Below are 57,671 nucleotides of genomic sequence, written 5' to 3' on the forward strand. Positions count from 1 at the left end.
CCAATTGCGGGGAACCTTCCAAAGCAAAGAGTTTGGCAAGCTTGGCTATGAACAAAAGATAATGGACTTTTCAGCGGAAGGCTATGGGTTCAACGTAAGTTTGGGAACACCTCAAAGTATCCATTTCTTTCAGTCGCCTGAAGACTTGTTGGCTTACTGGACGTTGAATATCGATCAAGTAAAAGACACGATCCTCTTTGCTTTATCAGATGGCCAAGCCGAACATGTCGTTGATAATATCAATAATAAACTTCAGGCAGGGCATAAAATCCAACAAGTAACGTTTTGTGTCGGAAACAATAAACAAGCACTTGAGTTGTTGGATAAAGTCGCTCAACTAAAAACATTCAACCAGCAGACGTTGTCGCTTCAGACCGAACTTGGATCCGATATTGCCTTTCAGTCCGAACGGCCAAAGATCGGGATTAACTGGATCAATGAATTGATCGCAAAAAAGGACCGGGACCGGGAAGTCAATGCGGTTAAGCAAAAGCAACAACGAACCGCTGCTCCCCAAAAAGTAGAACAACACTATGCACGATCCTAAGGAGGAAAACAAATGAATCGATTTACTGGCGTTGGACGGCTCGTCCAACAACCAATCGTAAATGAACTCAAGTCTGGCCTTTCAGTCGCAAATTTCAAAGTGGCCATCCGAAGAGGGTATAAAGATAAAACTGGCAAGGAAGTCACTGACTATCTTCCCTGTATTGCCTGGAGAAAGACAGCAGAATATATTGGGAAGTATGTATCTAAAGGGGTTCTTGTCAGTATCGAGGGTAGAAACGAGACGAGAAGCTATAAAAAAAATGATCAAACCATTTCTGTGATGGAAATCAACGTAGAAACAATCAAGCTACTGGAGTCTAAAGAGGTGGTAGAAACGCGAAGACAGCGGCAGGCTGAAAATGCGAACCCAACAGGGGAGTTACCTGAAGATGGCAGCTACAGTGCCTTTGAAAGTGAATATGAATCAATTCTTGTAGATCCAAATGACTTACCTTTTTGACAAAATATGAACACAAATGTGTTTACACACAATTGTGTTCATGCTATAATTGAGTCAGAAGCAAAGGAGGCGGTAGAATATGGCAACTATAACTGTACGTGTTTCAGATGAAGAAAAAATGTTTCTGGATCATATGGCCAATTTTGAAGGAAAAAGCTTATCTGACTTAATGAAAACAAAGACGCTAGAATCTTTAGAAGATGCATACGACGCTAAAATTGGAGATCTTGCCTATGAAGAATACTTGAAAGATAAAAAATCTAATCCATTATCTAAGTTACTAGAAGAATATGGAATGGTGGATTAGTAATGACGTATTCTTTAGAAACGACGACTCGCTTTGACAAACAACTAAAAAAACTGGATCGTTTTGAAGCAATCACTATTTTGAAATGGTTATCGAAGAATATTGATGGTACAAGTGATCCAAGGAAAACAGGAAAAGCTTTAGTAGGTAATCATGCTGGTAAATGGCGCTATCGAATTGGGAACTATCGCGTTATCGTAAAAATAGATGACGATCAAATGATCATATTAGCATTGGAAGTCGGTCACCGGAGAGGAATATACTCGAAATAAAAAGTAGTATCCTGGTTAGGATACTACTTTTTTCGTTGGAAATTTTTCATAATCGTGCGATCTTTGCCTTCAAAATTCAATAACGATCTACTTTTAAAATGTTAGCCCCCCTAAATTTACCAAACTGGAAAATACCGTTGAGATTACCTTTCAGTGTTCCGATAATAAGGAATCGTCAATTTTATTAATGTTTTTTTTGGCATTATTTTTTAATGGAGTAGACAGGTCTATCCCTTTGTCTAAAAGTCATTCTTGCGTCTTTGAGTTAATATATCTTTTGTCCCCTAATAATTTCTCAATTGGACAATCAGAAGCAAGTGTTTCAGCCATATTCACATCGTGAACGGAGGCCTTAGTGACTGTAAAAGTCAAAGGAAACAAGTTTTTGGTCAACATATGGCGTTAATCTTCAATCCGTAAACATGTTGTTTTTTTAGTTAAGGTGTATCCAATATCAGCTACTTCAGATAACAATTATAGGCTTCGATATTCAGAGAAAAGAGGGCTGGAAATTTTTACCCACCTTTTTTAAATGGTTGAAAGCTATACTACTTAGTTGAATATTTTTGTAACGCAGTGGCAAATTGCTGATTAACACTATCTTGAATATTTTCTTTATCTTTTATAAGCTCAAGTAATTTATCATAAATGCTCTTGTAAATTATTTTATGAACACCGTGTTGCAAAGTTTTTTCCGAGAATTCATCCATGTCAAACTCAGTTTCAGTCGAAATTACTAAAGAAATCAAATTAAATATATCTTCTTTAGTAATTTTGTCTATCATAATCATGTCATTCTCTCTAAGAAAGAACCCTTGATTATTTTCAATTTTCAAGTATTTCATAAGTATCTCTCCTTGCTTTGTAAGTTTGCTCCCCAGCTTCAAGACAATCTAATTGAATAGAGAGGTTACTAACTGATTTACCGTTATACGAGTGTAACAGTTTATCAGTGGGATATCCATAGTATATATTAAAATGTGCTTTGCCATCTTGGACATTTCTTTCTGTGTGTAAAATAAAATCAGGTTTTATAGAAGCCCCTATTGTATTATTGTGTGTTGAAACAAAGACAGGTATGTGAGTAGAGATATCTTGTAGAACAGAATTTATTTTCTTATTCAAAAACATATTGTCAAAAGATGATTCTGGTTCATCGATAAGAAGCAGATCATATTTTAAGGCATCCTCAATTTTTCTAAGAAAATTGTATTCGGCACGTTGGCCTCCAGAAACAGGATTCATGTCTTGATTCAATATTTCTACTTGTATTTTAACAAAATATTTTACAAAATCAGCCTGCTCCAACTCATTTTTCTTTTTTAATGATTGAAGATAAGTAAAAGGCTGATCATAGGTTTTGAAAACTTCTGTAAACGAAGTTTTTCTTTTAATTATATCAAGAACTTCTTTTGCACCTTTAAATGGTCGTTTTGATTTTCTGATTGTAAAATCATAAATTTCAGTTTGCTCTAACGTCTTTGCTTTCTGTAGTTCTTTGGTCAAATTATTGAAATTATCTATCATTAAAATTTCTTTTGCAATATTGGTAAAATCAATATCTGTAATACGTTGAATCCTTGTTTTTAATTGTAAAGTACCTTGTATATCGGAGACCAGAGAATTTGTTTTATCTTTAATCAGGTTGTTTAGATAAATTCTCCTATATTCATCTACTAGTCTGTTTAATAAGTTGATTAAAGAATGTGTAGGTAATTCTTCGCTGATCAGTACAGAGTATTCTTGATTATCTAAAATAATTTGTACAGATTTGATTAATTCTTCAAGTGTTTTTAAGGTTTTTGACTTATATGGTGTTTCTGAAAAAAGTAATGCTTTTGCAAAAGAGTCTTTCTTTTCGGTATTTTCAGCATTTTTGATTAAAGATTTTAAGTATTTATTCAAATTAGAATCAGTTTGCTTAGGATCAATTTTCAAAACTAATTTCAAAATATCATTAAATTCTTTTAAGAAATTTTCCGTAAAAAGGCTTTCATCTTTTAAAAGTTGTCTATTAAAATTTTCTTTTGATTCATCATCACTTCTTTCGACCAACTCAAATTGACGTATATATTTAGTGTTGCTTGTAGAGCTAGCAATATCTGTTAATAAATGGGTCTTTCCCGATGAACGCTTACCCATCAATACGTTTAAGCCTGTGGATGCAACAATTTTTTCAGTTAAATCAAAAAGATTTTTTCCTTCTTTTAAAGACAATGCAACTTTGTTCTTATCAGATAAAGCATATTTTAAAGCAGATAATGTAATTTCGGATATATTGACATAAGTTTGTTGCATGCTAAAGTTTTCTAAATCATCCGAGATTCTTTGGTCGCTAAAATAGACAGGTGTCAATTCATTCTCTTTGTTTAGAAGTTCAACAAATTTTCGAACAGAGCTAACTTCACCTGCTGTAATCTTTGAATGAGAACTCAAAGCAGTTATAGCAGAATCAGGTAATTCGGGTGATTTCATATAATGTGGGATTAATAAATATTTTTTCAAATTGGGGATGGGAAAAACACTACAGAACTCTTCTAAGCTTAATGAAGAGTTTTGGTTCACTATATATTTTTTGAGGTTTTGGCATTCATTTGAAAGCTCTTGAATACTGGATGGGGTATTATCCGCTATTAATAAAGTATGACCATTTACAAGGTCAATTTCCACACCAGGAAAAACAGGGATAGCTAGTTCCTTTTTTATTAAGTTAAACTGGTCAATATCAAAAACATTATGATTTGTTATCGCTATTGCATCAAGGTTCCTCACTAAAACATACTCTTTCAATTTATCGATGGAAAAAGAAAAACTCTTTGAATCGCTAATTGTACTTAAAGTATGAATATGTAAATCTATTTTTTTCAAGATTATCCTCTCACTTCACTTTATAATTGATATAGTAAAATTATACCTCAAAAGTACTCTGGTTTGTTCATTTTTTTAAATGAGCAACAAACGAAGAACGTACGTTCTTTATTTGTGATATACTAGATTACAAAAGAACGGAGGGATGTTTTATTGAGAGATGTAATAGCTGATGATGTAACTGAAACAATATTTAATGTTATTGATGAGATTCCAACATGGGGATTTGAACAAAGAGAAGCGCAAGAAGATATGATGTTAAATATTATTGAATCATATAAAGACCAAAATAATTTGTTACTTGAGGCTGGAGTTGGTATAGGGAAATCATTATCATACTTGATTCCTGGCATATTACTATCGGGATTAACAAGAAAACCTATAGTAGTGGCTACTTCGTCAATACAACTAACTGAACAATTATCTCAGGATATTGATTTAGCAGGAAAAATTTTGAATACGGAAGTGGACAAGGTGATCGGAAAAGGTCAAAAAAATTATCCCTGCCTTAAAAGAGCTTCAAATTATTATAGTAAGATTTATGGTGATTCTCATGAAGATTATAAAACGTTCATTGATAGTATAGGGAGTGGAGTAGATAAACAAAATCCCAAAACATTAAAGATTAAGGACTGGGACAACATAAATGTTGATGGGTGCGGATACAGTTCATGCCAACTTAGGTTAGATTGCTATTTTTATCAAACACGAAATGAGTTGAAAGCAGGAAATCGTCAAGAGAAATATTTTTCGAGGAGTATTCCAAAAGTAATTGTTGTTAATCAAGACTTATTAATTAGTCACCTTTTCAAAATGAATAGGACTGGGAGAGGTATACTATATCCGGAACCTTGTTTAATGGTTATTGATGAGATTCACAATATTGAAGAAAAGACAAGAAATGCTCTCACAAAAGAGATGAACAAACAATTTATTAGTTCTATTTTAATAGATTATAAATATCTTATTAATCAGACTTCAGAAAGTACAATGTCTATAAAAGATGGAGAAGCTTGCTTTAATGAAGTTTTTACAATTTTTGAAGAGATTACACAAAATCTGATTTCTGAAATAAGTAAGAAAGATTATGAAGGGAATTTTGATCGTCTCTTTGTTGATAGTGGAGATAAAGAGCAATGTTCCAGAGTAATTCACAATATAGAAAAATGTATGGAAAATGCAGATATTGCTGTCACAATAAAGTCAAATGATCGTTTGGATAATCTCTATGAAGAGTTATGTGAAAAATTTAAAGAGTTAATTGAGTTTTTCAAAAGTTATGGAGAAATATCGACTAGAAATTTGTTGTGGGGCGCTATGAGTTCAAAAAATAAAAATGCAGTAATAAGCTATTGTCCTAAAAAAATTGATCAAGTATTAAAACAAATAATTTTTGATAAAAGATATCCTACGGTGGGTTTATCAGCTACTATAACTGTAAAAAACGAAAATAGAGATTCATATGAATATATTGTAAAAAATATTGGTTTTTCTGGAGAAACTGATGAAGTTCGTCATTCTCCATTCAAGTATGAAAATAGTAGACTTTTTATTCCTAAATCACTGCCTGATTACTCATTGAGGGATGAAAAATATTTTATTTCAATTGCTAATCTTTTAAAAGGAACGATCGAAAATAATACTGGTGGTAACTTAGTTCTATTTACAGCTAAAGAAGACTTGAAAAATGTTGGAGCAATATTAAAGAAAAAGGTCTCAGGTCCGGTCTATGAGGATGGCGGTATTTTGAGTCAAAAAGAAATTTTAGAGAAGTTTAAAAGTACTGGTGGAGTTATTTTAGGTACAGGCGTATTTTGGGAAGGGATTGATTTGAAAGGGGATTTATTGACCAATGTTGTTATAGTACGCCTACCATTCCCTGTACCAGATCCTATAATTGATTATAAAATTAAGAAATTAGATAATAACTCTGATAAAGTTTTGCTGCCGGAAATGATTACGAAGTTGAAACAAGGGAGTGGACGCCTAATTAGATCAATGGAAGATGTTGGTTCGCTAACAATTTTGGACTCAAGATTGAATTCTCTTAACTACAAACACAAGCAACTTATCTTTGATTCTTTACCAATAAAACATAAGATTACTGAATACAGAGAATTGAGGCATTTTCAAAAAAGTATTTAAGTACTTGAAATTAAAGATTACTATTGAATGGAATAGATGGGTGAAAATTATTCGCCTGTTTTAATTTTAGGTGCTGTATCGAGATGACTAAGGAATATGGCGGAAAAATGGTATATGGAACATCCAAATGAAAATGTGCGGTAGGAATCCGAACAAAATTTATCAATAGTTAGTTTATATGTATAGATTGCATGTAGAAAATCTTATTTAACAGCATTTCTATATAAAATTTAAGTGTACTTAAAATTTACAGGTCTTAATCAAGAAAATACTCATATTAATTTATTACCGCACTATTTCGTACGGATGTTCATGCTCCCCTTCTTTGAGCTAGACATCGATTTACTCAGATAGTGTTCGCTGCATAAGAATCTGATGGATTGCCGCTTAGTTTGTTTAGAGAGGCGGAAACAAAAAACAGTTGTAAAAATGATACAAGAAGGCTATTAATATTTTGAAACCCTTTCTAAAAACGGGTTTTATATGGGATGGACAATGATCTAACAGTTCAGACTTTCTATGGAACATGCAATAAAATCAATATCAAGAAAGACGTCGTAGAAACGCGAAGACAGCGTCAGGCTGGAAATCTCACCCAGCAGATGAGTTACTTAAAGACTGCAGTTACAGTGCCTTTGAAAGTGAATATGAATCAATTCTTGTAGATCCAAACGGCTTACCGTTCTAAAAAAAGTACTAACAACGTATAGACAAAAGGTGTTTTAGTTAGTACAATGTAATTACAAAAGAAAAATAGGAGGTCCTATCTATGTCCCAATCAACGATTACTTTTAGAATACCGGATGATGAAAAAGCGTTGGTAGCTGAATATGCAAAAGCGCATAACTCGTCATTAACGGAGCTATACAGAACCGCAGTACTTGATAAAATTGAAGATGAGCTTGATTTAAAACAATTGAAAGATGCAATGGCTCTTTCTAAGGAGAAAGAAGAGGTCGGTATTTCTCAATCTGCCATGGAGAAATTGTTGGATGAAGTATAGGGTTTTATATATGCCACAGGCACAAAAGCAACTAAAAAAAATGGACCGAAACCAAGCAATAATTATAGTTGCTTGGATCAGAAAAAACTTAGAAGGAACAACTAATCCACGTCAATACGGAAAAGGACTTGTTGGAAATAGAAGTGGTGAATGGCGCTATCGTATAGGGAATTACCGGATACTAGCAAATATAAATGAATCTGACATAGTGATAGAAATATTTTCGATTGGTCACAGAAGCATTATCTATAAAAAATAATACTAGTTCATCATTTTAGATAAAACAAAAAAGTAGTATCCTGCTTAGGATACTACTTTTTTCGCTGAAATTCTTTCATAACCATGCGATCTTTGCCTTCTAAAAAACTTTGAAAGTCGATCAGTTCCGTGCGTTTTTTCTTTAAAACAGAGTCTTGCATTGATTTGGGATAGGTGCCTTCTCGTTCAAAAATCAGATTCTCAATCACATAAATTTTTTTGACAAGGTGATCCAGCTTTTGATCTTCATTCGCGCGAAAAGCCGTATCCTTGGCTTTTCGTGCGATTTTTAACAGATAGTATAACGTTAGGGTCTTTTCTTGCATCAAATCCAGCGTCCCACGTTGTAATACCTCATTCTCGTTTTCGAGGATGGGCAGTTCTTCCGGAATTTGAGAGGCTCTCCTGTGATCTGTAGAAACTTCTGAAGGGGAAAACCCCATTTGACAAAAGTCGCACATCAAATGGCTTGTTAGGGGCGTTCCGCAATATTTGCAGGTGTATACCGTTGTTTCATCCATTTTGATTTCTCCTTTAGAATAAGTATTGGATTTACGTGGCTATAGATTCTTCCCTTTTAGTATAACTTACCAGCAGTTTGGGTTAAATAGTTCGGCCAAAAAGGATTGAAAAAGGAGTATGCTAGGTTGAATAAACCTCATTTGTCAGTGTGTTCTTTACCTGGCATTTCGCTTTGATCCCAAGAATAGACAGTTGAACGTAACACATTAATAGGCACGTTTGATCCAAATCTTCACAATGGATGGTTAGTTTTGTCTGACTGTTGTACTCTTTATCTTTCAAAGCTGAGGCTAATGCGATTATCATGGATCCCGATCCGCAACAAGGTTCATAATAATGAATGCGGCCCTTCTCTTCAATCTCGGCTATTATTGAAGGTAGGCTGAGTTCTGCCATCAGTCTAGCCACATGATTTGGTGTAAAACACTGGCCCATCGTTTTATTGGCCAAACTAAGCTCCATGTAAATTTCTCCTAACCAGTCAATGGTTTCTGATTCCATAGCATTGACTAGAAGGTCAAGGCATTCACTGAAGGTTACAGCTTGTACCGTTGTGTACTTGGCTATTGTCTGAAGATATAAGGCCTCTCGTTCTTTCTGGTGCTTACGATCAAGTGTATTTGACAACGTATAGGCCATAAGGTGGATCCAGTCGTTAAATACCCCACCAATTGAATTCTTTCCTGTGATCGATTGCAGCTTATTGATGATTTCATTCTTTTTGTTCATAAATTGACCTCCTTCAGAAAGGTTTTTGCCTTTCATTGATTTGATGTATTTTTCTTTGATGCAGAAGATGGATCATACCTGGAATGAGCGACAAGGGCATACAGATGGACCAGCTTTAGCTGGATCCAGATGTTGTGTATTTACCCTTGTCGGTTGAATGGAAGGTATGGTAAAAGGCGGTGGAACCGCCGTTCTTCTCAAAGAAAAATTGAATCGATGAAAGGTGGAGACCTGGAAGGTCGGTGCGCGACGTAGGAGCGCTAAAGTGAAGGCGAAAGCCTGAGAGGCCGTTGGAAACGGCCGGAAAGTGTGCGCAGCACACGCCAGGGGGACCCGACGATCGGCGATCGGTGGGGGAAAAGCGGGCGGCGCCCGCGTTCCTCTTTAATAAACGTCAGCTGTGGCAACAGCTGGCTGAATTTGTCCATATAGCGAAGCGTCAAAGGAAGAGAGCGCAGTCGAAGATGATACGAAGCGAATGACTGCATATGGACAAATTCACTACAAATTGCGCCAGCAATTTGTTTCCAAAAAGCAGGCAAGAATAGGTTTCCCTATTCTTGTTTGCTTTTTACGCAGTTCGAATCAAGCCACCAAATATTGGTTTGAAACCAATGAGTCCAAATTCTGAGTATTCGGGAATATCCAAATTGAAAACATAGGACATTTGAAAGCCTTCATTGAGTTCTTTCCAATCGCCGGACCATTCTTCTTCTCGGTTTGAAACATAGAAGAGAGAAAGCATTCTGCCGATGTCTGTGTGGCTTAAAATAGCGTAATACACGAGGTAGTCGTGCTTTTCTTCAAACTCTGCGACCAATTGCTTAAAGCTATTATCTAGCCAATAATTTCCTCCACGTAAAGAATAGGAAACCAAGTCAGCTTGTTCGAATTGTTGAATCGTATCGTCAATGATACCGAGGGCTTTCATACGCTTGATTGCTTCTTTTTTGTATCGTTGTTTTTGTTCGTTTTTCATGGTTTTACACTCCTTCGTAATGTGTTAAAAAGCTGAGAAAGAATCCTAAAGCAACCGCCATAGGCGGGATATCTTTACAAGCTTCAACAAAATCGGCACTAGCCAGATAATCAAATTCATATTCACCTGTTTGAGCATTAACATTCACTTTTTTACCGAAGTTGCATTCGACTTCAGCCGGACCATACATTTTGTTTACCCAAACTTGGAGAGCAAAGGCTTTATTTTGGACTTCAAGAATGTCATGACCGGTTTCGTATTTTTCAAGATTGGGAGAATCTGTTAAGGAAGAAAGTAGTTCATTGTCCATGATTTCTAGGATGAAACAATTAGTCAAGTTCATTTTAGTCGTCCTCTCTTTCGGTGAATGAGTAGAAAGCTCCGTTTACTTTTATTGTTTCAAAATAGTCCAACCATTGGCTATCCGTTGTTTTTGCTTTCTTGTCGTCATTAAATCTTTGCCATGTAAGTTCTAACGCTTGATACTCATCTGGCTTAATCGTGCTAGGTTTGATTCCTTTATCAATACACACTAAAGCTTGAAATAGCCATTTCGGGTTTGCCTTCTTTAGCTGTTCAATCGTTCGATAGTAAGTGTCAATCAGATTAAGCTCAACACTGCTTTCAATCATTTCTTCTTGGGCCATATCCAATAATTTTTTATAGTGCTTTTTAGGGACACGTGTTTCGTTATAAGCGAACGTCATATCCTCCATTTTTTGCGCCATTTTGTCTTTAGGCAACCGTGAAAATTCTTCATAATACGTTTGTGGCATGGTTTGACCTCCTACAGAAAGGGTTTGCCTTTCTTTTTTTATATTTTCTTTTGACAGAAAAGATGGATCACTCCTGGAGTGAGCAACAAGGGCTTACAGATGGACCAGCTTCAGCTGGATCCAGCTGTTGTGTATTTACCCTTGTTGGTTGAATGGAAGGTGTGATAGAAGGCGGTGGAACCGCCGTTCTTTTCAAAAGAAAAAATAAATGGAAGGCAGAGATCCCGTTCTGTGGGGGGGGCGCGACGTAGGAGCGCTAAGGTGAAGGCGATAGCCTGAGAGGCCGTTGGAAACGGCCGGGAAGTGTGCGTAGCACACGCTAGGGGGACCCGACGATCGTCGATCGGTGGGGGAAAAGCGGGCGTCGCCCGCGTTCCTCTTTAATAAACGTCAGCTGTGATAACAGCTGGCTGAATTTGTCCATATAGCGTAGCGTCAAAGGAAGAGAGCGCAGTCGAAGACGGTACGGAGCGAATGACTGTATATGGACAAATTCACTACAAATTGCGCCAGCAATTTGTCTCCTGAAAGGACAAAAAAATAACCATTCTATTACCTAGAATGGCTAAAGAGGAAAGGAAAAGTTTTTGAGAAATCTTTGCGCAATATCAAAGAATAGTTCTTCGTCAAGGGTATCGACGTACTTAACGTTTCGGTTGGCTGCTTGGGTGTAATCAAGTGAAAATACTTGTAGTGTGTTTACTTTACTTGGCTTCGAATCATTTGATTTGAGCTTATCACTCTGAATAGGAACAAGAAAAGGACGCTCTTTGTCACTTGTTGTGATTGGACAAACGATAATCAAATTCGTTGCAGAGTTATACGTATCTTTGCTTAAAACTAATGCAGGACGTCGTTTCTTGACTTCATAGCCTTTTGAGGGCTCAAAATCAAGAATAACAATGTCACGTTGGCGTGGCTTATAATTCATTCAGTTCGCCTCCCTGCGGCGTGTAATCGATCGCTAATTCAGGAAGAGAGAACTCACCTTCTTTGGCAGTTTCAAAAAAATCTTCAACTTTGGGAATGAGAGCGACCGTTCCGTTTTCTTTTCTGATAATTAGAAATTCTTCACCTTCTTTAAGTCCTAGCTTTGCAGGAATTGTAATGACAAGAGAATTTCCTTGTTTTCTGGTTTTTGTAGAAGTCATAAAGCATTCCTCCTTTTACAGAAAGTATACCACGTAATTACGTGGTAATACAATCTGAAAGGTTCCTTGTCTTATTCTCAAAAATATACCTTGACGTCATTCAGTGGACTTCTTGAGTGTCGAATATCGCGGATATTCTCTTTGATTAATCGTTTAGCGATAATTGCTCTTAATGCAGTGAAAAGAACGTATAACGGGGTTTCGTCAAGATTTTTACTACCTGGTTTTCCAATAGTATAGAATGCCAACAAAGAATTGATGCTAGTTTTGTGTGAATCGAGCATAAATGGGGTATCCAATGAATCTTTGTCATTTATATGTTTTTCAAGCAGATAGTCCAACCAATGCGTGTTAGAATTGCACTTGTCATAAACCTTTCTACCTTCAATTATTTCTTCAAATGAAGCGTGGAAGGGAACTTGGTAGAGCCAGTTTGGAGAAATAATCAAGCCCCGCTTTCTTAATAAATCAAAGAGTTGAGCGCCTGATATGACATGGGATATTTCGTAAAGTGGTAAATCTAAATAATGATTGATGGACAAGCTCCTTAAGTAATTGTCTGCTTGCATGGAAAGTTCCAAATATCCTTGAATTTTATTGTCTCGCATGAGAGTGCCTCCTTCAGAAAGGTTTTTGCCTTTCATTGATTTGATGTATTTTTCTTTGATGCAGAAGATGGATCATACCTGGAATGAGCGACAAGGGCTTACAGATGGACCAGCTTCAGCTGGATCCAACTGTTGTGCATTTACCCTTGTCGATTGAATGGAAGGTATGATATAAGGCGACAGCGGAGCCGTTCTTCTCAAAGAAAAATTGAATCGATGAAAGGTGGAGACCTGGAAGGTCGGTGCGCGACGTAGGAGTGCTAAAGCGAAGGCGTCAGCCTGAGAGGCCGTTGGAAACGGCCGGAAAGTGTGCGTAGCACACGCCAGGGGGACCCGACGATCGTCGATCGGTGGGGGAAAAGCGGGCGTCGCCCGCGTTCCTCATTAATAAACGTCAGCTGTGGTAACAGCTGGCTGAATTTGTCTATATAGCGTAGCGTCAAAGGAAGAGAGCGCAGTCGAAGACGGTCCGAAGCCAATGACTGTATATGGACAAATTCACTACAAATTGCGCCAGCAATTTGTCTCCAAAAAAGCAACAAGAAATGAGTCATTTGGTGACACACTTCTTGTTGCTTTTTTTAATCAATGTTCAGAAAGGACTCATATTCCGATTCTCGTTCTTCTATAAACTCGTCGTCTTCGTCATAAAAATAATAATAGTCAATCTCTTTACAGGTATCTGTAACGACTTCTCCATTTTTAATCACATAATACTCAGAAAACCCACACCCTAGTTCCAATGACTTAATGGTGATTTCGAGATTCAATTCTTTTGATATTGAGACAAGGTTTATCGCCCAGTTTGAATGATCGTCGATGAAACATAACTGAACACTCCAAGCGCAGTACCCGTCAATCCATAGGTTTGTTTCGTCTGAAAGGTACAATAGCGCTTCATAAGTTCTGTAAAAGTTACTAGCTATGGAAATTGATGCCCCTGTATTTGATCTTGATTGTGGTACCTGCATAAGTTGTAATAGCTTCTTGATTGATTGTTCGCTACCAGTAATTCTCAAATTAAAATCGCAAAAATTAGCCAATGAGATCACTCCATTCTTGAAAGTGATCAATTACTTGATTGTCTACAACTTCTAAATAGCCAAAATCGCTAAATTCTTCTCCACGATAAGCTACTGCTCCGTTTACTACGTAATTATTTGGCTTTAGAATTCGTTCAATTAGGTATTGTATCCATTCAATATAACAATAAAACTTTTCATTTGTATCCCACTCAAGCGTTTGATTGTCCTCAGCTAGCAGCCATTGGCACCAAAGTCCAGGTTGCGTAGATGGTGGTTGATTATAATCGAGAACGGTATCTAATTCGCATTCTTGTCCGTATCGACCGTCGTCGACGCAGAAAAATTCACCGTCCACGCCACAATCACCATAGCCTTTTTGAATGAGTTGCTCGTTATCCCTTTTCATTCTTCTAGTGGTTGCTAAACCTCTTAGCAGTTCGGCTATTTCGTCAGTGACTGGACGGTCAATCTGAAAAGCCCCTATAAAATCTGTGTGATAACCCATAAATTGTTCCTCCTATAAATGATTTTCGATTTCAAAGGACTTCCTTTAGAAAGAGTTTGTCTTTTCTGTAGGGTCTTTTCCTTTGATGCGTTGAATGAATCACAGATGGAAGAGAAAACAAGGACGAAGAGCTGCACGATCTTTAGATCGATTCAGCTCTCGTGTATTTAATCCTTGTTTGAACTGAGTAGCTGTGATAAAAGGCAACGTCGTTGCCGTTTCAACCAAAGGAAAAGGGTCAGGAAGGAAGAGAACTCGATCGAAAGGAACGGGGCCGCTGTAAGCGGCCTAAAAGTGTGCGTAGCACACGCAGGGGGACCCGACAATCGCAGATTGTTGGGGGAAAAGCGGGCGTCGCCCGCGTTCCTCTTAAATAAAGGGGAGCTGTGGTAACAGCTGCCTGAATTTGTCCATATAGCAAAGCGTCAAAGGAAGAGAGCGTAGTCAAGGACGGTACGAAGCGAATGACTGTATATGGACAAATTCATAGCAAGTTGTGTGCAACTTGTATCAAAAAATGGTTTTAGTCTAACACGATAAAGGGTATAATTGATTTATACACTTTATCGTGTTAAGGGGGATGAGCGCTTGAGTGTTCATAAATATGATTTAATGAGTGATGAACTAATGACAGCTCCAGAGGCTTCAAGAAAATGGGGTTATGAGGAAAGCTATGTTCGCCAAATGATTAAGAAGTATCCGAAAAGAATTCCTGCAGGCGAGATACGCAAGTTCGGAAAAACCCTGGTGATAACGTCAGAAGGTATGGAAAAATTGACTGGACGATCTCTAAAGGAATATTGGTACTTTTACATTGAAAAGCAACAAATGATCTTCAAGGAAGTGAAATATGAATCTTATGAAGACGCCTTAGAAAGACTCGTGAATGAAATGAAGGGTCAAGGAAGCGTAACGGATGTCCCTGAAGCAATGGATGACCATAGTGAGCGTATAGGAATTAAATTGGAAAATGGATCCATATTATTTATTACAAAGAAACGACAGGAGATGAACTAAGGAATGGCTGAAGAGAGAAAATGTTACGGTGGTCAATGGAAAATACCAATAACGCCATACAATCGGCGCTTATACTGGCCGCCTAGTTGGATCCAATGTGATTGCGGTGAGTTAGCAAAACAAGTTTATGTAAGGAAAGGTGACTTTTTGTATCCTAATGGTCATTACTTATGTAAAGCATGTCAACGAGAATACCAGAAAGTCGATGGAAGAGATCACTTTATCCTGGTCCAACAGAATGAAATTTGAATAATCACTGAAGGAATGGTCAAAACCAATTAAAGGAGGAAAAACAATGGGTGAGTTATTTCTGAACAAGGAACACATTGCCAGGTTTAATTTTATGATGGATGAGTTGAGCTTTACAGATCTTCGAGATCCTTACTGGCGTAGTTTAGTTTTTATCTTTTCTGGTGATGAAAGATTATTTAACCAACGTCGCTCGTTGGTTAATTTTGTTAAACAAGAAATCAATAGTGATCTATGGTTTGATGGCACATTATCTGGTGGGGGCAACGACTGGTTGCTTTAGCCTATAACTTGTTTACAAATCAAGATTTCTACGAATTCGAAGATGGTAAGAGGTACAATATATCACCATTAGAAATCTTTTCTGGTGTTGATGAGGTTGGTTACCAGTTGGCCAAGAATGCGATTGATGTGAGACTTCAGTATTTTTAATTTATATTTTACCCGATTAGTGATCGATAAAAGATACTAAAGATCATATGTAAAATGCTATATTAAATATAAATAGATTATTTAAATTGAAATCAATGACTGGATTTCTCCCAGATAGATTAGTTGAACATTCTTTCTAATATTTTTATATCAAAGGAAACGATTAGTTTACATAGATATAAAAAAAGCTGCTAATATAGGACTTTACATACATGTAAACCATTCGTTTCTTTAAGAGTCCAGTAAAATAGTAGATAATAAAATGAGAAACAAAAGTTTAAATCTTGAAGGGAGTATATTTTGATGAAGAAGTTGATGTTTGGTTTAATCCTTGTTTGTGGGACATGTGTTTTATTAGGTGGTGGTGAGTTGGTTCGTGCTGATTCTAGTCCGATGGCAGACTCAAGTGATAGTACCCTAGTCCAATTGGAAGAAGGAGATAATAGTGATCAGTCTGTTATACCATCAAACCCAGTTATCACAATGGAGGAGTTTGAGAAAGGTCAATTAAATGATGGATCGCCATTGCCTGAAGAATTTAACATTGAAACAGGAAACTCCTTAGCTAGATCCGGAGGATACACTTATTCATATAAGCGAGATTCTACAAAAATACTGAAATCAAATGCTGTTATTGGCGATCACCCTGGAATATCCAAACAAAAAAATATCGCCTATTACTATGTTTATGTTAATAGGACTGCAACAGCGACTATCTCTTTTGGATATGGACCAGTGTCTGTTACCTATTCGCCCGCTGGAACCACGGCAGGAGGTGTTTTAGTTGAGTCTATTTCGAAAGGATGGACCCAATTGCGCATTAGAGGAAATGTGAGAGAAAGTAAGTACACGGTTACAGTATATGATAAGTACTCTGGAAACAGAATAAAATCTTACAAGGAAACTAAAAAAACGACAGAAAATATATGGTACGACACTAGAAGAGCTTAAAACAGAAAAAATATTGAAAGTTGATGATTGCTATGCGAAGAAAAGGATTGTTCATATTAAGTTTCATAATCCTCCTATTTACACTTTCAGCCTGCAAAGATACCGCAGCAAATTTAACTAAAATTCCGGATTCGGATCAGTTACTATATGCGACAAATGCCCCTGTCAATCAAGAGGATATTGGTGAGAAGATTGGTTCCATCGAGAAGAAAGTGAACTCGGAGGCTGATCTAGTTGATTGGAGTTCTATGGATTTGAAGGAAGGGACAGAAATATATTTATTAAAAAATCATGAAACAAGCGAAATAAAATATGCCTATAAAAAGGGGAACACTTTCCATAGCTTTAGCCCCTATACATCAAATTAAAGCCATACGAAAGCACGTTGTTTCTTCCCCGTTTTTATATAAATTTGAACCGTCTGTTTGTGGCAGAATTTAACTACACACTAATGCAGCCGAAAGTACACAACTATGCAGCAGTTTGACTGCGAACTAGTTTCCTTCCATCATAAGTTTTAATGACTTAGTGATGGAGGTACAGAAAGGTTGTTAACTTTGGATGATATTAAAACGATAAAGCACTTGAGAAATAATCGTGATCAATCAATTGATCAGATAAGAAAAGCAATGAATATCAATTGGCGAACAGCGAAAAAATACGCCGACAGTGATCAGCTATTCCTTACGGATCCTATTCGAAAAAATAAATCCATGATGGACGATGGCTGGGGAGAAATTATCGGTAGTTGGCTAGAAGAAGACCTGCGCTTACGTAGAAAACTCCGTAGAACTGCCAAAGATATCTATGAACAATTGAAACCTTTGGGTTTCCCTGGCTCCTATCGAACAGTTTGTGTCTATATTTCTCAATGGAAAAAACAGCGGTACGACGAAACGAATTACAAAGCTGTCGATCGTCTTGATCATCCGATCGGAGAAGCACAGGTCGATTTTGGAACAATGGAAGTCATGCATGAAGACCACATGAAAGATATACAACTTCTTATCATGTCATTTCCCTATAGTAATGCGACGTTCGCAAGTGCCATGCCAGCTCAAAACCAAGAGTGTTTCCTGGAAGCATTAAAACAACTATTTAATCAATGCGGCGGCGTTCCAAAAACAATCAGAATAGATAACTTAACTCCAGCGGTAAAAAAAACAAAATCAAAATTTGAAGAAGCGCAACTGACCGATGAATTTTTACGTTTCACCATTCATTATGGTTGTGATGTTCAAGTCTGTAACCCACGTAGTGGGCACGAAAAAGGACATGTCGAAAATAAAGTAGGCTATGTCCGATACAATTTCTTCTCGACTTCGCCAATCATGGACTCTTTTGAGTCCCTAAATAAGCAACTTGAAGAACAATTAAGAACAGATCGAAAAAGGACACATTATTCGAAACATCAATTAATCGAAGATTTGTGGAAGAAAGAAAATAAGGCGTTACATTCTCTTCCACAAGAGGATTACCCAATTTTTAAAGAAGTGGAAGCTAAACTAAATCGTTATCACGAAATGAAATTGGATCAAACTGTTATTCATATTCCTAAAGCATATGGATATTCTCAATTGACCGTTGTTTTGACTTGGAATAAATTCAAAGTCCTTACGCCTCATGGAGAACTCTTAATGAACGAATATCGCCCCTATATGAACAAAAAACGATTGATCCCATGGAGTGATATCTTGAAACAATGGAGTAATAAATTGAATGTCGTTAGTTATTCGAGGTATTGGAAGTACTTGCCTGCACGCCTTCAAAATTATCTAGCAATTGATAATAATCACCTTAAATACAGACGTATAAAACAATTACTAAGTTTATTAGCGACCTATGATATCCAACAAATTAATGAACAATTTTACGAATTAGTTGTTCAAGAAGATGCCCCCTCTGACTTTGATGTGAATTGGTCAAACTATGATGCATTAACAAAATCAGGAGGAGCGCAAAAATGACTGGACAGACTCTAGAAGATTATTGTAAAAAGCTTCGATTAAGCCATATCATCACGAACTTACCAAGAGCTTCTTTCGAAGCTCCAGAACAATTTATTACCGATTTATTCCGTTTAGAGCTTGAGACCAGACAGCAGATCAAATTAGAACGGATGGAAAAACTAGCCAAATTTCCTGTACCAAAATCACTAAAGAACTATGAATGGCACGAAGATATTTTTCTACCATCCCATCTAGATAAGGAGACCCTTGTCTCTCTTGATTTTCTAAAAAGGCAAGAAAACATTGTTTGTGTTGGCTCTCCTGGTACAGGGAAAACACATCTAGCGATCGCATTAGGGAGAAAAGCCTGTCGTGAAGGTGTTTCAACCAAATTTTTCCGAGTAAACAATCTCGTAGAGCAATTAGAGAATGCCTTAAAAAAACAACAGCTCGCCAGTTTCAAGAATCGATTCGAAACAACAGAATTAATTATTCTTGATGAAATGGGGTACTTACCATTGACGAAAGAAGGAGCTGAACTGCTCTTCCAACTGATTTCAGATTGGTATGAGCAAAAGAGCATTATTATTACCTCTAATTTAGAATTCAGTCAATGGAATCGAGTATTTATGGATTCTCGCTTAACAGCTGCTCTTGTTGATCGGCTAATCCATCATGCCCATATTATCAGCTTTAAAGGCGAAAGTTTCAGGTTGAAAAACTCATTATCTAAATCATATTGAAGGAAAAAACTAGTTGCAGCAAAACTCTGCACTTTCGGCTGCATTTTTTTGTAAAAAGCTATTGCACTATACAACCGTCCTCAACCGAAGTTTCTACCGGAAGTATTGTTTTATTCTTGAACAATTTTCTTAAAGAAGGTAGACTGAGTCTATCCTAACATTTAGAACCTTTCGTTCTAACTCTCTGAGCCAGATCATTAATGATCTGGCTTTTTTTTATGCTATAATCAACTTCAATAAATTTGGGACAAATTTCTAGGAGAGACGATGATATGATTAAAGTTTATTATCTTTCTAATACCAACTCGGGTCGTACGGCAATGAAATGGTTGGAGAATCACAATCTTCAATTTGTCGATCGAAAGATTACTAAAAAAAATCCTATTGAAGTACACGAACTTAAAAAAATATTGGTACGTGCTGAAAATGGGTTTGATGATTTGATCAATTATCGGACAAAAAAATTCCAGACTTTAGAAATTAATGAAAGCGAGTGTTCTACAGAATACTTAATCGAAATACTTATCAAGAATCCTTCGATGATTAAGTTGCCTATTATAATCGATGAAAAAAAGATAGTGATTGGTTTTAACGAGAGAGAAATAAGATGTTTTCTATCAAAGGAATATAGACGCACGCAATTATTGGATAGTGGTAGTTATTATCTAAAAGAATAGTTGTAAGAAAAAATTTTTTAGAGTGTTCAGAAAATGACAGATTTGTGAACACTAAACAATATTGAATCCCTAAATTTTCGCATGTATATCAAAGTCTCACTCATTTCAAGATAGTTTTAACTTCATAAGGTATCCAGTTAAAAATTTTCCTACATTAGAACGTGTTGCTAATATAACAATTAAAGAAAAAATCGTGTACGCTGGTTTATAGATAAGTTCACTCTGGACCAACTTATACGACTTTTTCTAATGCAAACGACTTGTTTTTAATTGTTTAACTCAACAACATAAGAAGACCCCAACTACGAGTTGTATTTGAAGTTCATTTCTAGTTCTTTTTCTCCGTCGGATATTATGTGGTTGTAATTATTTTTATAAATATTGCGAACCATAGTAGTTATATTTTCTATATCAGCACTAGAAAGATGCCAAGACACAAGATATAATTTTGCTTTATCTATCTCCAATTGTTCATAACTGAAAACGTTCGTTATAAATATATCTGTAGCTGCAAAGGTGCTCTGATCATTTAAATTATCAGAAGAATCTATCAAGAAAAACGTAAGACTCCCAGGAATAGTTTTCTCAAGTTTACTTTTTATATATTTTGCGAATGCAAAATCGAAATCGATATAAACAGTAATCGTAACTTTGGCAAAAGACGAGAAAAAATTATCTAACAATTTCGGAAAATTGGTTGTAATAGAAAAAAACAAAAAATCGAAATAGTGGTGTAGATCACCTGGGAAACAATTGAAAAAAATCTCTTTGGTTAATTCCTTATAAGAATCCATAAAGAAATCGTTGCTCTCATAAAAAATTTGATAGTGATTATTTAGTGGCTTCATAGCATTTCTAGGCTTTAAAAAACCAAAAAGAATCTCATATATTTCTTTTGAAATATTTCTAAGTTCCTTATCTGTTAATTCAATTTTGAATACGGTACAAAATAGTAACAGAAATCGGGTAATCCCTGTATTCTTAAAATAGTCTTTTTCTTTCTTTGAGCTAAAAAATGTTGAATTTAGGGTGTTATTGTTAGTGAAAATTGAAAAAGTACCAACCCAAAAATCCATTTCATTTTTAGAAGTTATTTTGTTTAATTTAGTTAATTTTCTCGGTAATGAGTTAATAGTACTCAAAAGAAATTTTACTTTTGAAGGGTCATTTACTAATAATTTATGACCGTTTCTTTCACGCTCATAAGAAATCGAAGTAAATAAAGTGAAATTTGAACGGTCCTGTGTGCTAACTGTATTCCTAAACATCTTCGTTCCCAAATTATAAAATTGTTCCAATTGAAATGTAATCTCTTTTTCAAAAGGCAGGCTGTTCAAATTATATTTTGAAGAGAAATATAGTATAAAAAAATATCTAATATTTCTTTCGTCCCCTTCGAGTCTTAAGGGTTTTGTTTTAATAATAATATTATAATGGGGAAAATATGCATTCAGATGCCTAATAGATCTTTTGACAGTAGATTCACTGACGTGTAACTCTTCAGCCAAGGAAAGATAAGTTTTGTGCTTTTCAAAAAAAATAGACTCAACGATTGAACATTCTAAGCTGTAATTTAATATTTTTGAAATACATAAATCATAGGAAGCGTCATGGGGAATAAATAAATAAAAAACACTGCTTTGATTTATTATTTTACAAGGTGAAAGTATGTCATTTAGCAAACTAATGGACGTCATCAACTTGGAAGTACTACTATTGATTGCAGATTTTAATTCATCTAAGGAGGTTGGTCCATTTAAATATAAGATGTTTATTAATTGTAATAATTGAGAGTCTTTCTCAGATAATATTTTCATAATCTTTCCTTTCTCATAAAGTAGTTAATAAAATTTTTACTATTTAATTTTCAAAATAAACTCAACAACTTTATGTTACTTTAAATTTTCTTTCTTTAGATATCTATACACAGTATTTCGGGATATAGCTGCTTTTTTTGCAATTTGAGATATGGACGTATCGGTGTTCTGGTAAAGATCAATGACTAACTCATAATTTTTATTCAATGGGGGCCTTCCTAAAGATTTTCCGTTTTCTTTAGCAGCCTCTAGTCCAGCGCAAACCCGCTCGCTGATAAGTTCAGCTTCCATTTCTGCAAATGCACCCATAATCACAAAGAAAAATCTACCGATAGGGGTATTTGTATCAATGCTATTCTGAATACTTACAAAATTTATCTTTGATTTTTGAAAATAATCCATTAGTTCTAAAAGATGTTTTGTTCCCCTCGATAGACGATCCAATTTAAAAATTACAAATGTATCTCCTGATTTTAGTGTGGCTAACACCTTGCTCAAGACTTCTCTGTTAGAATTTCTGCCGCTATCAACTTCAGTATATATTTCTTCGCAACCGAATCTCTGTAAAGCTAGTAGTTGCGAATCAAGATTTTGATAAGTTGTACTTACACGTGCATACCCTATTATTGCCATTTATTCAGCCTCTTTTCATTTCTACTTTGACTGCTGAAATATATGAGTATCCGAAACCAAATTTATAATTTTGTCTTTTATGCTAGTAACGACGGAATCCACTAGTACATCTTATAAACGAAAATATTTATACCTAGTAGTATAGAGTCTAATACAGTCAGATATCACTATATCAGCTTTTTACAAGTGATTGGTAGATAGTTATCTAAATGATTAAATTACTTTTACCTAAGACAAAGCAAAGAATAATATTGCGTACCTGGTATTTCATGTAAATTAAACACTTATTTTATTGTAAAATATTTAAGACATGTTGTAGATCCATAAGTATTTTGTTTTATGATCATCACTATGTTCGCTTCATAAGTGTTTCGTAATCAAATGATTATGAAACACTAGAAAAAAAGTGTTTAAAAAAATGTAAATCTTAGTAAATAAGGGGCTTATAATATAAAAGAAAGCTGTGCTGTTAACATTTGTTAGCAGCACAGCTTTCTTTTATATTACTACATTTCTAAAAAAATGAAAAATATACGAATTTTTTATTTATATAGAAAGGTGAAAATATAAAAAAAGATGATGTATTAAAGGGGTCAAAAACTTCTGTAATTTTTTCTTTCTTGATCTGATAACAAGTAAAAATTCAGATATATTTATTTACGCTAGTTATGAATTTTAATATTTGAGTAAACGAGTTAATAACCATACTAAGGAGGTAGAAATTATTTTAGTCAAAAAAACAATGAAAAATAATTACGTAATTTAAAGTTTGTATTAACTAATGAACGAAAGAAGATGTGAACAATTTTGATTTTATCTGAGGTTATTAATGGAATGTATTTTGATTCCCACAATATAGTGTTTTCTCAAGAGACAAAAACTAAGTATCCCCGGTTATATGAGGAATATATCAAAATAAAAGATAAGAGTTTTTCCTTGATTAAGGAAACTGAAAGTACAGACTTATTCACACTTATCAAAAATTTGTTGATTTTAGATGCGTATTTACAAAATATGCTTAGTTTTATTAATTTCGATGATAATTATTATAGCGAATCTGAAATCTTGGAACACTGTGCTAGAGATAAATTCGCATATTACAAAGAGGCATTTGGCTGTAGGCTTAACGATCATTCTCCCAATATTTTATTATTTAATATACTTGAAAACGGATGTTTATAAATACTTGGAGCAATAAACTAAAGAATAGGATCTTTAAAAGTAAATATGATAACAAGTTAGATGTGGAAAATTTATTCTTCATTTTTAATATAGTGGGGGGAGTCAGATGCAAATTAAAATTCATTGTATAAAAGGGGGACCTTAAGATTAAAAAAACTATTATGCTTATAGGGATTCTAATAATTTTTAATCATAAAGGATTTCTTTTAGCAAGTGCAGACGAAAAAGAAAGTAAGGCAACAGTAACTATCTATGAAGAAGTGTTTTCTGACTCTAATTCAAATGAAAACGATAGTAATGAAGATACTTCAGAAACAAAAAATATAGCAAAAGCCTTACCAAAAACAAATGAAAGAAATTCCCGAATGTTTTCTCTATTAGGATTAATGATTTCCGGGGTTGCATTATTAGGTTTTCTATATATCAAAATTAGGAATGGAGAGCAATACATTGAAAAAAAATAACTTATTAGTACTGAGTTTAGGATTTATCGTAATCGGAGGGCTTACCATAAGCCAAGTTGTTAATGCAGATGAAGAGAAGCAGACTACGGCTAAAGTAACTATTAATGCTGGAGACTTAACACTTACAAATGTTGATAACATAGACTTTGGGTCTACAACAATAGCAGGCTCTGATGTGGATCTTTCTGAGAATACTGCAACTGTATCAATTGAAGATTTTCGAGGATCAAGTAGCAAGGGTTGGACTTTAAAAGCGAAGTTGCAAGAAGGGAATTTCAATGGAATGGGCTTGAAATTTACTCCTGAGATTACTGAGAACATCAGTATAGCTTCAGCGTTTGCGACGGAAAATTTAAATACTGAAGACCAATTGATTGCTTCTGTATCGGATGATGATATTTTAAATACGGAATTTGATACCGCTATGAGACTAAATGCAACATTAAATATTCCTGCTAAAACCAAAGCTAACACATATACAACAACCATTGTATGGAATTTAGCAGCGACGCCAGAAACAAGATAAATATATATGAGCCCCAATTTTGGGGCTTTTATTATAGGAGGACTATAAACAAATTGATTAAAAGAGGGATTTTTTTTATTTGCACAATTATAAGCTTTGTTTTTTTAGGAACATCAACAGCAATAGCAGATAGCAATGATTTTTCAATATCTCCAATTTTACCTTCAAATCAAAGGGAAGATGTTGAGAGCTATTTTGATTTGCTTGTGACACCGAACGAAAGTCAGACAATAGCAATTACCATTAAAAACAATTCTGCTAACTCTCAAAAGTATAATCTGTTTATCAATACAGCTACAACGAATCAGAATGGGATTGTGGACTATTCAATGACAAATTTTGAAAAAGATGAATCCATGCTATTTTCCTTAAAAGATCTTATTAGTTTGAACACACCTCAAGTAGAAGTAGGTGCCAATACACAAAAAGAAGTTTTCTTCGAGTTAACTGTGCCAGAAGAACCATTTGAGGGGATTTTGTTAGGTGGTATTACTGTGGAACCAGTTGTAGAGGAAAATAATGAAGGGATTAGCAATCTTGTAACAAGAACCTTAGCTATCCAATTATCAGAATTTGATGAAAAAGTGGAACCGAATCTTGAATCGGGAGGTGTGACTTTATCCCAAGAGAATTACCGGAATAACGTAAAAATCGAACTTAGGAATACAACTCCTACGTTAATTAATAGAGTTACTGCGGAAATTTCAATTATCAAAAATGAAAACAATACTCTAGTTCTTGAACAAACAAGGGAACAACTATCAATTGCCCCAAATTCAAAATTTAATCTTATGTCAGAGTGGAATGATCAATTTGATGTTGGAATGTATACATATAAAATTAAACTGGCAGATATTCAAGGTTATGAATGGGAGTTCTCTGAAGACTTTGAAATAACGGCAAAAGAAGCAACGGAATTGAATAAGACTTCATATGATAATGTTCAATACTCTTTATTTAATTATGTTCCGCTTTTGCTATGTGGACTTTTACTGCTTGCCTTCATCTTTTTATTTACACTGCGAAGAAGAAACAAAAAAACTTGATCATGTTTTTTTCATACACCTACTTTAACTAGGATAATCTATGAAATATTAATATTTACTTAAAAGGATTTGTTAAAACATGGCAAAACATGAGGATTCATGAATTATTTACAACAAAGGGCAGTATAAAAGCTAAAGAAGTAATCGAGAGTTTATTGTAAAAAAAGGAAGTGTGACATGAAAAGAATTTTATCAATGATTTTAATCCTGATAATGATAATAAATAGTATGCCTCTAAGTTCTGTTTGGGCGCTAGATTTAGATGATTTATCAGAAGACAGTAAATCTGATGTAGGACCAAGTGATGTAGATGAAAATGAATTTTCGAGTGTAAATCAAACAGAAATCAGCCAAACAATAGAGTCAGATTATGAAGTAACCGAAGACTTGCCTCCTACTACTGAAAGTGATTTTAATGACAGTTTGGAAGGAGGACAACAAAGTGAAAATAATTCGATAGAAGAACTCGAGACGGACGCAAATGATCAGATTCAAGCAAAAGTTGATGAAAACGCTAGTCAAAAAGTTGAGGAAGAAGATGTCGTTTATTTTGGTACCTTTGGAACAAGTTATTTTACTATTGATAGTGATAATGTTTTGCATATTTATGGTGGTGAGTTTGCGAGTAATGAAGAATCAAGATCTCCTTGGTATAACTGGAGAAATTATATCGATAAAATAATTTTTGAAGAAGAAGTTAAAGCAAATGAAAATTCAAGTTATTTGTTTAATGGCCTTTTAAATTTAACATCAATAAGCAATCTAGAAAAGCTTGATACTAGTGCTGTAACTGACATGGGCTGGATGTTTGCTTCGACCAGCAAACTTGTTTCTGGTTCTGAAGGAATGAGTAATTGGAATACAAGCAATGTAACTAGTATGAACGCGATGTTTTTTAATTCGGGATTTACCTCACTGGAAATTGGTAATTGGGATACAGGTAATGTTACAAACATGAACAAAATTTTTTCTAGTTCTAAAGCAACTAGCATTAATCTACAATATTGGGACCTTAGTAAGGTTACAGATTTAACCGAAGGTTTTCAAGGTGTTGTTGCAAACTTATATTTGAATAGGTTGGATACAGGAGAAGTGACAAGTATGAGAGCACTTTTCCAAAATTCAACAATAACATTTATGCCAGGTGCAGATATTACTAGTATAAATACTAGTAATGTTACAGATATGAGTTATATGTACTATAATGCTACACTGACCACTACGGGACATGTATTATTTGAATATTATGATACAAGCAATGTAACAGATATGACTTATATGTTTGCGAATTACAAGGGTCTCGTGCCAAACGTTTTGGGATTTAATACGAGTAATGTAACAAGTATGCGTGCTATGTTTTATGGATATTCTGGGAGTTCTTTAAATGTTTCAGGTTTCGATACGAGCAATGTGACAGATATGAGTTTGATGTTTGATAGCGCAATAAATTTAGTTGCGTTAGATTTAAGCAATTGGGACGTTTCAAATGTTGTTAATATGGCGCAGATATTTCGTAACACGTCTAAAATGACGCGCTTAGATGTATCGACATGGAAAACTTCTAGTCTAGAAAATGGTACTTATGTGTTTAGTAATATGACAAGTCTTACTAGCTTGGACTTAAGTAACTGGGTACTAAACTCATCAACTGATATCTCTAGAATGTTTAGTGGATCTACAAAAATACAAGCTTTGACACTGGGCAAAGACATTCTTTTCACACAAGGACTCGGAGGACTGGCATCAATTTCTGAAACAGATATCTACACAGGAAAATGGCAAAATGTTGGAGGGGGAACTGTCGATGCGCCATCGGGCGAGCATATTTTATCTTCAACAGAACTACTTTCAAGTTTCGATGGATCATCGATGGCGGACACTTATGTTTGGCAACCAAAGCCTAACTACGAAAGTATTGTTGCGGAAGATTCTTTTTTGGATATAGGAGATGATTGGAATCCCGAAGATAATTTTGTGTCTGCAACAGATAAGTTTGGAGAGAACGTTTCATTTGACATGGTTTCTGTGGCAGGCCAAGTAGACACTTCAAAGGCGGGGAAATATCCAATCACTTATACGTACGCAAGCTCTTCCACAACAATTACAGTTACGGTTATAGGATATTTAAGCATTCATGTGCCAGAGACATTAAATTTTGGTTCCTATCAACTGGGTTCGGAAGATAGCTCTTTACCTTATGAAGGGGAGAATATTGTGGTTGTAGATGACAGAGAGAACTCTAGCGGATGGACTTTGTCAGTCACTATTGAAGAAAGTAGTTCTGGTTTTTCAAATTTTATAATGAATGGTAGTTCGAAACTTTCGGATTCTAATATTATCGCTAAGTCTGAAAGCTCAGGTACGAAAGTAATTAACCAAAGTTGGACAAATAAAGAAGGCTTATTCATTGATTATTCCTCGGTATCTTCGCTTAGAGATGATTACGCTATTTTAATTTGGACTTTATCACCGAATACAGATGATATGGAAGAATAAGATCACTTGATAAACAATACTTTAACGAAACTAAGCTATAGATGTGGAGGAAATGTAAAATGAGGAAAACATATTTCATAACTTTTTTAGTTAGTATTTTTATGTCATTTTCTCTGAGTGTTGAAACAATTTCTGCAGACGATAATTTGAGAGAAAAAAACACGATGAGTGCACAAGTAATTGGAGGGGACATTTCATTCTCTATTGAAAATGCAGTAATATTTGAATCACAAATTTTGAGCTCACATATTGATATTGGATCAAAAGATATAGATTATGTAGTTACAGACTATTCAGGAACAGTTGACGGCTATGAAATAACAGCCAAACTACTAGACACAGATCCAACTAGAATTTTGAAGATAAATGATGTTGAACTATCTGATGTATCAAATATTGTTGTTTTGACAGACTCGAATAGTATTGGAGAAAATTCAGATACACTTAATATTTCACTTGAATATAGAGGTATTTCCGAAGCTAAGACATATACCTCTATAATTGAGTGGACTTTCAGTTCGAGTCAAACAAGCGAGATTTTTGAATAGTTGACTATTTAAAATATAAAATCCGAATTTTCCCAATAAGGAGGGGAAGCCTTTTGAAAAAAATGTTGGTAGCAGTACTCGTAGTTTTCTGTAACTTAATAACTAGTATACACGTGTTTTCTGAAGAAAATATAGCTACTTTTTCAGTTGCCCCGATTTATTCAGAACATCAATCACAAGGTGTGAATAATTTTTATGATATTGTATGGACACCTTCATTTGATGAAGAATTTGCAGTGAAAATTACAAATAACACTGACGAAGAACAGTCTTACACTATAAGTGTAAATAAAGCAAGAACCAATAATAATGGAATAATAGATTATTCTGATAGCTCTCCTGAAAGCGAAGATGCTAAATATAAATTGACAGAAATGATCAAGCTTGAAGAAGAAGTTACTTTGGAGGCGAATAGCAGTAAAATCATTGAGGGTAAGCTCCTTTTTCCAGATGAGGACTTTGATGGCATATTGATGGCTGGGATATACATTTCGCAAATTATTGATACCGATGAAGAATCAACAGTATCAAGTTTAATATCATATAATATACCTTTCATTGTGAGAGGAAATATTGATGTAAGACCAAATCCAATTCTGACGTTTAGCTCATTAACAATAGAAAAAGATGATTCGGATACCTCTACCTTTTATGTAACATTGGACAATCAAGGTCCTAATCTTATGAAATCTGTTACTATCTCAGCTGAAATAGTTAATGAGAGTGGAGAAACTATATTGACTCAAGAGCGAGTAATTGATGTAACACCTGAGACGATATTCTCATATCCTATCGAAACAACTTCTTCTATTGATTATGGAAAATACAATATGTTAATTACTGTAAAGCATAATGAAAACAATGAATGGACATTTCAGGAGTCTTTTGATATTCCTAGTGAAGCAAATGATAATCACAATCTCGACACAATGCAAACTCAAAAATACCAGAGAGTGAGTGTGTCTATATTAATAGGTTGTATAGCAATACTATTAACAATAATAACTATTAAAATAAAAAAATCTTTAAAATAAGTAAAAGTTAATGGATGACTTTTTTATCATCTGTATTTGGGAGGAAAAATGCTTATATACCACACTACCAATAGACCAAAACAAATAAAAAAGAGTGGATTACGAAATGTACGTAAGAAATACTTGAATAGAACAAATTACAAACTTAGAAATAAGGTTGATGAGGATAGAGAACTCAAAACTACGGAAGCCATTTATTTTTTTAGAGAAGAGCAAATGGAAATAAATAAGAATCAAAAGCCTAAAAATGTCATATTTTCAATTGATAGTGAAATGTTAGAAAGAAAAGATTTATGGGTCTTTAGCTATGATCAGTACTGCCTTGTCAAGAAAGCTAAGGGAAAAGAGAAGCTAAATTCAGCGATTGAAGATTATTGGCGTTCTAAGTTAAATATTGAAGAGTACGAAAAACTTTCAAAAAAACAAAAAGATTCATACAAAGCAGAATTTTTGTATTTCCAAGAATATATTTCTATAGACAATCTAGATCAATTATAAAAATTACCAAGTTCAAAGAAGCGCGAGAATGGCTCCACCAACTATCTAATGTAGAGAGTGTTCAGAAAATGACGATTTTCTGGACACTCTTTTTAGATGCCGAAATTAATAAGTATTGCTCTGTTTGTGTGTTCATAAACTCGTAACTAAATCATTGTTCAATTAAAATTTAGATTTATGAGTATTCAGACAAATATTGGATGGGGTCAGAAACTTAAAAGTTTTTGATCCTTTTATTATTTATCATTTCATAGCTCCTTCAGTAACTCAGTTAGATATAAAAATAAGAACCAAGTCTAATTATATTATGCAAAATCAGCCCTTTGGCAAAAGAATATGAACTATGGTCTATTACAGAAGCTAATTTAAAATCCATAGGCAAAAATATTTTCTATTTTTACCTATGGATTTTAAATACTATTGCATATGATTAACTAGATGATTATGATTTTATTATCCTAGTTTTAAACTTCCACCTAAGATATACAAGGCATAAGATTAACGGGAAATTTACAATTGAAATGTATTTTTAATTTTTTGGGATATAATTTGATCTACGGTAATATTTATCAGAGAAACTTCCTCTAAATTCAAACTAACATCTATACATAAATAGCATGAATTAGTGTGTTGCGTTAATGTTTGTGTAATATCCTTTGGCATATTGCTGATGATGACATCAGGAGTAAACTTTAAATTTGGCTCAGTGAAAAAATCGGAAGATGTGAATTCTTCTATAGCCAAATTAAACCGCGACATACTTAGAATTTTAAGCTTCAAGTAATTGGAATGTTGCAAGTCAGTGTCTAACAACAGTAATATTCCTAGATTATCGAGTTGATTAACTATGCATAAATCTATATTTGGAAAAAAAGTACAGAGTAAATAGTAAATATAATTACTCTCGTCTTCACTTTTATTTGAAATCTGCGATTCGAAGTAAAGCTCTTTAAGTTTACCAGCTATAACTTCAAATGTATTGTTTGACTTATCTCTAAATCTTTTAAATTTATTGTTCAATATGAAATAAGGTACTTTTAAATTTTTTCCGACTGAAAAATTGAATGATATCTCTTCTAACTTAGAATCTAATAGTTTTTTGTCTAATTTAAAGAACTCAAAAAAATTGTTAAATAAATCTATTAAATATTGATTTTCTTTGCTATGTTGGAAGGTTTCATACTTTTCCAAGAGATTATATTGACTAAGTATTTTATCGAAATTTTCTGTAAAATCGAAATTATGGCCGAAATGGCTATTCTTCGAAATGGAAGATGTAGCACGAAGCTTTTTCGGAAAATTATTGTTATTAGTTAAGTGGATCTGATTTCTCTCTCTTATGTAACGAACGTATATAGCTGTACTAAATCTTTTTATATCTGAGAAATGAAGTTTTTTAAAAGATAATTTTTCGAAATTAGTTAGCAAAGTTTTGACATGAAAATAAAACTGCTCTTCCATTGGAAATAAGGAACTATTGTATTTTTCTAAAAAAAATATTGAAAAGAATTGTACAATACTTGTTTCAGAACCAACAATACGTAAGGGGTTGCTTTTAATACCAATATCGTATGGAGCTAAGATTTCATTTATTTTTTTAATGCTTCTAATTAAAGAAGACCTACTAATAAAAACTTCTTCTGCTAACGCTTCATAGCTTGAAAAATTTTTATGAAATAATGTTTCTAAAATGATAAACGCATAATCATTTTTTAGGATCTCAGCGTATACACTGGTGATATTATGCGCTGGATTGAAAGTTAATTTTAGCTCTTTTTTTTCTTGGAGTATATTTATAGCATTTGAAGAATCATTAATATCGTTAACTATTCTTATTAAACTAGGGAGATCAATACCCAAAAAATTTGTGATATCAGATTTAGAGGCTACGCTAACTTCGGATAGGTACTCAATGAGGTTAACTTTTTTTTTGCTACTAGTGCTAAGTAAATTTGATAGCATTTTAGTCTCCTTAAAAAATTTTACGAATGCTAATTCCAAAAAAGCATTTTTTTTTTAAAAAATGAAATTTCACATTCTTTTTGTTTGTGAGATTATTTTACTAGATATGGATAAAAATAGCTTGTTATAAGTTTTCAGGGGTATCTATTTTTGTGAAATAGGAGGATTTAAAATGAAAAAAATTATTAAAATTATTTTATGTTTAACATTGTTTTTAAATACTAGTGTTGCAGCATATGCAAGCTCGCTTCAAAATAAGTCAGGATATACGTGGTACGCCTATTATGCGAACAGTCGAGGAGTTCATCAATCTTATACAAATGATCTGACAAATAATACCACAGCAAGTTCACATTTGTATGGTTTCAGTAGTGAGAGAACGAGATATACGCTTCACGGAACTTACCCTGGTAACACAAAAAAATCTCCAGCAGGAACTACTTATACTATAAAATTTCCTGATAATTCTTCTGTTACAAGTATGGAAAGCTTGTCTATTGCTGCTTCAGCAACTAAAGCATTCACTGGAGAAACGTATTATCAGGAAGGGAATAGCTCAAATAGCGAATTAATAGTTTCTGAAAGTAATTATACGTATTCAATCGACTCTACAACAAATACATTGAGTATTAACATACCGAGTACTGATTACTGGAAGGCTCTATATGATGTAGCAATTGAGTTTTACTTTAATTATCCTATTTTTGAGAATGAGGACCAACAATTTATATCGACAATAACAACACCGACCAATGTGAATTATACGCTGACTGAGACATTGAAGTATGACCATGTGCTAACAGTAAATTATGTTGATTCGAATGGGAATATGATTGCAGATTCAGAAAGAATTATTGGACATCACGGGTCAAGTTACTCTACCAGTGAAAAAGAAATTAGCGGATACAACTTTTCTGAAATTAAAGGAGAGCAATCTGGTGTTTTAGATAAAGATGGTATGGTTGTAACTTATATTTATAAGCAAGATATTGATCAATCGTATATTAAAGTTCATGACTCAACCCTTTATGTTGGAGATACGTGGAATTCAGAAGATAACTTTGATTATGCATTAGATTATAATGGCAATATCGTAGATTACAGTGAAATTAGATTAGAAGGAACAGTAAATACAGAGTTACCAGGAGAGTATGAGGTAGTTTACTCTAGAGGAGTTCCCAATAGATCAGAAGCTAATGAAGGGACATACTCTGCAATTGCAACAATAACTGTTATTAATAGACCAACAGTTACAATAAAGTATCAAGATACTTTAGGAAATAAGCTTGTAGATAATTCAGTGATCTATGGTGAATTAGGAGCAGAATATAAAACCGAAAGTAGAACTATTGATGGTTGGCAATTGGTTTCAGTAGTTGGCGAAGAGTATGGAACATTTACCGAAGAAGCACAAGAAGTGGTGTATGTATATGAACGTAGTGACGCAGCTGATGTGACGGTACGCTACGAAGATTCCGAAGGGAATCAGTTGTCCGATCCAACGGTATTAAGCGGCAAAATCGGGTTACCCTATGCAAGTGAAGCCAAAGAAATCGCCGGCTGGTATGTGGTAGAAACACCAAGCAATGCAAGCGGGACGTTTAGTGAAGAAGCACAAGAAGTAGTGTATGTGTATGAACGCAGTGACGCAGCTGATGTGACGGTACGCTACGAAGATTCCGAAGGGAATCAGTTGTCCGATCCAACGGTATTAAGCGGCAAAATCGGGTTACCCTATGCAAGTGAAGCCAAAGAAATCGCCGGCTGGTATGTGGTAGAAACACCAAGCAATGCAAGCGGGACGTTTAGTGAAGAAGCACAAGAAGTAGTGTATGTGTATGAACGCAGTGACGCAGCTGATGTGACGGTACGCTACGAAGATTCCGAAGGGAATCAGTTGTCCGATCCAACGGTATTAAGCGGCAAAATCGGGTTACCCTATGCAAGTGAAGCCAAAGAAATCGCTGGCTGGTATGTGGTAGAAACACCAAGCAATGCAAGCGGGACGTTTAGTGAAGAAGCACAAGAAGTGGTGTATTTGTATGAACGCAGTGACGCAGCTGATGTGACGGTACGCTACGAAGATTCCGAAGGGAATCAGTTGTCCGATCCAACGGTATTAAGCGGCAAAATCGGGTTACCCTATGCAAGTGAAGCCAAAGAAATCGCCGGCTGGTATGTGGTAGAAACACCAAGCAATGCAAGCGGGACGTTTAGTGAAGAAGCACAAGAAGTAGTGTATGTGTATGAACGCAGTGACGCAGCTGATGTGACGGTACGCTACGAAGATTCCGAAGGGAATCAGTTGTCCGATCCAACGGTATTAAGCGGCAAAATCGGGTTACCCTATGCAAGTGAAGCCAAAGAAATCGCCGGCTGGTATGTGGTAGAAACACCAAGCAATGCAAGCGGGACGTTTAGTGAAGAAGCACAAGAAGTAGTGTATGTGTATGAACGCAGTGACGCAGCTGATGTGACGGTACGCTACGAAGATTCCGAAGGGAATCAGTTGTCCGATCCAACGGTATTAAGCGGCAAAATCGGGTTACCCTATGCAAGTGAAGCCAAAGAAATCGCCGGCTGGTATGTGGTAGAAACACCAAGCAATGCAAGCGGGACGTTTAGTGAAGAAGCACAAGAAGTGGTGTATGTGTATGAACGCAGTGACGCAGCTGATGTGACGGTACGCTACGAAGATTCCGAAGGGAATCAGTTGTCCGATCCAACGGTATTAAGCGGCAAAATCGGGTTACCCTATGCAAGTGAAGCCAAAGAAATCGCCGGCTGGTATGTGGTAGAAACACCAAGCAATGCAAGCGGGACGTTTAGTGAAGAAGCACAAGAAGTAGTGTATGTGTATGAACGCAGTGACGCAGCTGATGTGACGGTACGCTACGAAGATTCCGAAGGGAATCAGTTGTCCGATCCAACGGTATTAAGCGGCAAAATCGGGTTACCCTATGCAAGTGAAGCCAAAGAAATCGCCGGCTGGTATGTGGTAGAAACACCAAGCAATGCAAGCGGGACGTTTAGTGAAGAAGCACAAGAAGTAGTGTATGTGTATGAACGCAGTGACGCAGCTGATGTGACGGTACGCTACGAAGATTCCGAAGGGAATCAGTTGTCCGATCCAACGGTATTAAGCGGCAAAATCGGGTTACCCTATGCAAGTGAAGCCAAAGAAATCGCCGGCTGGTATGTGGTAGAAACACCAAGCAATGCAAGCGGGACGTTTAGTGAAGAAGCACAAGAAGTGGTGTATGTGTATGAACGCAGTGACGCAGCTGATGTGACGGTACGCTACGAAGATTCCGAAGGGAATCAGTTGTCCGATCCAACGGTATTAAGCGGCAAAATCGGGTTACCCTATGCAAGTGAAGCCAAAGAAATCGCCGGCTGGTATGTGGTAGAAACACCAAGCAATGCAAGCGGGACGTTTAGTGAAGAAGCACAAGAAGTAGTGTATGTGTATGAACGCAGTGACGCAGCTGATGTGACGGTACGCTACGAAGATTCCGAAGGGAATCAGTTGTCCGATCCAACGGTATTAAGCGGCAAAATCGGGTTACCTTATGCAAGTGAAGCCAAAGAGATCACCGGCTGGTATGTGGTAGAAACACCAGGCAATGCAAGCGGGACGTTTAGTGAAGAAGCACAAGAAGTGGTGTATGTGTATGAACGCAGTGATGCAGCTGATGTGACGGTACGCTACGAAGATTCCGAAGGGAATCAGTTGTCCGATCCAACGGTATTAAGCGGCAAAATCGGGTTACCTTATGCAAGTGAAGCCAAAGAGATCACCGGCTGGTATGTGGTAGAAACACCAGGCAATGCAAGCGGGACGTTTAGTGAAGAAGCACAAGAAGTAGTGTATGTGTATGAAAAATATATTGACGAAAAAATTACTTCTGATGGTGACAATCAAAATAAAAAGAGTAAAGAACTACCAAGAACAGGTGAAAAAACATTCACCGGATCATTGTTGTCATTCTTAGGTATATTGCTTATTATTTGTGTGATCTATACAACAAGAAAAGTTCATAGAAAAAGATTATGACATTATAAACGATAAAAAAGATGTAACAAAAATACCAAGTAGAAACAATTCTACTTGGTATTCTTTATTTGAATTTGACTTGCTAAAAAATTATTAGTTTAGTTTAGTACTGTATATAGAAAGAGGAATGCTAATGATTATCGTTTATACCAGAACGAGTATAAAGTCTTGTCGACAAGCAATATCTTGGATGGAGGAGGAAAAATTACTATTTAAAGAAAGAAAAATAACAAAAGATAACCCCATGACAGAAAGGGAAGTCAAAGAGATTCTAAGCATGACCTCAAATGGTTTTGATGATATTATCAGTAAGAATTCTAAATTTTACAAAGAGTATGACTCAAATATTGAAAATTTAACTATAAGTCAATTAATAACCTTGCTCATTGATAATCCTACTAGTATAAGAACACCGATAATTACCAATGGGGAGAAAATCCAAGTCGGGTTTAATCATTTGGAAATAAGATCTTTCATTCCTCGAAATGTAAGAGTGATCCAATCGCGAGCAACGTCCAAATATAGTTTTTTTCAAAATTGTATGGACTATTAATTACTTGAAGATAAAATTATTATTTTCATATCTACGTAACTTTCTAACGTTAACAATAGTACTTTTATTCTAATAAGTTTAAAAATAATAGTGAATGAGGAACAGGAGAACTTTTATCATTTCTGAACTGCTCTAAGTAATAGTATTTGCTATCATTTGCTACCATTGACAACACGTCTTTTTCGCTTAGGGAAAGAGTTTCGATGTGATAGCTTAGTTCATAAAGTATTTGCAATTTAGCGTCTAAATCTAACAATAAGGAAAAATTATTCAGCGGATTTTCTTGGTTGTTGTATTTAGAAAGAGGAAGTATCTTTTGTTTAATTGCTTGATATTCTAAATATATAAAAGGATACTTGTACAAAAAAGTATCTGTATAGAAATGTTCATCAAAATGTTTGAAATAAAAATCAAAATTTTTCAAAGTAACCATCCTTTTTTTAGTTTATAACTTCCATATAATAAACCAATTTTATTAAACATAAACTGGTCAAAAAAAAATATTAAATTAAATTATTGAAACTTTTTTTTTTGATTTTAAAATGAAAATAAATCTTTTTATTGATAGTATGAAGATAACAACTTTTTAAGAGGAGATATATGGAAAAGTTAACAAGTTTAGAATTTAAGATGCTATCAGCATTTTATGAGATAAATAAACCAGTAACCAAGAAACAGTTCTTACACAAATATCCTGATTTTAAAAAAAATTCAGTTTATGTTATCTTTGATCGCTTAACGGATAAAGGATATTTGGAGACTAATTTTATTTTAATGGGGGCTAAAAAAAGAAATAAAATATACAATCTAAAATATTCAATTGTAGAATTTTACTCGAGTTTATTCGGATCAAGTACAGTCAATTTTTTAGTCAGCCTATATATTAAAGAAAAAATGAACTATAAACAGTCTGTTGATTTTCTAAAGATGATTAGAGAGTCTGATATTTGATATTTACTAAAGAAATTTCCAGTTATTATCAAAATTAGTTCTCAATATAATCCAAGAGATGTTCACAAATCAAAAAATAGGGAGGAGAGTATGACAAAAGACAGGTTAGAAGCATTTACAGATGGTGTTGTAGCTATTGTAATTACTATTTTAGTTTTAGAGATAAAATTTCCAACGAGTCCGTCTATAGATGCCCTATATGAAATGAGACATATATTTCTAGCGTATTTAGTTAGTTTTATTTTTATTTCTGTGATATGGGTGTCTCATCATAGATTGTTTCAAGCGGCAGATAAAATTACTTATCGAGTAATTTGGGCAAATATTTTTTGGCTATTTTGGCTAACGTTATGTCCCACTGTGACCAGTTGGGTGGGCAAATTCCCAGGACAATTTTTTCCGGAATTACTATATGCATTTGTCTATACGATGTGGAGTTATTCATTTGGTTTAGTAAGCAGAGAGGTGGCTAAAGCAAATGGACCGGATTCGATCGTTGCCAAAATGATATAAAGGGATAGACGAAGTAAGATTTCAATGGTTATTAACTGTGGTTTAATAGCTGGGGTATTCTTATTTCCACCAATTGCATTATTAGGACGGTTTTTAGTCTCGGGGATCTGGATAGTTTCCTATGAATACGCAGAAAAATTCTTTACATTAAAAAAAGTTTCCTTATTAGTAAGATTAAAAAAAAGCGTAGTACTTAATGTAGAAATAAATGATAGAACAGCCACATTGAAGAAATTATCTTGGTGGATACACAGATTAATGACTTAAGGAGGATAAACATTGTTAAAAATTACTTATCAACAACCAACGAGTAAAGGTCAAACTACCCAAGAATACCAATCAGTAGATGATTTTTTGCAAGGGCAATTTCTTGAAGTTCCAATGCTGCCAGACCATTATCTTGTGACAAAAGTGATTTTAGATGGTAAAGAACTTCAATTAAACAATCCAACCATTGAAGGATTGTTTAACTTATTAAATAGTATTCAATAGGAGGCTAGTTTAATGTCAGAACTAAACAAAGCAACAGTTAGTGAAGAGCAGTTAATTCATCAAGGGTATCGTAAGTACACTGGAGAAAAAGTGCATATTTTTTACAATACGAGTATCTGCCAACACGTCGGAAATTGTGTGCGGGGAAATCCTAACGTGTTTGAGGTTGGAAGGAAGCCTTGGATTGTTAGTGACAATGCTTCTTCTGGGTCAGAAACAATTCAAGTAGTTAATACGTGCCCGACAGGGGCGTTAAAGTATATTCAAAGAGACAAGTGCAACTTGTTATAGAAGAGGAGAAAAAGTATGAAAAAAAATTATGAAAAGTGGTATTTTTGGGTATTAGTGGTAATTATGATAGCAGGATTTTTATATCTTACTAATTAAGAGGTTAATTTGGTTAAATAAATTATATATCAGTAAAAATTCAATATAATTAATTTTTTAAGTGCAATATAATTTGTTCTAAAAAAATATTATCTAATAAATTAGAATAAAAAATAGAAGTAATGAAGCTAAAAAGAGTGTTCAGAAAATGACGAATTTCTGGACACTCTTTTTAGATATCATAATTGATATGTATTTATCTATTTTTATTTTCACAAACTCGTAACTAAATCATTGTTCAATTAAAATTTAGATTTATGAGGGTTAGGACAAATCGTGGAAGGAGTCATAAACTTAAAAGCTTTTGATCGTAATAAAATTTCTTGATAAACTTGGTTTTTACAGGCTTTAGAAGCTTATGTCCAGAAAAAGTAAAAAGCCACCCATTTTCACGGGTTGCTTTTTAACAGCTCTAGAAGGTAGCCCATTAAAAGGGGATCTTCAAATGATCATCAACCGCTCACAGTCCTATCTCTCTTTAACTATTTATATGGATATAGTTTACTTATACTATCTCTAATTCGATCATCTGCTTCTTGTTATCGAATGTATTTTCAATTGTTTTTTTGATTTAACCCAACCATACTTTTGGACCAAAAGCTTTTATTCCCATACTTATATTTCAAATTAGCATTTTTTTCGTGGATTAAGGTTGCAATTCGTCCTTTTAAATAGTCCATAAGACTAGAAATACTAATCTTTGGCGGTATTCTTACTAACAGTTGAATATGGACAGGCATTGCATGAGCATCAATGATTTCAATATCTTTCATCTCAGACAATTTTCTTAATATCTGACCAATACTTACTTTTGACTTTCCATAAATCACTTTGCGTCGATACTTCGGTTTGAAGACTATGTGAACCATACAATTCTAACTCGTATGTGCTAAAATTTTATCGCTAAAGCTATTTCGTCCACGCGTAGAAACTCGCGTTTTTTTGTTTCGTTCACGAAGCATACGAAACAGCCTAAAGTCAATAATAAAATGGTTGTCTTTAGGCTGTTATGAATATAAAAGGATAGTCGTATCGTTGTTCTTGTATTTTTTTTAAACTACTGGGATGTAAACTTATCAATTGATAAAATTATTTGTGCATGAGAAGAGGTTTAGGGGATAACTAAAAGCTTATTTTTAAATCAACTTTGTCTATCATGCGTTAGCATTATTTATTTTAAGTATAACGGCTATGATATCTTGAAAAATGTTACATTGTGAGGAACGGAAAAAATTCTTCATATAGATTGTTGGCTATAATGTAAATTATTTCTTCTCTGTCTAAGTCGCAAAAAAGAATATTTTTATTATTACTCTTTTTTCGCATTAGTGCAAACTTATAGTTGAGATTGTTCAAAAAAATCTAAGGTTCGATATCAATTGTTGGAATTTCTTTGGATAAATAATATCCTTGTTGTAGAAAAATGTTTCTCAACACCAATTCTTGGTGAATCATATGGGTGTCGACTCCTTCAACTATAAACTTAATTTTTCTAGTTTTAGAAAATTCATCCCAAAAGTCAATTAAAAATAAAATTTCTTCTGAATATAAATGTTTGAAAGACAAAGTGGAAAATTTAATTACGTCGACACTCTTCATAAGACCAATTATGTTTTCAAGTGTATGAATCCCTGTATCGATATCGTCTAAAGCAGTACTAAACTTCATTTTTTTAATTTTTTGAATTGATTTCGATAATATTGCCTCGGAATTTCCATAAATGGAGGGCTTTGTATCATGTTCAGTTATTTCGATTAATAATTGTTCATGATATTTTTTTAATTTTTCAAGCATAGAGAACGTTTCAAAATAATATAGTTGTTGAGGATGGATATTTATACTGATTATTTTTGTCGTATGTTCAAGAATATCTTTGAGTTCTCTGTAATACCATTTTAACAATTGGGCATTCAATGTTTTAGATAAAATGACTCTATCAAAAAATTCAGTAGGAAAAGCTTGTGTTTCTTGCGTTCTCAACAATAATTCATAACCAAATATTGGATTGACTGAATTCGAGAAATTAAATAGTGGTTGTGCTGAAAAATATAAATCAGAGAAAATAGATAAAGAATCAGTCATTTCCATTCATTGACCTCCATTCTTGTTTTGTAACCTGTTCCTAAATCTTCGTTTGATAGGTAGTAATGTAAAAAAAGTAGATATGACTTTAGATATAATTAAAGAGCATTGAAAGAATAAAACTAGATAAATTCTTCCAATGCCCATATGAGAGGACTAGATTTACCTAATTGTTTTCTGGAACAGAACGCAACTGCCAAGAAAGAGTGCTAGTATATTTATCAGCACTTGGAGAAGCAATTGCTGGTACAAAAAGTGAAATACTTTCTTCAGCTGTGGTCCCATCACCGAAACGATAAATCCAGGTTCCAATTCCTTCTGTTAAAGACGCACTTAATAATATTTTCTGTACGCCTGGTATCAATTCTACCGAGTCTGGTTGTGTAATTTCTGGAGCATAGTCTTGATTTGTTGATGTTAATTGTTGATTAAATAGACTAATAGCTGCGCCTTCTAAAGCATCGTTGGCTGTATTCATGAATTGCTGATTTTGAGTAACTGCTAACTGCCAGCTTCCACGATCTTCTTTAGAACGTTGATCAGTAATTTGTACATAGTTAGGCCGTGTTTCTGAGACATTACTAGTATCATCACTAATTAATTGTTGGGCTTTAGCATAATATGTTTTATCAGATACAGCAATTGATTGACTGCCAAAATCAAATGAGGATACAAAATCAATGCTAAATGCTCCCTGATCTTCCGGTAGTTGAGGCTGGTTTTCAGGCGTTACCTCTGTTTCTGGGTCAAGTGGATCAACTGGTAATGGAGGCTCTTTGATGGCAGAGACAATGGTAGACGCTTCTGCAGATTTTCCGTTCAAGAAGGCAAATACTGTAACCTCGTTTCCTTCAGTAAAATAACTATTATCAGGAAGTTCATATCGGTATTCACCATTCTCATCTGCCATGGTATGATACATTGTACTTGAAGAGACATCCGGAGATATGATAGTTCCTTCTGGAATAGCAGAATCCCCGGAAAAATATAAGACACTATTGGGTGTCGCTGTTCCAGTAATTATGTGAGAACTCGACTGTATTTTATCTGCAGTCAATTCATTGATAGAAACTTCTACATCTGCTATTTTTTCAAATAGAACGCGTTGCACATTTTTAGTCGTAAAATTTTGTTGAAAAGTATCAACCGTAGTTTGTTCTATTGATGAAACAGAAGAGATCGTAGGCGCATTTCCTGCATAAGAAAGAGAGAGGTTGAAAATAGGTAACCAAGTAAAGTCGGGTTCTGATGTAAAATTATCTCGACTCCAAAGTTGCACATTTTGCACATCAACTTGTAGCTTTCCACCGCTCCCAGCAATATAAATCAGACCATTGGTGGTAGCAGTACCTGAAATAGTTGCAGTTCTTTCCAAATTCACGTGATCTGCATCAGAAAATTCAAATGTTGAACCAGCAGAAGCAAAGTAAAGTAAGTATTGCGATTGTGATGTACTATCACTTTTTACGTCAAGAATTCCATCTTTTGCAACAGAGAACGTAGCATTTCCGTTTACATAAATGATGCTGGAAGTAGAAGTTCCCATATCTACTGCTGTAATATCCAACTTTCCTCCGTTAGCTATTTCTAAAATACTTCCGGCAGCCATCCAAATTACATTATAGTAATACCCATTGGCATTGCTTTTTGTACCAGAAGAATTAATAATTACTGAAGCTTCTTCATCGATTGTCAGTGAAGCGCCGGTGACTCTTAATGAAACGGCTGAGCGAAGTGATTGGGGAGTTAGAATCATCTCTGCACCGTCTTCTACTATTACATCGCCTTGTCTAACTAAGAGTGAGACACCATCAGCTTCTCCTCCGGAACCGTTTGAAGTAGCCTCTAGTTTTGAGTTTTTTTTCATTGTAAAATTATTATTAGGATGAGTAACTGCCCCAAGATCAAGATTTCCTGCACCAATTGTTTCCAAAATAATATTTGCATCTTCAAGAATAGTAAGATTAGAAGCGTATATATTTGTTTGGTCCGTCGCAATTGTTTTCCAAGTACCAAAAGAAGATGTGTACTCACTTACTTGTCTACTACTTGTGGTTCCAGAAAGGTAGACACTGCTATACGGGGAGTGGATCAATTGGTTACCGATATTTGTTATATTTTGATAAGTTATACTACTAGCAGTCTGGTTAGCAGGATTCAAATCGTTAAATGTAATAGGACCATAGTAATTCCCGTGGTATATTTCTATATTACTTAAGGTTACATTCCAGGGATTACTGCTGTTGGCGGTAGTATTGCTAAAACAAAGTGCTACAGAACGAAAATCTAGCTGATGATTATTCCCTTCGATAACTAAAGTTCTAGAAATACTACTTGGGCTTAAATAAACATAGGTTGCACCACCACTGGTATTTGTAGTAGTACCCGTGGTAATATCAGTAAGATTAAGTCTTGGGTTTGTAGGTGTTACAAAATCAGCTGTGATATTGATAGTTGTTATCGATACATCAGCAAAAGCACGGACAAATTCTTCCCATGTAGCTACATCTTGAACAGTACTCTCATCAAAAGTACTTATTTCCAGGTCTGAAGATTGCTCAACATCTGTAGAACTTGTAGTACTTAGCTCTTCAGAATTTCCCACTATTGAAGAATCTACTTCTTCAATAGATTGGACAGTTTCTCCTGCGATATTATTGAGAGTATCATTGCTGATATTAACCGAAATGTCGTATTCTTCTTCAATAGTTACAGTGAAAATGCCGGATTTATTAGAAATGAAAGGGATACGATATGAAGTTTGTTCTTTTTCAAAATAGACTGTCCAACCTTGGTCATTCTTTTCTGATGTTTCACCACTAGAGAGTTGTTCTGAAACGACAGAGATATTATCTGGGACGTAAATTTTTATTTCTGTCATACTTACATTGCTTGTAAAAGTTATCCAAAAAAGTTCATTGATTTTTTCTGATAAAGCGTCGTAATCAAGGGTAAGTTCAGTGTCATCGTTTTCGGTGATTATGGGAGACATGTCGTCATCCAACTCCTCTTCAGAATTAAGCGAGGAGTCGGGAGTTAGGTTGTCATCCGTTAATTCATCAGTTAATGTTGTTTTTTGAGTTGACTGAGAGGTTGTAGTAGAGAAAACAATGATTGGTTGAAGCATTTGACAGGACAAGAGAAGAATACTTAATAAAGAAAAAATTTTTTTAAGTCGTAAGAACAAGTACCTCACTCCTTTTCTTTGTTTATTTTTTTCTTTTGCCAAAATAAATAGATACAACAAGCTAACAAAAGGATAATTAAAACGATCAGACCGATAATCCACCAATTAATGCTCGTGTCTATTGTCACATCTGAGCGATTCAGTGAGCGGGCTTCATCTCCGTCAATAGTAAATTCTTTTGTCCATGTCCATGTCTCATCTCCCGAATGTGCAGTTAGATTTAAAATGTAAGTGCCACTATTAAAACGATCACCATTTAAAGAAATAGGAAAATCAAAATGAGAATTCGGGGCCATCTGCATTTGCTCTTGGCTAGCCTCATATAATAAAGTATCGTCACCTTTTTTATGAACAGTTGCTTCAACTGAGAGTCTGTTAACAAATGTTGGCATAAAATTTTGAATTGTTGCACTGATCACATTTCGATAGTTTAATTGATCTGCAAAAACATCGAGTAATTCTAAATTTGGTATCACAGTAGACCGCTCGTTACTTACAACTACTCCAATCACATAGGAAAATTCATTTGTGATGGATAGACCTTCCGATGTTTTCGTATCTGTTTCGGATTCCTTTGGAATTTCACGTATTTTTAGACCACCAGCTAAAATCCCCTCAAAAGATTCGTTTGGCATGTTTAAAATTGCCTCTATCGTTTGTGTTTCATTTCCTTTTAGTGTGATAACTTCTGGGGTCGTTATTAATTCGTTCAGCGAGTATGAAAGCGTGGTATCCGTAACCTCGTCATCTTTACCATATTCAACCACACCTTGAACGTTTGTATAGGCGGTATGAGCGGTGATTTCTATTTGAATCTCTTGATTTGTTGCATTCTGCAAAGTAAGAGCTAACACTTCTTGATCACCTTTATTTAAATTCAAATCGAAGTAACCTTTTGTTTCATCGAATTGACTATCAGGATAAATAGGCGTCACATAGAAATTCAAAGAATTTTCTTCAGCATTTGAGATTACAGGGAATATGATAAGTAGCATCGAGATGAGAAATCCGAATAAATAAAACTTTATGTAGCTGTTCCAATTAAGTTGTTTTGACAAAGAAACACTCCTTTATTATTTGGAAAAGCAGCATCACAATAATAAGTAATACTGCTTTTCTGGTCGTTGGCATAAAATTTTTAATTAAGCATCTGCTCCAGGGGTCGAAGTTAATTCCCAAGAAAGAGTTGATGTGTAGGTCGTGGCATCTTTTGCAGTAGATCCTGGTACAAATAACTGAATTGCACTGTTTTCAATGACTTCAATAGAGGTATCAGCAGCTTGAGTATTAAGGTCCGCTTGGTTTCCCCAAACAACAGATGAGACACCCGCTCCTTGTCCTGCTTCTGCAGTCATTACGGGCACACCACCAGCGTTTGGAATCAACTGTAGGCCAGATGCATGTGATGAAGGAGCGTTAGTTGCATTACTTCCTGCATACTGAATGGTTGGATCATTTAAAGAAATCTGCGCCCCCGTTAAAATATTGTTTTGAGTGGTCGAAGTGAAATCACTGATGCTAACACTTAAAACCCATCCAGCATTTGAGCCACGAGTATCTTGAACCTGCGCAAAACTAACATAGGGGACTTGTCCAGATCCATCAGCTAGATTTGCTGTTTCAGCGACCATATTATAGGTTTGGTCTTGATTAGAAATGACTTGTGAACCAAAGTCCATAGTGACTGCTTTTACAAGAGAGAGCGGTCCTGTTGTTCCTGGAACCTCAGGATCAATTTCAACATCAGGATCTGTTTCAGGTGGAATAACAACAGATTCCTCATCAGTATTTGGTGTGAACTCAATCTGACCAGTGGTTGTTACATCTCGCACTTCGTCTGCAGAAGCTAATGTTACTCCGCTAATTAAAAGTGTTGCCATTAAAAACGTCGTTGTTACTAATTGAATCTTTTTCATTTATATGTTCCTCTTTTCTTTTTGTTAGTAATAAAAACAGTAAAACTAATAATATGATAATCCCCAAAAGTTTAGATTTGACATCTGTTGAATCTGATAGCTTTGGTAAAGTTTTTTTTGAACTATACAACTTTTCAATAGAATCTTTTTCTAATTGAGCACCGTTAGGTGGTTGTGGTATTGGAGAAAGCGGTGAATCATAAACGCCGGTAAACCCTAATTTGGCAACGGTATCAGTAGACTCCAAATTTTGACCGTGACCAACCATGGGATCTAAGAAAAATAAACTAAGTAAGAAAAATACGAAAATAGTTTTTTTTTGAGTCTTTCTCACATCATTTTTCACCTCCTTTACATATAGGGATTTTATTATTTATTGTCTATAAAGTTATTGAAAAATAGCAATGAATAGGGAAAAGGGTCATTTTTTGCTTTACCAAAATTCTCTAAGTAGTAATATTTGCTATCATTTTTGACAATGGCAACTATTTCAATATCATTTAAGGACATAGATTCTAAACATTGACATAATTCATAAAGAATTTGAAGCTTAGCATCTATACTCAATAAATCAGTGATATATTCTAAGGGTTCTTTTTTTATATCGTATTCTGCAAGAGTTATGAATTCATTCCGTATAGACTGGTATTCAGAAGCTAATGTTGGATGTCTCTGTAAAAATACAGACTCTTCAAAATAACCGTCAAAATATATTAAATACTGTTCTATCTTTTTCATAATAAAAATCACCTCAAGTATTTATAAAAATTATATCTTATATGTGATGTTTATAACTATTCAACATTTTTGCTTTTTTTAAAATTTTGACCTACTATTTGATAAAACAACTATCCTATACTTATTTTTATCTACTATACAGGAGGAATCAACGACGAATGATTAATTTACTATCTACCAAACATAATCAATATTTCACAATAGGGAAAATTACTTTTGAAAAAAAACAAAAAAAAGCCTTTCTTTGTGAAAGACTTGAAATAACAATAAATACATTAGAAGTTATAATTGAAGATTTTAATAGACTTTTCTCTCCCATAGAATTAGAGAGCGAAAATCAAATTGTTGCTTTAAAAATTCCAGATTATTTATCTTATGATTATTTCATATCAAGAGTATTGTCAACCAGTTTAGAGTATCAAATTTTAGAAAGTATTTTCTTTAATAATACTTTTACTTACGATCAGTTGGCGGAAAAACTATTTGTTAGCAGATCATCATTAATACGATCCATTAAATTCATTAATGGAGAAACACTAAAATTTGATTTCTTTATTGATACAAAACCGTTGAAAATTGTTGGTAACGAGAGAAATGTAAGGTTCTTCTTTATTACCTATTTTAAAGATAAATATGGATTATCTAGTTTGCCATTTGATATTGATGAAATGGAATCTATCAAGAAATTTTATCAAATTGGAAGTAACTTAAAGGGATTGCAACAGTCAGTCCAAGATCAAAATAATTTTATGTTATTTTGTATGGTTGCCTTGTACAGAGAACGGTTAGGATATAAAAGAAAAACTAATGGCGCAGATAAAAATAATACTTTTTTAAGTAACATACTTGATGTTATTGAAAATACTCCGAATTTTATAAAAAAAAATAATAATAATTTTTTTGATAGAAATTTTCTTAGTCAAATATTCGCAATATTTTTACAAGAAGGTTTTTTAAAACCGAATTTTTTTTCAAAAAAACGTCAATTAAGTTTATTTAAAGAGGTTAGGGTAACGAAATTTATAGAACTAATAAGTGTAGAGTTAGGATTAACTGTAGGGACTGAAGACAAATTTTTACTTAGTCAAAATATTTATGAGATTTTATTTGGTTACTTAAGCTTTCCTAGTGAGTTTAATTTTTTAGATGATACTTATTCCAATTTTTATGAGTATCATTCATTTCCTCTTCCTGAATTGAAAAACAAAATAAAAAGTATCTATTTTCAATGCTTTGGACAAGAGAAAGGTATCTATTTTCCCTTTGTATTTTTTACAACTTATACCCATTGGCCTTTCTTTTTAGAGCAATTACAAGTGAACAAAGCGACAGTAAAAATAAATGTTTTTATTGATTTTGATCCAAGTTTTGGGGAATATATCAAAAGTAAAATACTGACACTTTTTAATGGAAATTATGAGGTTACAGTAAAAAACGACCCAGACAACCTTCCTATTGTTGAAGAAACTGATTTGCTGATAACAAATGTATATTCACCAATAAACTTTCCTAAAGAGAAAATTATAGGTGTTTCTCACTTTATAACAGATCATGATATTGAATTAATAATAAAGAAAATAGACTCGATAGCAAAATTAAAATAAATATTCGGAATTTTATCTATAAAGATACTGAAGACTTTTTAAGTAGAAAAATATAGGTTATTAAAAGTATAATATTGCAAAGAAATTATATTAGAAAAATATTTGTTTATTGAATTCTAAATAAGCAGAGGTAGGTGATTTTCGAAAGAGACACAATCGTATTCTGTCACATTCGTTAAAATCGCTCCATCCCTAGAGGCTCTAAGAGGAAATCACTTTTCTTTTAGGGCCTTTTTTCTATAGCTTGTTTAAATGTGACTTATTATCTGCTAAATCATATTAAGTAACATTTGAGAGGCGGCTAAAAATGAAGAGCGTAGAACCGATTCGCGACAAAAAAAAGATCGATGCCATGAAAGCAATTTTGGCTTCCGGCAAATATGGGCAACGAAATTTGGTGCTTTTTTCGATCGGGATCAATACAGCGTATCGAATCTCCGATTTAAGACAGTTGAAATTAAGTGATGTGTTAGAAATTTCCCGTGGACGGGTGATTGTCAAGGAACGTCTGACCATGAAGGAACAAAAAACAGCTAAACACAATTCGGTTTTCATTTCGAACAAATTACGAAAAGTGATTCTTGATTATGTTCAATCGGAATTTCCTGAGCAGCTGCAAGTACAGGATTTCAACAATTATTTGTTTCCAAGTCGAAAAGGAGCGGATACGCCTTTGACCCGACAAAACCTTTGGCGGATCATTCATGAAGCAGGAACGCCGGTTGGTTTAAAAGAAATTGGTCCCCATTCGATGCGCAAGACTTTTGGTTATTTTTTGTACAAGCAAGGGACCAAAACAGAGATCATTCAGTCGCTGCTCAACCATTCTTCGCAACGGGAGACCTTACGCTATATCGGGATCACCCAGGAAGATAAAGATACCGCAGTAAAAAGTTTGGATCTATGACAGAATAATTCCCTATATAATAGAAGGAAAAATTCAAGAGGTGAGAAAATGAGCGAAGAAAAGCGTCCTAAATTTCCTGATAAATACCAATTATCTCGCAAAGAGTCTGTCTATTTATTGAAGAAAAACATTGTGGAACTGGTGTATAATGCGGGTAAATTTGAAGGATTGAATACAACGTTGTTACAAACAGAAGAGATTATTAAGTATAATCGGTCCAATAACGTGGCGGTAGATGATGTCCTGACCGTCGTTAACTTAAAAAGAGGCTTTGAACTGCTTTTAAACGACGTACAAGAGCCTCTGTTAGAGACAAGTAAGCGGATTAATCGAGTCGTTTCAGCGGAAGATGCCCTTTTCCCTGGAGAAATTCGGACTGGTGGGGTAGAAGTATCAACTATTCAAGGAAGATATGTGCCACCAATGTTAACTGAAGACGAGGTAAACAATCAATATGGTGAGATAATGAATCAAGAGATATCAGACACGGAAAAAGCGTTAAGACTGTTTCTACTTATATCAAAAAATCAAATTTTGGGGGATGGTAATAAGCGAACAGCATTATTAACAGCAAATAAAATTATGTTTGATCATGGTTTAGGCTTGTTGTCCATTCCTGAAACCGTATTTGAAAAATTTAATGAATTACTTTCTGCTTATTACAATAGTGAAGAAGATATTGATGCAGAAAAGATCCTGAATTTTATGTATTCGAATTGCATTTTCGGAATTACTTATCGATAAAATTATTAAGGAGGGATTTCTTTGTCTAGTTTTGCAAGGAAGCCTACGGTATTTATTAGTTCAACCTGTTATTATTTAAAACAAATAAGAAGTGATCTTAAGAATGTTATAGAGATGATTTAGGATTTGAAGTACTGTTGTCAGAATATTCGTCGTTCCCTATAGACCCTTCATTAGGAACCGTGGATAATTGTCTGCGGGTTGTACAAGAAAGGGCTGATATATTCATTTTGATTATAGGCAATAGGTATGGATACCAAACTGACAATGGAAAATCGGTAACTAACTTAGAGTACCTTAGAGCAAAAGAAAAGGGAATTCCTATTTATGCTTTTATTGATAAGAAAGTCATTCAAGGTATGCCATTATGGAAAGATAATCCTGAGGGGAATTTTGACTCTCTTGTAGATAACTCGGAATTGTTCAGATTTGTTGAACAAGTGATGTATGAAGATAGCACTTGGAGTTATGAATATGAGCTTGCTGAACAGATTTCGGAGCGATTAAAATTTCAATTTGCATATCTATTTTACGATTCTTTATCCTTAAGGAAAAAATTAGTACAAAAAAATTTCTCCAAAAAAATCATGGCTCTTAGCCCTAACATACTTCAAATCATTTTAGAAAAACCAGATGCATGGGAATATATCTTTTTTATTCAAATTCTATTAGAATTTTTGGGAGAAGCCGACGAACTAAAAAAAGATCTTCGTTATGAAATTATTCTTGAATTTCCAAATCCTATTACTGAAGATGGAGAAATATTTGAATGGATCAGTTACAAATACAATCAAATATTGAAGCTAACAAATGGATTATCAAATCTAGTAAATGTTGCTTTTCCTGAGGCTATAGGGGATCCTGGAACTAAGGGAGATATTGATTTTCTTCTTTATATAGCAGAGAAGTGGAAATCCATTTATTGTTCAATTATAAAATTGGAGCTAGAATTGATTTCTATAAGTGTACCAGAGAACACTCAAGAGCTAGTTTATTCTTTGCGAAAGATAAGCCAATCCTTAATCATTAATATTGATGACTATAAGATAAAGTTATTTAACAGTCTTGAGAAGATAGCTAACCATACACCAGGTGAACAGACTCTAATAATAGATTTAGTGATGGAATTTACGGAGCCAGACTTTACTGAATTTAATAAAGAATTAGAGATTTTAAAGCAAAAGTTAGGAATTAGCTGAAAAAAAACTAGGAGTTTAACTCTCTTATATTAAGGAAAAACATACACTTGAGAATAAAATAATTTGAAGAAAATGTATATACGGTGTATACTTTTTATAGGAGCTGATATAAATGAACATAAAGAAGAGAAAAATAAGAGAAGTAGGCAACTCAATTGTTGTAACATTATCAAAAGAGAGTTTATTACAAAAAGGTTTGAAACCTGGAGATACTATTTTTATTGATGAAGATAAAATGATGGATGCAATTGTGAAGGAAGAAAGAAATTTAGATCTTGAAATTGATATGTATGTGAATCAGGCTCTATCAGAATATGATGAAGCATTCAAGGAATTAGTTGACAGATGATGTATCTGAGCGAAAAAGATATTGTAAAATTGAATGTTATTCAAATAAAAAAATATTCACCAAAGGAAACAGTTGGTGTCATTGATAAAAATGCTTTGAGTATGGCTGTAAATCAACCAAAACAGCATATTTTTGGAAAAGATCTTTATCCTGATGTATTCAGCAAAGCAGCAGTTCTCTTAATAAATCTAATCAAAAAGCATCCTTTTCACAATGCTAACAAACGTACAGCATTTTTAGCTGCATATGTTTTTCTCAAGTTAAATGGCTATTCATTAAAAATGGAAAATCAGAAAGTTGTTGAATTTGTAGTTAGAGTTGCTACGTATCAGGGTGAGTTTGATGATTTAAAAGAGACAACAACTGATATACTAAAAAATAATTCTATAAAGATTGATACAAAAAAATAGAAGCAAACTAGCAGTTCAGTTGATTCTGAAGCGTTAGCTTGCTTTTTATTTTAGCTTACATAAGATATATTACCTCAGGAAGTCCGTCAAGCAATTGACGGATTTTATATTTCGTCGTTTTTTTCCAAAATACTCTATGCCATTAAGTGTCATTTACCGCTAGGAATGTTCAGTAAACTCCTTTGCTTTTTAATTCAACAACTTGTCAAAATGTGTCATTCATTACAAAACTAATATATCTTATGAAAAAAATTTGGTAAAACTATTATATAAGAGCATAATTGGTTCGTCTATTGTTCATTGATAATCGCATAGACCATTTTCTAAACTCTTTTCAGTGTCTAAATAGTAAGTAACTTTGTGAGCAAGGATTTCTAAGATTTGAAGGGAAGATAAGCACAAAGTAGTGATAAAGTCATAAGATCTTTAGGCAAATAAATAGTTGTTTAAGATGATAATGTCCAAATAAGTGCCCCTTTGATAAAAGAGGAGCACTCAGGTATATATTTTCTAAAGTAATTAATAAAATGTTTGAAGTAAAAAAGAACAGCCTAAATATCTTCTAAATACTTTTGTATCAATATTTAACTGCTCTTTATTCTTTGCTTATACTAGGTTAGAACTTGGATGTTATTCTAAAGGTAAATTAGGAATCTGCCATGCATGGATAAGTAAAAATAAAAACATAATTGATAAAATATTATTCTGGTAAAAGCTTATATAATAGATATAATCAAAGAGCAAATAAGATTCTTCTATAGTCAACAGAAAACTATTAAAAATGGGAGGACAATGATGATTAATGAATTTGATATCATGATAACTAAATCCGATTTAATTTCAATGGGATTTAAAAATAATCAAGCAACACAAATGCTAAGAGAAGCTAAACAATATTTAGTTAATGTTGAAGGGATATATTTATACAATAATAGGCAAATAAATGTTGTGCCGGCAAGAATAATTGAAAAATTGTTTCACTTGAAAATTCGTAAATGACTGCTAAAATAAAAATGAAAGGGTTTGCTAGGAGTATTAATTATGGGAAAAATAAAGAGTATTTATCAAGATAAAAAAACTAAAAAATGGTATTTCAGAGCATACTTAGGAATGGGTTCTAACGGAAAAAGAATACAAAAAACAAGGAGGGGTTTTTCAACACAAAGAGAGGCGAAGATAGCATATGATAATTATATGTCTGCCTATGGACCTAAAAATTCAAGAATAATTAAGAAAGAATTACGTAAAGACCTCGTGACTTTTGAGGAGTTTTACAAAAGTAGATTTGTTAAGTGGTATGAAAGGCAAGTAAAGCGCCAAACATTTGAGAATGCGCAATTCATATTTGAAAAGAAATTAATATCGTTCTATCATTATAGAATTATTGATATTACGACAGAAGTCGTTGAGGATTGGATATTTGAACTAAGTCAAATGACTTCAAGAAACTCTAGATTGAAAAGTGAGAAAGAAGCATTGTCTAAAAGCTATATTAATCGAATTCGTGGACATTTAAAAATTGTTATGGATCGAGCCGAAAAAGAAGGATACATTGATAAAAATCCAGTTATAAATGTTTCTATTCTATCTGTAGAAAATAAGAAGGTTAGTTTTTGGGAGTTTGATGATTTTATAAAAGTAATCAATTCTTTCAAGGATAATAGTTTTCAAAATAAACACAGAAAACTTGTTTTTGAATTGCTATTTTATACAGGGCTAAGGATTGGTGAACTATCCGCACTTTCTTGGAGTAATGTGAACTTAAAGAAAAACCAAATCACAGTTGAGAGAACTTTAGTATACACAAAAAAAGATAATTGGTATTTCTCAACTCCTAAAACAAAAAGTGCCTATCGTACAATTTCTATAGGGAAAAGGTTATCACGAAAGCTTGAAGACTGGAAAAAAGAACAGAGTTTGTTAGGAATTTTTGAATTTGTAATCCAATTAGATGGAACATTTACTCCCCCTTACTCTTTTGCACATTGGCTAAAAGAAGCGGCAATTAAGTCACAGGTGCAACCAATTAAATTACATTCTCTTAGACATTCGCATGTTGCATTCCTTATTGAACAAAATGTTCAACCATTAGCAATTATGGAAAGGCTAGGACATTCTAATATTCAAATCACTTTGGGAACCTATGGACATCTATATGCAAAATCTGATAGTAGAATAATTGATGCAATAGATACTCACCAAGTATAGTTATTTTAAACAAGAGTAGAAATAATTTACAGTAGTTTGTCTTCCAAGTTTCTTCCAATAGGAAATAAAAGACTATTATATCAACAAAAAATATATATGATTTTGAATTGAAGATGTATCGGAAATAAGCAAACTGCCATTAAGCAGGGAATGAATCCTGTTTAATGGCAGTTTTTTAGTAATGAATAGTCTATTTCAGCACTATACGAATATAATCATCAAAAAATTAAGTGTCTATTGATCCAAATCATTGGTAAAATATCTTCATTCAAGTTCTATTCCGCAATACTGCTTCCTCCTCCCAAGTTGCCGGATTCAATGGATCGTTAGAAGCTGTTTCCTGGTTGATGAGCTCTTGATAGGTATTGCTTTTCTTTTCTAAATAAGCGACTCGTTTTTGCGCTTCTGTAAGTTTAACGAGCGCTTTTTCTTTTTGCGATTGAATGATGTAGGCTCTTTCTTTGATCGTCGAATCGCCAAGGAGGCAAAGCGAAATATAATGCTTAATGGCTTCTAAAGACATGCCTGTTTCGCGCAAATTCTTGATACCAGTTAACCAATTGATGGAAGTCTGATTAAAAACCCGTCTGTTGTTTTTGTCCCTGATCAAACTAGGAACCAAACCCATATCGGTATAATAGCGAATCGTGTGTTCAGACAATTCAGTGATCGTGGCTGCTTCTTTGATAGAGTAAATGTTGGTCACGCCTTTCATAATTTGCTGTAGTCAAGCAAGTCGTTTGAACGTATTAGTAAAAACTGTTGTAGATCATTTTATTTTTATATCGCGTATTATAGCACAGATAATTTTGTGGAGAAAAGTAGCTTCCTATTTGAGAGCCTCAAAAAGAAAAAAGGTGGAAGAAAAATGATTGTTAGAAACTCCTTGACTTCGAGTGACTCGAAGATGCTAAAGTTTAGCTAGCTTAGCGAGCACACAAAGTATCGATGGAGGAGGGAATTATAATATGAAGAATAGAAAAATCAGAAGTTTAGCAGTTTCGCCAATCGGAATGGGGTGTATGGGGTTTTCTCACGGATATGGAAAGGTGCCAGAAGAAAAAGAGAGTATTGCATCTATTCGCAAAGCTTACGAATTTGGCTGTACATTTTTTGATACAGCAGAAGCTTATGGAAAAGAAATGTTTTATTCTGGACATAATGAGGAGTTGGTGGGTAAAGCACTGTCGCCTTTTCGAAACAAAGTTGTTCTTGCCACCAAGTATCATCTCGACGAAAAAGAAGTGAATGAAAGCACAACTCTTTACACAGCCATCCGTAACCATTTGGTTGCTTCAATGGAAAAACTGCGCACCGATTATATTGATCTCTATTATCTTCATCGAATCAATGAACAGATTTCTATAGAAGAAATAGCTGAGGTGATGGGACGATTAATCAAAGAAGGTATGATCAGAGAATGGGGACTCTCACAAGTTTCCGTGGAGACACTTGCTAAAGCACATGGGATTACCCCCGTTGGTGCTGTGCAAAATCTCTATTCAATGGTTGAGCGTGATTGTGAGCAAGAGATTTTCCCCTATTGTCTTGAGAACGAGATCGCCGTCGTTCCTTTTTCACCAATCGCTAGTGGGTTTTTATCTGGAAAAGTCACACCAGATACATCCTTTGAAGGGGATGATGTTCGCAAATTCGTCCCTCAGCTGGCTAAAGAAAACCTCGTAGCCAATCAACCGATTTTAAATATGCTAGCAGAAGTCGCTCAAGCAAAGCAGGCGACAAATGCCCAAATTTCATTGGCGTGGATGCTTCACAAGTACCCGAATGCAGTGCCGATTCCTGGATCAAAAAATCGAGGCAGGATTTTGGAAAATCTAGCTGCTTGGGATGTACAGCTTACAGATACCGAGTTTCAAGTAATTGAAAACCAATTGAATCAAATACCTGTATATGGCCATCGAGGACATGTCGAATCACAACAACAATCTTTCGGAAAACAGTGGGACAAACACTAAATTAAGAAAAAGTTGGAAAAGCAGACTGCATGACAAATGTAGTCTGCTTTTTTGCGTATAGTTCATTAACAGAAATTTTTGCCATCTTACTTCTCGCAATAAATGATTCTTGTTTCACCCACTAAAAAAGCTGATCAAAATATTGCGCGATGCTTAAAAAAGAATTATGATGTGCTTATCTATTATATCTATCAAGATCCTTTTATTACTTGGAATTATACGAAGCAACGTGAAAAAATAGAAGGACGCTTTGTTCCTGAAGAACATTTTATAAATGCTTTTTTTCAATCAAGATATAACTTGATTAAAATGAAGGAATTGTATAAAGAAAATGTGACCGTTAATATTTTTATAAAAGATTTTCAAAATCGCCATTCTCATACGTTGATGGCAGTTGACAATGTATCGTTCGCTTTGCCATTAACATACACAAAGGAAGAATTGGAGGAGAAGCTCAATGACTGAGAAAGAAAAAGTAGAAACAATCATGATAAAATATCATCGAAACTTCTCGATCTTACAGAAAAAGGCAACGCCTAGCGAATTGAAAACAGTTTTAAACTTTATTGCAGAAGAATCGAACCGTAAACAGCGAGTGCTTGTTGGCTTAGAGAAAGAAGAATAAGTGGTCAATGAAAAAATTTAGGTTTCTTAAGAATGACCATTGAACAAGTAAAATCCGAGATAAGAAGCAAGCGCTTCTTATCTTTTTTTTGTATCATTATGGCGGGCATGCAGTAAAGATAGGATCAAAATAGAATAAATTCACAAAAAGTGCTTGACCTAAAGTGAACTCTAGGTGGTATCTTTTTAGATAGAAGAAATGAGCAGCGATTGTTGAAACTCAAAAAAATCACGATTTCCCTTTAGGATAACTTGCTATTTCTTGGTTTGACAGGAATTTTAAAAAGAGCGTCTAGCTCTTATGGCCACGTTTTTCATTCTAGAGAACGATCCACTCATTTCGATTTCGTGTCTTTTTCCTTGTGAGCAAACACACGAATCATTCAAACATTA

Annotated in this window: 62 protein-coding genes and 1 pseudogene (1 of these 63 running past the window's edge); 39 read left to right on the plus strand and 24 right to left on the minus strand. The window is 34.3% G+C overall.

Features of this window, described 5'->3' with window-relative positions:
* The 4 genes from IGI88_RS11080 to IGI88_RS11095 all read left to right on the plus strand — a co-directional run.
* Positions 1–547, plus strand: the 3' portion of a protein-coding gene (locus tag IGI88_RS11080) for a DUF3991 domain-containing protein (RefSeq protein ID WP_429960487.1). The gene continues 1,601 nt to the left of window position 1, outside the view; 547 of the gene's 2,148 nt are visible here — the last part of the coding sequence; its start codon lies beyond the left edge, outside the window; the stop codon is at positions 545–547.
* 12 nt (positions 548–559) lie between these two features.
* Entirely contained in the window at positions 560–1,009 is a 450-nt protein-coding gene (locus IGI88_RS11085; protein WP_429960488.1) for a single-stranded DNA-binding protein, read from the plus strand.
* 79 nt (positions 1,010–1,088) lie between these two features.
* Entirely contained in the window at positions 1,089–1,316 is a 228-nt protein-coding gene (gene relB, locus IGI88_RS11090) for a type II toxin-antitoxin system RelB family antitoxin (protein ID WP_086333152.1), read from the plus strand.
* Positions 1,317–1,318: 2 nt separating this feature from the next.
* Positions 1,319–1,588 (plus strand): type II toxin-antitoxin system RelE family toxin, encoded by a 270-nt coding sequence (locus tag IGI88_RS11095; protein ID WP_086333153.1) that lies wholly within the window; start codon positions 1,319–1,321, stop codon positions 1,586–1,588.
* 548 nt (positions 1,589–2,136) lie between these two features.
* Here the strand turns inward: IGI88_RS11095 and IGI88_RS11100 are convergent.
* Positions 2,137–2,433 carry a hypothetical protein gene (locus IGI88_RS11100; RefSeq protein WP_429960489.1) on the minus strand — a complete coding sequence of 99 codons (297 nt, stop codon included), beginning with the start codon at positions 2,431–2,433 and terminating at the stop codon, positions 2,137–2,139.
* A complete protein-coding gene (locus IGI88_RS11105; RefSeq protein ID WP_429960490.1) occupies positions 2,414–4,456 on the minus strand; it encodes a PHP domain-containing protein in 2,043 nt (680 codons plus the stop codon). The genes IGI88_RS11100 and IGI88_RS11105 overlap by 20 nt, the downstream gene beginning before the upstream one ends.
* Positions 4,457–4,609: 153 nt before the next feature.
* On the opposite strand from IGI88_RS11105, the gene IGI88_RS11110 reads away from it, so the two are divergent.
* The 3 genes from IGI88_RS11110 (at position 4,610) to IGI88_RS11120 (ending at position 7,863) form a co-directional block, all read left to right on the plus strand.
* Positions 4,610–6,601, plus strand: coding sequence for an ATP-dependent DNA helicase (locus tag IGI88_RS11110; protein ID WP_429960491.1), 1,992 nt, complete (start codon positions 4,610–4,612; stop codon positions 6,599–6,601).
* Between the two features lie 769 nt (positions 6,602–7,370).
* Positions 7,371–7,604 carry a type II toxin-antitoxin system RelB family antitoxin gene (gene relB, locus IGI88_RS11115; protein WP_429960492.1) on the plus strand — a complete coding sequence of 78 codons (234 nt, stop codon included), beginning with the start codon at positions 7,371–7,373 and terminating at the stop codon, positions 7,602–7,604.
* A complete protein-coding gene (locus IGI88_RS11120; RefSeq protein WP_429960493.1) occupies positions 7,594–7,863 on the plus strand; it encodes a type II toxin-antitoxin system RelE family toxin in 270 nt (89 codons plus the stop codon). The genes relB (IGI88_RS11115) and IGI88_RS11120 overlap by 11 nt, the downstream gene beginning before the upstream one ends.
* 52 nt (positions 7,864–7,915) lie before the next feature.
* On the opposite strand, the gene IGI88_RS11125 is transcribed toward IGI88_RS11120, so the two are convergent.
* From IGI88_RS11125 to IGI88_RS11170, 10 genes are all read right to left on the minus strand, one after another.
* Positions 7,916–8,383 carry a hypothetical protein gene (locus tag IGI88_RS11125; protein ID WP_429960494.1) on the minus strand — a complete coding sequence of 156 codons (468 nt, stop codon included), beginning with the start codon at positions 8,381–8,383 and terminating at the stop codon, positions 7,916–7,918.
* A 121-nt stretch (positions 8,384–8,504) separates the two neighbouring features.
* Positions 8,505–9,113: an N-6 DNA methylase gene (locus IGI88_RS11130; protein WP_429960495.1), complete on the minus strand. Its 609-nt coding sequence runs from the start codon at positions 9,111–9,113 to the stop codon at positions 8,505–8,507.
* A 571-nt stretch (positions 9,114–9,684) separates the two neighbouring features.
* Positions 9,685–10,092: a hypothetical protein gene (locus tag IGI88_RS11135; protein ID WP_086333064.1), complete on the minus strand. Its 408-nt coding sequence runs from the start codon at positions 10,090–10,092 to the stop codon at positions 9,685–9,687.
* A 4-nt stretch (positions 10,093–10,096) separates the two neighbouring features.
* Positions 10,097–10,435, minus strand: a complete 339-nt coding sequence (locus IGI88_RS11140) for a hypothetical protein (protein WP_429960496.1) — start codon at positions 10,433–10,435, stop codon at positions 10,097–10,099.
* A 1-nt stretch (position 10,436) separates the two neighbouring features.
* On the minus strand, positions 10,437–10,868 hold the full coding sequence (locus IGI88_RS11145) for a hypothetical protein (protein WP_429960497.1): 432 nt from the start codon (positions 10,866–10,868) through the stop codon (positions 10,437–10,439).
* Between the two features lie 565 nt (positions 10,869–11,433).
* Positions 11,434–11,799: a type II toxin-antitoxin system PemK/MazF family toxin gene (locus IGI88_RS11150; protein ID WP_016609834.1), complete on the minus strand. Its 366-nt coding sequence runs from the start codon at positions 11,797–11,799 to the stop codon at positions 11,434–11,436.
* Positions 11,789–12,019 (minus strand): type II toxin-antitoxin system PemI/MazE family antitoxin, encoded by a 231-nt coding sequence (mazE, locus tag IGI88_RS11155; RefSeq protein ID WP_016619898.1) that lies wholly within the window; start codon positions 12,017–12,019, stop codon positions 11,789–11,791. The genes IGI88_RS11150 and mazE overlap by 11 nt, the downstream gene beginning before the upstream one ends.
* A gap of 77 nt (positions 12,020–12,096) precedes the next feature.
* The gene (locus tag IGI88_RS11160) at positions 12,097–12,627 is read right to left on the minus strand and encodes a hypothetical protein (protein WP_429960498.1); all 531 of its coding nucleotides are present in this window, start codon (positions 12,625–12,627) and stop codon (positions 12,097–12,099) included.
* Between the two features lie 581 nt (positions 12,628–13,208).
* Positions 13,209–13,670 carry a hypothetical protein gene (locus tag IGI88_RS11165; protein ID WP_429960499.1) on the minus strand — a complete coding sequence of 154 codons (462 nt, stop codon included), beginning with the start codon at positions 13,668–13,670 and terminating at the stop codon, positions 13,209–13,211.
* Entirely contained in the window at positions 13,663–14,157 is a 495-nt protein-coding gene (locus tag IGI88_RS11170) for a hypothetical protein (protein WP_429960500.1), read from the minus strand. The genes IGI88_RS11165 and IGI88_RS11170 overlap by 8 nt, the downstream gene beginning before the upstream one ends.
* A 588-nt stretch (positions 14,158–14,745) precedes the next feature.
* On the opposite strand from IGI88_RS11170, the gene IGI88_RS11175 reads away from it, so the two are divergent.
* The 7 genes from IGI88_RS11175 (at position 14,746) to IGI88_RS11205 (ending at position 20,175) form a co-directional block, all read left to right on the plus strand.
* On the plus strand, positions 14,746–15,174 hold the full coding sequence (locus IGI88_RS11175; protein WP_429960501.1) for a helix-turn-helix domain-containing protein: 429 nt from the start codon (positions 14,746–14,748) through the stop codon (positions 15,172–15,174).
* A gap of 3 nt (positions 15,175–15,177) precedes the next feature.
* Positions 15,178–15,423: a hypothetical protein gene (locus IGI88_RS11180; protein ID WP_429960502.1), complete on the plus strand. Its 246-nt coding sequence runs from the start codon at positions 15,178–15,180 to the stop codon at positions 15,421–15,423.
* Between the two features lie 46 nt (positions 15,424–15,469).
* Positions 15,470–15,706: a DUF6075 family protein gene (locus IGI88_RS11185; RefSeq protein WP_429960503.1), complete on the plus strand. Its 237-nt coding sequence runs from the start codon at positions 15,470–15,472 to the stop codon at positions 15,704–15,706.
* Between the two features lie 452 nt (positions 15,707–16,158).
* On the plus strand, positions 16,159–16,806 hold the full coding sequence (locus IGI88_RS11190; RefSeq protein WP_429960504.1) for a hypothetical protein: 648 nt from the start codon (positions 16,159–16,161) through the stop codon (positions 16,804–16,806).
* Between the two features lie 557 nt (positions 16,807–17,363).
* On the plus strand, positions 17,364–18,773 hold the full coding sequence (gene istA / locus IGI88_RS11195; RefSeq protein ID WP_429960848.1) for an IS21 family transposase: 1,410 nt from the start codon (positions 17,364–17,366) through the stop codon (positions 18,771–18,773).
* A complete protein-coding gene (istB, locus tag IGI88_RS11200) occupies positions 18,770–19,498 on the plus strand; it encodes an IS21-like element helper ATPase IstB (RefSeq protein ID WP_429960505.1) in 729 nt (242 codons plus the stop codon). The genes istA and istB overlap by 4 nt, the downstream gene beginning before the upstream one ends.
* 272 nt (positions 19,499–19,770) lie before the next feature.
* Positions 19,771–20,175, plus strand: coding sequence for a Spx/MgsR family RNA polymerase-binding regulatory protein (locus tag IGI88_RS11205; protein WP_429960506.1), 405 nt, complete (start codon positions 19,771–19,773; stop codon positions 20,173–20,175).
* Positions 20,176–20,477: 302 nt separating this feature from the next.
* Here IGI88_RS11205 and IGI88_RS11210 read toward each other — a convergent pair whose 3' ends face one another.
* The gene (locus tag IGI88_RS11210; protein ID WP_429960507.1) at positions 20,478–21,992 is read right to left on the minus strand and encodes a helix-turn-helix domain-containing protein; all 1,515 of its coding nucleotides are present in this window, start codon (positions 21,990–21,992) and stop codon (positions 20,478–20,480) included.
* Positions 21,993–22,067: 75 nt separating this feature from the next.
* Positions 22,068–22,625 (minus strand): recombinase family protein, encoded by a 558-nt coding sequence (locus IGI88_RS11215; protein ID WP_429960508.1) that lies wholly within the window; start codon positions 22,623–22,625, stop codon positions 22,068–22,070.
* A gap of 807 nt (positions 22,626–23,432) precedes the next feature.
* Here IGI88_RS11215 and IGI88_RS11220 point away from each other — a divergent pair.
* From IGI88_RS11220 to IGI88_RS11255, 8 genes are all read left to right on the plus strand, one after another.
* Positions 23,433–23,807, plus strand: coding sequence for a DUF7006 family protein (locus IGI88_RS11220; RefSeq protein ID WP_429969531.1), 375 nt, complete (start codon positions 23,433–23,435; stop codon positions 23,805–23,807).
* 161 nt (positions 23,808–23,968) lie between these two features.
* Entirely contained in the window at positions 23,969–24,271 is a 303-nt protein-coding gene (locus IGI88_RS11225) for an LPXTG cell wall anchor domain-containing protein (protein WP_429960509.1), read from the plus strand.
* The gene (locus tag IGI88_RS11230) at positions 24,258–24,797 is read left to right on the plus strand and encodes a WxL domain-containing protein (protein WP_429960510.1); all 540 of its coding nucleotides are present in this window, start codon (positions 24,258–24,260) and stop codon (positions 24,795–24,797) included. Before IGI88_RS11225 ends, IGI88_RS11230 begins: the two co-directional genes overlap by 14 nt.
* A gap of 53 nt (positions 24,798–24,850) precedes the next feature.
* Positions 24,851–25,843 carry a DUF916 and DUF3324 domain-containing protein gene (locus IGI88_RS11235; protein WP_429960511.1) on the plus strand — a complete coding sequence of 331 codons (993 nt, stop codon included), beginning with the start codon at positions 24,851–24,853 and terminating at the stop codon, positions 25,841–25,843.
* A 177-nt stretch (positions 25,844–26,020) separates the two neighbouring features.
* A complete protein-coding gene (locus IGI88_RS11240; RefSeq protein ID WP_429960512.1) occupies positions 26,021–28,339 on the plus strand; it encodes a BspA family leucine-rich repeat surface protein in 2,319 nt (772 codons plus the stop codon).
* Positions 28,340–28,398: 59 nt separating this feature from the next.
* Positions 28,399–28,887, plus strand: a complete 489-nt coding sequence (locus IGI88_RS11245; RefSeq protein WP_429960513.1) for a hypothetical protein — start codon at positions 28,399–28,401, stop codon at positions 28,885–28,887.
* A 62-nt stretch (positions 28,888–28,949) separates the two neighbouring features.
* On the plus strand, positions 28,950–29,921 hold the full coding sequence (locus IGI88_RS11250) for a WxL protein peptidoglycan domain-containing protein (protein WP_429960850.1): 972 nt from the start codon (positions 28,950–28,952) through the stop codon (positions 29,919–29,921).
* 48 nt (positions 29,922–29,969) lie between these two features.
* Positions 29,970–30,419, plus strand: coding sequence for a hypothetical protein (locus IGI88_RS11255; protein WP_429960514.1), 450 nt, complete (start codon positions 29,970–29,972; stop codon positions 30,417–30,419).
* A gap of 510 nt (positions 30,420–30,929) precedes the next feature.
* On the opposite strand, the gene IGI88_RS11260 is transcribed toward IGI88_RS11255, so the two are convergent.
* A complete protein-coding gene (locus tag IGI88_RS11260) occupies positions 30,930–32,381 on the minus strand; it encodes a helix-turn-helix domain-containing protein (RefSeq protein ID WP_429960515.1) in 1,452 nt (483 codons plus the stop codon).
* A gap of 172 nt (positions 32,382–32,553) precedes the next feature.
* On the opposite strand from IGI88_RS11260, the gene IGI88_RS11265 reads away from it, so the two are divergent.
* Together IGI88_RS11265 and spx are read left to right on the plus strand one after the other, a co-directional pair.
* A complete protein-coding gene (locus tag IGI88_RS11265; protein ID WP_429960516.1) occupies positions 32,554–36,438 on the plus strand; it encodes a MucBP domain-containing protein in 3,885 nt (1,294 codons plus the stop codon).
* A 133-nt stretch (positions 36,439–36,571) separates the two neighbouring features.
* Positions 36,572–36,991 (plus strand): transcriptional regulator Spx, encoded by a 420-nt coding sequence (gene spx / locus IGI88_RS11270; protein ID WP_429960517.1) that lies wholly within the window; start codon positions 36,572–36,574, stop codon positions 36,989–36,991.
* Between the two features lie 64 nt (positions 36,992–37,055).
* On the opposite strand, the gene IGI88_RS11275 is transcribed toward spx, so the two are convergent.
* A complete protein-coding gene (locus IGI88_RS11275; protein ID WP_429960518.1) occupies positions 37,056–37,415 on the minus strand; it encodes a DUF7006 family protein in 360 nt (119 codons plus the stop codon).
* A gap of 176 nt (positions 37,416–37,591) precedes the next feature.
* On the opposite strand from IGI88_RS11275, the gene IGI88_RS11280 reads away from it, so the two are divergent.
* The 4 genes and pseudogenes from IGI88_RS11280 to IGI88_RS11295 all read left to right on the plus strand — a co-directional run bounded on the left by IGI88_RS11280 (position 37,592) and on the right by IGI88_RS11295 (position 39,238).
* Complete coding sequence (locus tag IGI88_RS11280) at positions 37,592–37,942, plus strand: hypothetical protein (protein ID WP_429960519.1); 351 nt, start codon at positions 37,592–37,594, stop codon at positions 37,940–37,942.
* A gap of 90 nt (positions 37,943–38,032) precedes the next feature.
* Positions 38,033–38,599, plus strand: a pseudogene (locus tag IGI88_RS11285) (TMEM175 family protein); the annotation flags it as partial.
* Positions 38,600–38,734: 135 nt separating this feature from the next.
* The gene (locus tag IGI88_RS11290; protein WP_429960520.1) at positions 38,735–38,947 is read left to right on the plus strand and encodes a hypothetical protein; all 213 of its coding nucleotides are present in this window, start codon (positions 38,735–38,737) and stop codon (positions 38,945–38,947) included.
* 12 nt (positions 38,948–38,959) lie between these two features.
* Complete coding sequence (locus IGI88_RS11295) at positions 38,960–39,238, plus strand: (4Fe-4S)-binding protein (RefSeq protein ID WP_429960521.1); 279 nt, start codon at positions 38,960–38,962, stop codon at positions 39,236–39,238.
* A 650-nt stretch (positions 39,239–39,888) separates the two neighbouring features.
* On the opposite strand, the gene tnpA is transcribed toward IGI88_RS11295, so the two are convergent.
* The 7 genes from tnpA to IGI88_RS11330 form a co-directional block, all read right to left on the minus strand.
* Positions 39,889–40,203 carry an IS200/IS605 family transposase gene (gene tnpA / locus IGI88_RS11300; RefSeq protein WP_429960522.1) on the minus strand — a complete coding sequence of 105 codons (315 nt, stop codon included), beginning with the start codon at positions 40,201–40,203 and terminating at the stop codon, positions 39,889–39,891.
* A 493-nt stretch (positions 40,204–40,696) separates the two neighbouring features.
* Positions 40,697–41,422: an EAL domain-containing protein gene (locus tag IGI88_RS11305; protein WP_429960523.1), complete on the minus strand. Its 726-nt coding sequence runs from the start codon at positions 41,420–41,422 to the stop codon at positions 40,697–40,699.
* A gap of 160 nt (positions 41,423–41,582) precedes the next feature.
* Complete coding sequence (locus tag IGI88_RS11310; protein WP_429960524.1) at positions 41,583–44,603, minus strand: WxL domain-containing protein; 3,021 nt, start codon at positions 44,601–44,603, stop codon at positions 41,583–41,585.
* 5 nt (positions 44,604–44,608) lie between these two features.
* Positions 44,609–45,661 (minus strand): DUF916 and DUF3324 domain-containing protein, encoded by a 1,053-nt coding sequence (locus IGI88_RS11315; protein WP_429960525.1) that lies wholly within the window; start codon positions 45,659–45,661, stop codon positions 44,609–44,611.
* An 84-nt stretch (positions 45,662–45,745) separates the two neighbouring features.
* Positions 45,746–46,519, minus strand: a complete 774-nt coding sequence (locus tag IGI88_RS11320) for a WxL domain-containing protein (RefSeq protein ID WP_429960526.1) — start codon at positions 46,517–46,519, stop codon at positions 45,746–45,748.
* A complete protein-coding gene (locus tag IGI88_RS11325; RefSeq protein WP_429960527.1) occupies positions 46,464–46,853 on the minus strand; it encodes a hypothetical protein in 390 nt (129 codons plus the stop codon). Before IGI88_RS11325 ends, IGI88_RS11320 begins: the two co-directional genes overlap by 56 nt.
* A gap of 35 nt (positions 46,854–46,888) precedes the next feature.
* Entirely contained in the window at positions 46,889–47,257 is a 369-nt protein-coding gene (locus IGI88_RS11330) for a DUF7006 family protein (RefSeq protein WP_429960528.1), read from the minus strand.
* A 158-nt stretch (positions 47,258–47,415) separates the two neighbouring features.
* Here IGI88_RS11330 and IGI88_RS11335 point away from each other — a divergent pair, with 158 nt between their 5' ends.
* From IGI88_RS11335 to IGI88_RS11370, 8 genes are all read left to right on the plus strand, one after another.
* Positions 47,416–48,861 (plus strand): helix-turn-helix domain-containing protein, encoded by a 1,446-nt coding sequence (locus tag IGI88_RS11335; RefSeq protein ID WP_429960529.1) that lies wholly within the window; start codon positions 47,416–47,418, stop codon positions 48,859–48,861.
* Between the two features lie 307 nt (positions 48,862–49,168).
* Complete coding sequence (locus IGI88_RS11340; protein ID WP_429960530.1) at positions 49,169–49,768, plus strand: tyrosine-type recombinase/integrase; 600 nt, start codon at positions 49,169–49,171, stop codon at positions 49,766–49,768.
* A 48-nt stretch (positions 49,769–49,816) separates the two neighbouring features.
* Positions 49,817–50,512, plus strand: a complete 696-nt coding sequence (locus IGI88_RS11345; protein ID WP_429960531.1) for a Fic family protein — start codon at positions 49,817–49,819, stop codon at positions 50,510–50,512.
* Positions 50,513–50,649: 137 nt separating this feature from the next.
* On the plus strand, positions 50,650–51,711 hold the full coding sequence (locus IGI88_RS11350; protein WP_429960532.1) for a DUF4062 domain-containing protein: 1,062 nt from the start codon (positions 50,650–50,652) through the stop codon (positions 51,709–51,711).
* A 112-nt stretch (positions 51,712–51,823) separates the two neighbouring features.
* Positions 51,824–52,060 (plus strand): AbrB/MazE/SpoVT family DNA-binding domain-containing protein, encoded by a 237-nt coding sequence (locus tag IGI88_RS11355; protein ID WP_103301348.1) that lies wholly within the window; start codon positions 51,824–51,826, stop codon positions 52,058–52,060.
* A complete protein-coding gene (locus IGI88_RS11360; protein ID WP_172686422.1) occupies positions 52,057–52,470 on the plus strand; it encodes a type II toxin-antitoxin system death-on-curing family toxin in 414 nt (137 codons plus the stop codon). The genes IGI88_RS11355 and IGI88_RS11360 overlap by 4 nt, the downstream gene beginning before the upstream one ends.
* Positions 52,471–53,265: 795 nt before the next feature.
* Positions 53,266–53,469 (plus strand): DUF3173 family protein, encoded by a 204-nt coding sequence (locus IGI88_RS11365; RefSeq protein ID WP_140966738.1) that lies wholly within the window; start codon positions 53,266–53,268, stop codon positions 53,467–53,469.
* A gap of 42 nt (positions 53,470–53,511) precedes the next feature.
* Complete coding sequence (locus IGI88_RS11370; protein ID WP_207462948.1) at positions 53,512–54,678, plus strand: site-specific integrase; 1,167 nt, start codon at positions 53,512–53,514, stop codon at positions 54,676–54,678.
* A gap of 268 nt (positions 54,679–54,946) precedes the next feature.
* Here IGI88_RS11370 and IGI88_RS11375 read toward each other — a convergent pair whose 3' ends face one another.
* Positions 54,947–55,393, minus strand: coding sequence for a MerR family transcriptional regulator (locus tag IGI88_RS11375; RefSeq protein WP_429960533.1), 447 nt, complete (start codon positions 55,391–55,393; stop codon positions 54,947–54,949).
* 253 nt (positions 55,394–55,646) lie between these two features.
* Here IGI88_RS11375 and IGI88_RS11380 point away from each other — a divergent pair, with 253 nt between their 5' ends.
* The 3 genes from IGI88_RS11380 (at position 55,647) to IGI88_RS11390 (ending at position 57,279) form a co-directional block, all read left to right on the plus strand.
* On the plus strand, positions 55,647–56,654 hold the full coding sequence (locus tag IGI88_RS11380) for an aldo/keto reductase (protein ID WP_429960534.1): 1,008 nt from the start codon (positions 55,647–55,649) through the stop codon (positions 56,652–56,654).
* 171 nt (positions 56,655–56,825) lie between these two features.
* Positions 56,826–57,119 carry a zeta toxin family protein gene (locus IGI88_RS11385; protein ID WP_429960535.1) on the plus strand — a complete coding sequence of 98 codons (294 nt, stop codon included), beginning with the start codon at positions 56,826–56,828 and terminating at the stop codon, positions 57,117–57,119.
* Entirely contained in the window at positions 57,112–57,279 is a 168-nt protein-coding gene (locus tag IGI88_RS11390; RefSeq protein ID WP_413135230.1) for a hypothetical protein, read from the plus strand. The genes IGI88_RS11385 and IGI88_RS11390 overlap by 8 nt, the downstream gene beginning before the upstream one ends.
* Positions 57,280–57,671 lie beyond the last annotated feature (392 nt).

It is taken from the genome of Enterococcus sp. AZ179 (genome assembly GCF_050498885.1).
Lineage (GTDB): Bacteria > Bacillota > Bacilli > Lactobacillales > Enterococcaceae > Enterococcus_D > Enterococcus_D entomosocium.

Bases quoted from the DNA above. Each gene is read 5' to 3' on its own strand.
- IGI88_RS11295 (WP_429960521.1), top strand. From the start codon at position 38,960: ATGTCAGAACTAAACAAAGCAACAGTTAGTGAAGAGCAGTTAATTCAT.
- IGI88_RS11250 (WP_429960850.1), top strand. From the start codon at position 28,950: ATGTTGGTAGCAGTACTCGTAGTTTTCTGTAACTTAATAACTAGTATA.
- IGI88_RS11190 (WP_429960504.1), top strand. From the start codon at position 16,159: ATGAAGAAGTTGATGTTTGGTTTAATCCTTGTTTGTGGGACATGTGTT.
- IGI88_RS11225 (WP_429960509.1), top strand. From the start codon at position 23,969: ATGCTTATAGGGATTCTAATAATTTTTAATCATAAAGGATTTCTTTTA.
- IGI88_RS11215 (WP_429960508.1), bottom strand. From the start codon at position 22,625: ATGGCAATAATAGGGTATGCACGTGTAAGTACAACTTATCAAAATCTT.
- IGI88_RS11160 (WP_429960498.1), bottom strand. From the start codon at position 12,627: ATGCGAGACAATAAAATTCAAGGATATTTGGAACTTTCCATGCAAGCA.
- spx (WP_429960517.1), top strand. From the start codon at position 36,572: ATGATTATCGTTTATACCAGAACGAGTATAAAGTCTTGTCGACAAGCA.
- IGI88_RS11360 (WP_172686422.1), top strand. From the start codon at position 52,057: ATGATGTATCTGAGCGAAAAAGATATTGTAAAATTGAATGTTATTCAA.
- IGI88_RS11340 (WP_429960530.1), top strand. From the start codon at position 49,169: ATGAAGAGCGTAGAACCGATTCGCGACAAAAAAAAGATCGATGCCATG.
- IGI88_RS11375 (WP_429960533.1), bottom strand. From the start codon at position 55,393: ATGAAAGGCGTGACCAACATTTACTCTATCAAAGAAGCAGCCACGATC.
- istB (WP_429960505.1), top strand. From the start codon at position 18,770: ATGACTGGACAGACTCTAGAAGATTATTGTAAAAAGCTTCGATTAAGC.
- IGI88_RS11305 (WP_429960523.1), bottom strand. From the start codon at position 41,422: ATGGAAATGACTGATTCTTTATCTATTTTCTCTGATTTATATTTTTCA.
- IGI88_RS11205 (WP_429960506.1), top strand. From the start codon at position 19,771: ATGATTAAAGTTTATTATCTTTCTAATACCAACTCGGGTCGTACGGCA.
- IGI88_RS11265 (WP_429960516.1), top strand. From the start codon at position 32,554: ATGAAAAAAATTATTAAAATTATTTTATGTTTAACATTGTTTTTAAAT.
- IGI88_RS11125 (WP_429960494.1), bottom strand. From the start codon at position 8,383: ATGGATGAAACAACGGTATACACCTGCAAATATTGCGGAACGCCCCTA.
- IGI88_RS11240 (WP_429960512.1), top strand. From the start codon at position 26,021: ATGAAAAGAATTTTATCAATGATTTTAATCCTGATAATGATAATAAAT.
- tnpA (WP_429960522.1), bottom strand. From the start codon at position 40,203: ATGGTTCACATAGTCTTCAAACCGAAGTATCGACGCAAAGTGATTTAT.
- IGI88_RS11150 (WP_016609834.1), bottom strand. From the start codon at position 11,799: ATGAATTATAAGCCACGCCAACGTGACATTGTTATTCTTGATTTTGAG.
- IGI88_RS11355 (WP_103301348.1), top strand. From the start codon at position 51,824: ATGAACATAAAGAAGAGAAAAATAAGAGAAGTAGGCAACTCAATTGTT.
- IGI88_RS11280 (WP_429960519.1), top strand. From the start codon at position 37,592: ATGGAAAAGTTAACAAGTTTAGAATTTAAGATGCTATCAGCATTTTAT.
- IGI88_RS11130 (WP_429960495.1), bottom strand. From the start codon at position 9,113: ATGAACAAAAAGAATGAAATCATCAATAAGCTGCAATCGATCACAGGA.
- relB (WP_086333152.1), top strand. From the start codon at position 1,089: ATGGCAACTATAACTGTACGTGTTTCAGATGAAGAAAAAATGTTTCTG.
- mazE (WP_016619898.1), bottom strand. From the start codon at position 12,019: ATGACTTCTACAAAAACCAGAAAACAAGGAAATTCTCTTGTCATTACA.
- IGI88_RS11245 (WP_429960513.1), top strand. From the start codon at position 28,399: ATGAGGAAAACATATTTCATAACTTTTTTAGTTAGTATTTTTATGTCA.
- IGI88_RS11365 (WP_140966738.1), top strand. From the start codon at position 53,266: ATGATTAATGAATTTGATATCATGATAACTAAATCCGATTTAATTTCA.
- IGI88_RS11100 (WP_429960489.1), bottom strand. From the start codon at position 2,433: ATGAAATACTTGAAAATTGAAAATAATCAAGGGTTCTTTCTTAGAGAG.
- IGI88_RS11185 (WP_429960503.1), top strand. From the start codon at position 15,470: ATGGGTGAGTTATTTCTGAACAAGGAACACATTGCCAGGTTTAATTTT.
- IGI88_RS11140 (WP_429960496.1), bottom strand. From the start codon at position 10,435: ATGAACTTGACTAATTGTTTCATCCTAGAAATCATGGACAATGAACTA.
- IGI88_RS11335 (WP_429960529.1), top strand. From the start codon at position 47,416: ATGATTAATTTACTATCTACCAAACATAATCAATATTTCACAATAGGG.
- IGI88_RS11135 (WP_086333064.1), bottom strand. From the start codon at position 10,092: ATGAAAAACGAACAAAAACAACGATACAAAAAAGAAGCAATCAAGCGT.
- IGI88_RS11260 (WP_429960515.1), bottom strand. From the start codon at position 32,381: ATGCTATCAAATTTACTTAGCACTAGTAGCAAAAAAAAAGTTAACCTC.
- IGI88_RS11370 (WP_207462948.1), top strand. From the start codon at position 53,512: ATGGGAAAAATAAAGAGTATTTATCAAGATAAAAAAACTAAAAAATGG.
- IGI88_RS11345 (WP_429960531.1), top strand. From the start codon at position 49,817: ATGAGCGAAGAAAAGCGTCCTAAATTTCCTGATAAATACCAATTATCT.
- IGI88_RS11255 (WP_429960514.1), top strand. From the start codon at position 29,970: ATGCTTATATACCACACTACCAATAGACCAAAACAAATAAAAAAGAGT.
- IGI88_RS11145 (WP_429960497.1), bottom strand. From the start codon at position 10,868: ATGCCACAAACGTATTATGAAGAATTTTCACGGTTGCCTAAAGACAAA.
- IGI88_RS11330 (WP_429960528.1), bottom strand. From the start codon at position 47,257: ATGAAAAAGATAGAACAGTATTTAATATATTTTGACGGTTATTTTGAA.
- IGI88_RS11085 (WP_429960488.1), top strand. From the start codon at position 560: ATGAATCGATTTACTGGCGTTGGACGGCTCGTCCAACAACCAATCGTA.
- IGI88_RS11170 (WP_429960500.1), bottom strand. From the start codon at position 14,157: ATGGGTTATCACACAGATTTTATAGGGGCTTTTCAGATTGACCGTCCA.
- IGI88_RS11180 (WP_429960502.1), top strand. From the start codon at position 15,178: ATGGCTGAAGAGAGAAAATGTTACGGTGGTCAATGGAAAATACCAATA.
- IGI88_RS11120 (WP_429960493.1), top strand. From the start codon at position 7,594: ATGAAGTATAGGGTTTTATATATGCCACAGGCACAAAAGCAACTAAAA.
- IGI88_RS11095 (WP_086333153.1), top strand. From the start codon at position 1,319: ATGACGTATTCTTTAGAAACGACGACTCGCTTTGACAAACAACTAAAA.
- IGI88_RS11210 (WP_429960507.1), bottom strand. From the start codon at position 21,992: ATGAAAATATTATCTGAGAAAGACTCTCAATTATTACAATTAATAAAC.
- IGI88_RS11380 (WP_429960534.1), top strand. From the start codon at position 55,647: ATGAAGAATAGAAAAATCAGAAGTTTAGCAGTTTCGCCAATCGGAATG.
- relB (WP_429960492.1), top strand. From the start codon at position 7,371: ATGTCCCAATCAACGATTACTTTTAGAATACCGGATGATGAAAAAGCG.
- IGI88_RS11320 (WP_429960526.1), bottom strand. From the start codon at position 46,519: ATGAAAAAGATTCAATTAGTAACAACGACGTTTTTAATGGCAACACTT.
- IGI88_RS11390 (WP_413135230.1), top strand. From the start codon at position 57,112: ATGACTGAGAAAGAAAAAGTAGAAACAATCATGATAAAATATCATCGA.